The organism is Clostridium muellerianum (genome assembly GCF_012926525.1).
Taxonomy (GTDB): domain Bacteria; phylum Bacillota; class Clostridia; order Clostridiales; family Clostridiaceae; genus Clostridium_AM; species Clostridium_AM muellerianum.
In genome coordinates this window covers 1-57,671 of record NZ_JABBNI010000021.1, presented here as the reverse complement: position 1 = coordinate 57,671, position 57,671 = coordinate 1, and the positions used below count along the sequence as shown (strand labels likewise).

The 57,671-nt window shown below is 30.0% G+C and carries 59 protein-coding genes and 2 pseudogenes (1 of these 61 running past the window's edge); 37 read left to right on the top strand and 24 right to left on the bottom strand.

Annotated features, from left to right (window positions below; all coding sequences use genetic code 11):
- From HBE96_RS11950 to HBE96_RS11940, 3 genes are all read left to right on the top strand, one after another.
- Nucleotides 1-997, top strand: the 3' portion of a protein-coding gene (locus HBE96_RS11950) for a Na+/H+ antiporter NhaC family protein (RefSeq protein ID WP_169297982.1). 368 nt of this gene lie to the left of the window's left edge; the window shows 997 of its 1,365 coding nt (coding positions 369-1,365); its start codon lies beyond the left edge, outside the window; its stop codon occupies nucleotides 995-997.
- Between the two features lie 442 nt (nucleotides 998-1,439).
- Nucleotides 1,440-2,213: an epoxyqueuosine reductase gene (locus HBE96_RS11945; protein ID WP_169297981.1), complete on the top strand. Its 774-nt coding sequence runs from the start codon at nucleotides 1,440-1,442 to the stop codon at nucleotides 2,211-2,213.
- 167 nt (nucleotides 2,214-2,380) lie between these two features.
- A complete protein-coding gene (locus HBE96_RS11940) occupies nucleotides 2,381-3,280 on the top strand; it encodes an AEC family transporter (protein WP_169297980.1) in 900 nt (299 codons plus the stop codon).
- A 69-nt stretch (nucleotides 3,281-3,349) separates the two neighbouring features.
- Here HBE96_RS11940 and HBE96_RS26960 read toward each other — a convergent pair whose 3' ends face one another.
- Together HBE96_RS26960 and HBE96_RS11930 are read right to left on the bottom strand one after the other, a co-directional pair.
- Entirely contained in the window at nucleotides 3,350-3,559 is a 210-nt protein-coding gene (locus HBE96_RS26960; protein WP_425350732.1) for a hypothetical protein, read from the bottom strand.
- Nucleotides 3,560-4,018: 459 nt separating this feature from the next.
- Nucleotides 4,019-5,215 (bottom strand): MalY/PatB family protein, encoded by a 1,197-nt coding sequence (locus tag HBE96_RS11930; protein ID WP_169297979.1) that lies wholly within the window; start codon nucleotides 5,213-5,215, stop codon nucleotides 4,019-4,021.
- 219 nt (nucleotides 5,216-5,434) lie between these two features.
- Here HBE96_RS11930 and HBE96_RS11925 point away from each other — a divergent pair, with 219 nt between their 5' ends.
- A complete protein-coding gene (locus HBE96_RS11925; protein WP_169297978.1) occupies nucleotides 5,435-6,142 on the top strand; it encodes a helix-turn-helix domain-containing protein in 708 nt (235 codons plus the stop codon).
- A 187-nt stretch (nucleotides 6,143-6,329) separates the two neighbouring features.
- Here the strand turns inward: HBE96_RS11925 and HBE96_RS11920 are convergent, their stop codons facing one another.
- A complete protein-coding gene (locus tag HBE96_RS11920) occupies nucleotides 6,330-6,848 on the bottom strand; it encodes a MarR family winged helix-turn-helix transcriptional regulator (RefSeq protein WP_169297977.1) in 519 nt (172 codons plus the stop codon).
- A 349-nt stretch (nucleotides 6,849-7,197) separates the two neighbouring features.
- Here HBE96_RS11920 and HBE96_RS11915 point away from each other — a divergent pair, with 349 nt between their 5' ends.
- The 5 genes from HBE96_RS11915 (at nucleotide 7,198) to HBE96_RS11895 (ending at nucleotide 11,329) form a co-directional block, all read left to right on the top strand.
- Nucleotides 7,198-8,409 carry a PatB family C-S lyase gene (locus tag HBE96_RS11915; protein WP_169297976.1) on the top strand — a complete coding sequence of 404 codons (1,212 nt, stop codon included), beginning with the start codon at nucleotides 7,198-7,200 and terminating at the stop codon, nucleotides 8,407-8,409.
- A 96-nt stretch (nucleotides 8,410-8,505) separates the two neighbouring features.
- Entirely contained in the window at nucleotides 8,506-8,889 is a 384-nt protein-coding gene (locus HBE96_RS11910) for a RidA family protein (RefSeq protein WP_169297975.1), read from the top strand.
- 80 nt (nucleotides 8,890-8,969) lie between these two features.
- Entirely contained in the window at nucleotides 8,970-9,221 is a 252-nt protein-coding gene (locus tag HBE96_RS11905; RefSeq protein WP_169297974.1) for a glutaredoxin, read from the top strand.
- A gap of 21 nt (nucleotides 9,222-9,242) precedes the next feature.
- The gene (locus tag HBE96_RS11900; protein ID WP_169297973.1) at nucleotides 9,243-9,557 is read left to right on the top strand and encodes a hypothetical protein; all 315 of its coding nucleotides are present in this window, start codon (nucleotides 9,243-9,245) and stop codon (nucleotides 9,555-9,557) included.
- Between the two features lie 605 nt (nucleotides 9,558-10,162).
- Nucleotides 10,163-11,329, top strand: coding sequence for an iron-containing alcohol dehydrogenase (locus HBE96_RS11895; RefSeq protein WP_169297972.1), 1,167 nt, complete (start codon nucleotides 10,163-10,165; stop codon nucleotides 11,327-11,329).
- Nucleotides 11,330-11,398: 69 nt separating this feature from the next.
- On the opposite strand, the gene HBE96_RS11890 is transcribed toward HBE96_RS11895, so the two are convergent.
- Together HBE96_RS11890 and HBE96_RS11885 are read right to left on the bottom strand one after the other, a co-directional pair.
- The gene (locus tag HBE96_RS11890; RefSeq protein WP_169297971.1) at nucleotides 11,399-11,761 is read right to left on the bottom strand and encodes a winged helix-turn-helix transcriptional regulator; all 363 of its coding nucleotides are present in this window, start codon (nucleotides 11,759-11,761) and stop codon (nucleotides 11,399-11,401) included.
- A gap of 179 nt (nucleotides 11,762-11,940) precedes the next feature.
- Nucleotides 11,941-12,285 carry a winged helix-turn-helix transcriptional regulator gene (locus HBE96_RS11885; protein WP_169297970.1) on the bottom strand — a complete coding sequence of 115 codons (345 nt, stop codon included), beginning with the start codon at nucleotides 12,283-12,285 and terminating at the stop codon, nucleotides 11,941-11,943.
- 292 nt (nucleotides 12,286-12,577) lie between these two features.
- Here HBE96_RS11885 and HBE96_RS11880 point away from each other — a divergent pair, with 292 nt between their 5' ends.
- From HBE96_RS11880 to trxA, 4 genes are all read left to right on the top strand, one after another.
- Nucleotides 12,578-13,099 carry a thioredoxin/cytochrome c biogenesis CcdA family protein gene (locus tag HBE96_RS11880; protein WP_243186917.1) on the top strand — a complete coding sequence of 174 codons (522 nt, stop codon included), beginning with the start codon at nucleotides 12,578-12,580 and terminating at the stop codon, nucleotides 13,097-13,099.
- A gap of 311 nt (nucleotides 13,100-13,410) precedes the next feature.
- Nucleotides 13,411-13,917, top strand: a complete 507-nt coding sequence (locus HBE96_RS11875) for a nitroreductase family protein (RefSeq protein WP_169297968.1) — start codon at nucleotides 13,411-13,413, stop codon at nucleotides 13,915-13,917.
- A 60-nt stretch (nucleotides 13,918-13,977) separates the two neighbouring features.
- Nucleotides 13,978-14,223: a TIGR03905 family TSCPD domain-containing protein gene (locus HBE96_RS11870; protein WP_169297967.1), complete on the top strand. Its 246-nt coding sequence runs from the start codon at nucleotides 13,978-13,980 to the stop codon at nucleotides 14,221-14,223.
- Between the two features lie 190 nt (nucleotides 14,224-14,413).
- Complete coding sequence (trxA, locus tag HBE96_RS11865; protein ID WP_342590179.1) at nucleotides 14,414-14,731, top strand: thioredoxin; 318 nt, start codon at nucleotides 14,414-14,416, stop codon at nucleotides 14,729-14,731.
- 569 nt (nucleotides 14,732-15,300) lie between these two features.
- Here the strand turns inward: trxA and HBE96_RS11860 are convergent.
- Nucleotides 15,301-16,593, bottom strand: a complete 1,293-nt coding sequence (locus HBE96_RS11860) for an ATP-binding protein (RefSeq protein WP_169297965.1) — start codon at nucleotides 16,591-16,593, stop codon at nucleotides 15,301-15,303.
- A 464-nt stretch (nucleotides 16,594-17,057) separates the two neighbouring features.
- Between HBE96_RS11860 and HBE96_RS11855 the strand changes: the two genes are divergently transcribed.
- Nucleotides 17,058-17,888, top strand: a complete 831-nt coding sequence (locus tag HBE96_RS11855; RefSeq protein WP_169297964.1) for a YitT family protein — start codon at nucleotides 17,058-17,060, stop codon at nucleotides 17,886-17,888.
- A 252-nt stretch (nucleotides 17,889-18,140) separates the two neighbouring features.
- Nucleotides 18,141-18,686 (top strand): GNAT family N-acetyltransferase, encoded by a 546-nt coding sequence (locus HBE96_RS11850; RefSeq protein WP_169297963.1) that lies wholly within the window; start codon nucleotides 18,141-18,143, stop codon nucleotides 18,684-18,686.
- 163 nt (nucleotides 18,687-18,849) lie between these two features.
- On the opposite strand, the gene HBE96_RS11845 is transcribed toward HBE96_RS11850, so the two are convergent.
- From HBE96_RS11845 to HBE96_RS11830, 4 genes are all read right to left on the bottom strand, one after another.
- On the bottom strand, nucleotides 18,850-19,242 hold the full coding sequence (locus HBE96_RS11845) for a GerW family sporulation protein (RefSeq protein ID WP_169297962.1): 393 nt from the start codon (nucleotides 19,240-19,242) through the stop codon (nucleotides 18,850-18,852).
- Nucleotides 19,243-19,304: 62 nt separating this feature from the next.
- A complete protein-coding gene (locus HBE96_RS11840) occupies nucleotides 19,305-19,961 on the bottom strand; it encodes a DUF2953 domain-containing protein (protein WP_169297961.1) in 657 nt (218 codons plus the stop codon).
- Between the two features lie 46 nt (nucleotides 19,962-20,007).
- Nucleotides 20,008-20,466, bottom strand: a complete 459-nt coding sequence (locus tag HBE96_RS11835) for a zf-HC2 domain-containing protein (protein WP_169297960.1) — start codon at nucleotides 20,464-20,466, stop codon at nucleotides 20,008-20,010.
- A 3-nt stretch (nucleotides 20,467-20,469) separates the two neighbouring features.
- On the bottom strand, nucleotides 20,470-21,033 hold the full coding sequence (locus tag HBE96_RS11830; protein ID WP_169297959.1) for an RNA polymerase sigma factor: 564 nt from the start codon (nucleotides 21,031-21,033) through the stop codon (nucleotides 20,470-20,472).
- 928 nt (nucleotides 21,034-21,961) lie between these two features.
- On the opposite strand from HBE96_RS11830, the gene HBE96_RS11825 reads away from it, so the two are divergent.
- Nucleotides 21,962-24,445, top strand: a complete 2,484-nt coding sequence (locus HBE96_RS11825) for an MBL fold metallo-hydrolase (RefSeq protein WP_169297958.1) — start codon at nucleotides 21,962-21,964, stop codon at nucleotides 24,443-24,445.
- A gap of 41 nt (nucleotides 24,446-24,486) precedes the next feature.
- On the opposite strand, the gene HBE96_RS11820 is transcribed toward HBE96_RS11825, so the two are convergent.
- Together HBE96_RS11820 and HBE96_RS11815 are read right to left on the bottom strand one after the other, a co-directional pair.
- The gene (locus HBE96_RS11820) at nucleotides 24,487-26,739 is read right to left on the bottom strand and encodes a transglycosylase domain-containing protein (RefSeq protein WP_169297957.1); all 2,253 of its coding nucleotides are present in this window, start codon (nucleotides 26,737-26,739) and stop codon (nucleotides 24,487-24,489) included.
- A gap of 197 nt (nucleotides 26,740-26,936) precedes the next feature.
- The gene (locus HBE96_RS11815; RefSeq protein ID WP_169297956.1) at nucleotides 26,937-27,776 is read right to left on the bottom strand and encodes a MerR family transcriptional regulator; all 840 of its coding nucleotides are present in this window, start codon (nucleotides 27,774-27,776) and stop codon (nucleotides 26,937-26,939) included.
- Between the two features lie 188 nt (nucleotides 27,777-27,964).
- Between HBE96_RS11815 and HBE96_RS11810 the strand changes: the two genes are divergently transcribed.
- The 4 genes from HBE96_RS11810 (at nucleotide 27,965) to HBE96_RS11795 (ending at nucleotide 34,029) form a co-directional block, all read left to right on the top strand.
- Nucleotides 27,965-30,559, top strand: a complete 2,595-nt coding sequence (locus tag HBE96_RS11810) for an FAD-dependent oxidoreductase (protein ID WP_169297955.1) — start codon at nucleotides 27,965-27,967, stop codon at nucleotides 30,557-30,559.
- A 16-nt stretch (nucleotides 30,560-30,575) separates the two neighbouring features.
- The gene (locus HBE96_RS11805; RefSeq protein WP_169297954.1) at nucleotides 30,576-31,262 is read left to right on the top strand and encodes an NADH-ubiquinone oxidoreductase-F iron-sulfur binding region domain-containing protein; all 687 of its coding nucleotides are present in this window, start codon (nucleotides 30,576-30,578) and stop codon (nucleotides 31,260-31,262) included.
- Nucleotides 31,263-31,309: 47 nt separating this feature from the next.
- A complete protein-coding gene (locus tag HBE96_RS11800) occupies nucleotides 31,310-32,767 on the top strand; it encodes an FAD-dependent oxidoreductase (RefSeq protein ID WP_169297953.1) in 1,458 nt (485 codons plus the stop codon).
- Nucleotides 32,768-32,994: 227 nt separating this feature from the next.
- On the top strand, nucleotides 32,995-34,029 hold the full coding sequence (locus HBE96_RS11795; RefSeq protein WP_169297952.1) for a hypothetical protein: 1,035 nt from the start codon (nucleotides 32,995-32,997) through the stop codon (nucleotides 34,027-34,029).
- A gap of 469 nt (nucleotides 34,030-34,498) precedes the next feature.
- Here HBE96_RS11795 and HBE96_RS26845 read toward each other — a convergent pair whose 3' ends face one another.
- Entirely contained in the window at nucleotides 34,499-35,002 is a 504-nt protein-coding gene (locus HBE96_RS26845) for a TetR/AcrR family transcriptional regulator C-terminal domain-containing protein (RefSeq protein WP_206154912.1), read from the bottom strand.
- Between the two features lie 135 nt (nucleotides 35,003-35,137).
- On the opposite strand from HBE96_RS26845, the gene HBE96_RS26675 reads away from it, so the two are divergent.
- The 3 genes from HBE96_RS26675 to HBE96_RS11780 are packed head-to-tail and all read left to right on the top strand — an operon-like array spanning nucleotide 35,138 to nucleotide 37,210.
- Nucleotides 35,138-35,272, top strand: coding sequence for a hypothetical protein (locus HBE96_RS26675; protein ID WP_281064342.1), 135 nt, complete (start codon nucleotides 35,138-35,140; stop codon nucleotides 35,270-35,272).
- On the top strand, nucleotides 35,269-36,243 hold the full coding sequence (locus tag HBE96_RS11785) for an alpha/beta hydrolase family protein (protein ID WP_206154911.1): 975 nt from the start codon (nucleotides 35,269-35,271) through the stop codon (nucleotides 36,241-36,243). The genes HBE96_RS26675 and HBE96_RS11785 overlap by 4 nt, the downstream gene beginning before the upstream one ends.
- 13 nt (nucleotides 36,244-36,256) lie before the next feature.
- Nucleotides 36,257-37,210, top strand: a complete 954-nt coding sequence (locus tag HBE96_RS11780; RefSeq protein WP_169297950.1) for a poly(ethylene terephthalate) hydrolase family protein — start codon at nucleotides 36,257-36,259, stop codon at nucleotides 37,208-37,210.
- A 482-nt stretch (nucleotides 37,211-37,692) separates the two neighbouring features.
- Here the strand turns inward: HBE96_RS11780 and HBE96_RS11775 are convergent, their stop codons facing one another.
- Together HBE96_RS11775 and HBE96_RS11770 are read right to left on the bottom strand one after the other, a co-directional pair.
- Nucleotides 37,693-37,878, bottom strand: coding sequence for a hypothetical protein (locus HBE96_RS11775; protein ID WP_169297949.1), 186 nt, complete (start codon nucleotides 37,876-37,878; stop codon nucleotides 37,693-37,695).
- A 39-nt stretch (nucleotides 37,879-37,917) separates the two neighbouring features.
- Nucleotides 37,918-39,333, bottom strand: coding sequence for an alpha/beta hydrolase family protein (locus HBE96_RS11770; protein WP_169297948.1), 1,416 nt, complete (start codon nucleotides 39,331-39,333; stop codon nucleotides 37,918-37,920).
- Nucleotides 39,334-39,632: 299 nt separating this feature from the next.
- Here HBE96_RS11770 and HBE96_RS11765 point away from each other — a divergent pair, with 299 nt between their 5' ends.
- Nucleotides 39,633-40,148 (top strand): TetR/AcrR family transcriptional regulator, encoded by a 516-nt coding sequence (locus HBE96_RS11765; RefSeq protein ID WP_169297947.1) that lies wholly within the window; start codon nucleotides 39,633-39,635, stop codon nucleotides 40,146-40,148.
- A gap of 170 nt (nucleotides 40,149-40,318) precedes the next feature.
- Here the strand turns inward: HBE96_RS11765 and HBE96_RS11760 are convergent, their stop codons facing one another.
- The gene (locus tag HBE96_RS11760; RefSeq protein WP_169297946.1) at nucleotides 40,319-40,561 is read right to left on the bottom strand and encodes a transposase; all 243 of its coding nucleotides are present in this window, start codon (nucleotides 40,559-40,561) and stop codon (nucleotides 40,319-40,321) included.
- 394 nt (nucleotides 40,562-40,955) lie between these two features.
- Here HBE96_RS11760 and HBE96_RS11755 point away from each other — a divergent pair, with 394 nt between their 5' ends.
- From HBE96_RS11755 to HBE96_RS11695, 13 genes and pseudogenes are all read left to right on the top strand, one after another.
- Entirely contained in the window at nucleotides 40,956-41,432 is a 477-nt protein-coding gene (locus tag HBE96_RS11755) for a MarR family winged helix-turn-helix transcriptional regulator (RefSeq protein ID WP_169297945.1), read from the top strand.
- Nucleotides 41,433-41,586: 154 nt separating this feature from the next.
- On the top strand, nucleotides 41,587-42,027 hold the full coding sequence (locus HBE96_RS11750) for a MarR family winged helix-turn-helix transcriptional regulator (RefSeq protein WP_169297944.1): 441 nt from the start codon (nucleotides 41,587-41,589) through the stop codon (nucleotides 42,025-42,027).
- Between the two features lie 139 nt (nucleotides 42,028-42,166).
- A complete protein-coding gene (locus tag HBE96_RS11745) occupies nucleotides 42,167-42,667 on the top strand; it encodes a GNAT family N-acetyltransferase (RefSeq protein WP_169297943.1) in 501 nt (166 codons plus the stop codon).
- A gap of 204 nt (nucleotides 42,668-42,871) precedes the next feature.
- Nucleotides 42,872-43,000, top strand: a pseudogene (locus tag HBE96_RS11740) (arsenical-resistance protein); the annotation flags it as partial.
- A gap of 28 nt (nucleotides 43,001-43,028) precedes the next feature.
- Nucleotides 43,029-43,232, top strand: a complete 204-nt coding sequence (locus HBE96_RS11735) for a DUF4177 domain-containing protein (protein ID WP_169297942.1) — start codon at nucleotides 43,029-43,031, stop codon at nucleotides 43,230-43,232.
- A gap of 661 nt (nucleotides 43,233-43,893) precedes the next feature.
- Entirely contained in the window at nucleotides 43,894-44,223 is a 330-nt protein-coding gene (locus tag HBE96_RS11730) for an ArsR/SmtB family transcription factor (RefSeq protein ID WP_169297941.1), read from the top strand.
- A gap of 81 nt (nucleotides 44,224-44,304) precedes the next feature.
- A complete protein-coding gene (arsD, locus tag HBE96_RS11725) occupies nucleotides 44,305-44,682 on the top strand; it encodes an arsenite efflux transporter metallochaperone ArsD (RefSeq protein ID WP_169297940.1) in 378 nt (125 codons plus the stop codon).
- Nucleotides 44,683-44,703: 21 nt separating this feature from the next.
- Complete coding sequence (gene arsA / locus HBE96_RS11720) at nucleotides 44,704-46,449, top strand: arsenical pump-driving ATPase (protein ID WP_169297939.1); 1,746 nt, start codon at nucleotides 44,704-44,706, stop codon at nucleotides 46,447-46,449.
- Between the two features lie 137 nt (nucleotides 46,450-46,586).
- Nucleotides 46,587-47,642, top strand: a complete 1,056-nt coding sequence (gene arsB, locus HBE96_RS11715) for an ACR3 family arsenite efflux transporter (protein WP_169297938.1) — start codon at nucleotides 46,587-46,589, stop codon at nucleotides 47,640-47,642.
- Nucleotides 47,643-47,940: 298 nt separating this feature from the next.
- Nucleotides 47,941-48,970 (top strand): annotated as a pseudogene (locus HBE96_RS11710) (FAD-dependent oxidoreductase).
- A gap of 145 nt (nucleotides 48,971-49,115) precedes the next feature.
- Nucleotides 49,116-49,409 carry an ArsR/SmtB family transcription factor gene (locus tag HBE96_RS11705; protein WP_169297937.1) on the top strand — a complete coding sequence of 98 codons (294 nt, stop codon included), beginning with the start codon at nucleotides 49,116-49,118 and terminating at the stop codon, nucleotides 49,407-49,409.
- A 33-nt stretch (nucleotides 49,410-49,442) separates the two neighbouring features.
- Nucleotides 49,443-49,682, top strand: a complete 240-nt coding sequence (locus HBE96_RS11700; RefSeq protein ID WP_169297936.1) for a thioredoxin family protein — start codon at nucleotides 49,443-49,445, stop codon at nucleotides 49,680-49,682.
- A 116-nt stretch (nucleotides 49,683-49,798) separates the two neighbouring features.
- Nucleotides 49,799-50,767, top strand: a complete 969-nt coding sequence (locus HBE96_RS11695) for a permease (RefSeq protein ID WP_169297935.1) — start codon at nucleotides 49,799-49,801, stop codon at nucleotides 50,765-50,767.
- A gap of 148 nt (nucleotides 50,768-50,915) precedes the next feature.
- On the opposite strand, the gene HBE96_RS11690 is transcribed toward HBE96_RS11695, so the two are convergent.
- The 8 genes from HBE96_RS11690 to menA all read right to left on the bottom strand — a co-directional run bounded on the left by HBE96_RS11690 (nucleotide 50,916) and on the right by menA (nucleotide 57,521).
- On the bottom strand, nucleotides 50,916-52,310 hold the full coding sequence (locus HBE96_RS11690; protein WP_169297934.1) for a 4Fe-4S binding protein: 1,395 nt from the start codon (nucleotides 52,308-52,310) through the stop codon (nucleotides 50,916-50,918).
- A gap of 18 nt (nucleotides 52,311-52,328) precedes the next feature.
- Nucleotides 52,329-52,865, bottom strand: a complete 537-nt coding sequence (locus HBE96_RS11685) for a FixH family protein (protein WP_169297933.1) — start codon at nucleotides 52,863-52,865, stop codon at nucleotides 52,329-52,331.
- 66 nt (nucleotides 52,866-52,931) lie between these two features.
- Entirely contained in the window at nucleotides 52,932-53,447 is a 516-nt protein-coding gene (locus HBE96_RS11680) for a DoxX family membrane protein (RefSeq protein WP_169297932.1), read from the bottom strand.
- A 54-nt stretch (nucleotides 53,448-53,501) separates the two neighbouring features.
- Nucleotides 53,502-54,326 (bottom strand): polyprenyl synthetase family protein, encoded by an 825-nt coding sequence (locus tag HBE96_RS11675; RefSeq protein ID WP_169297931.1) that lies wholly within the window; start codon nucleotides 54,324-54,326, stop codon nucleotides 53,502-53,504.
- Nucleotides 54,327-54,552: 226 nt separating this feature from the next.
- The gene (gene ubiE / locus HBE96_RS11670) at nucleotides 54,553-55,257 is read right to left on the bottom strand and encodes a bifunctional demethylmenaquinone methyltransferase/2-methoxy-6-polyprenyl-1,4-benzoquinol methylase UbiE (protein WP_206154910.1); all 705 of its coding nucleotides are present in this window, start codon (nucleotides 55,255-55,257) and stop codon (nucleotides 54,553-54,555) included.
- A 143-nt stretch (nucleotides 55,258-55,400) separates the two neighbouring features.
- The gene (locus HBE96_RS11665) at nucleotides 55,401-55,679 is read right to left on the bottom strand and encodes a hypothetical protein (protein WP_169297930.1); all 279 of its coding nucleotides are present in this window, start codon (nucleotides 55,677-55,679) and stop codon (nucleotides 55,401-55,403) included.
- 148 nt (nucleotides 55,680-55,827) lie between these two features.
- Complete coding sequence (locus HBE96_RS11660) at nucleotides 55,828-56,463, bottom strand: CPBP family intramembrane glutamic endopeptidase (RefSeq protein ID WP_169297929.1); 636 nt, start codon at nucleotides 56,461-56,463, stop codon at nucleotides 55,828-55,830.
- A 161-nt stretch (nucleotides 56,464-56,624) separates the two neighbouring features.
- Nucleotides 56,625-57,521 (bottom strand): 1,4-dihydroxy-2-naphthoate octaprenyltransferase, encoded by an 897-nt coding sequence (gene menA, locus HBE96_RS11655; RefSeq protein WP_169297928.1) that lies wholly within the window; start codon nucleotides 57,519-57,521, stop codon nucleotides 56,625-56,627.
- Between the last annotated feature and the right edge of the window lie 150 nt (nucleotides 57,522-57,671).

The following is a 57,671-nucleotide window of genomic DNA, read 5'->3' as shown; positions in this document are numbered from 1 at the left end:
ACCTGGTATTTTTGCTATATGTGCAATTATTTCTACATGTATTGGTACTTCTATGGGAACAATGGCTACAATGATTCCAGTGACTGTTGCATTGGCTAAAGGTGCAGGCTTGAATCCGGGTATGGCAGGCGCTGCGGTCATTACAGGTGCTTATTTTGGAGACAACCTTTCCATGATTGCAGCTACAACAATTTGTGCAGTTAGAGGTGCTGGAGCAGATATGAAAGAAAAATTTCAGACGAACTTTTTAATTGCGCTTCCAGCAACGATTATAACCATTGTCGCTTATGGAGTATTTAGCATGGGCAGTGGGTCAACAGCAGTGAAAGCTGGTAGTTATAACATTTTAACCATAATTCCATATATCTCCACCTTAGTCTTTGCACTTTTAGGACTGAACGTAATTTTAGTGCTTGCTATAGGTATTGGATCAGCTGGTATTATAGGTATAACAATTGGAACTACTACCTTTTTTGGATGGGCAAAGGCGCTTTCTTCTGGTATGGAGAGTATGTTCTGGCTGGCTGTATTTGCAATGATGATTTCGGGATTAGCTGGATTGGTTCGTTATTATGGTGGTATTGAATGGTTAGTAAAAGTGGCAACAAACAAAATTAAAGGCAGAAAGAGTTGTGAGTATATCATTGGTTTACTTTCTTTGGTGCTTTCTGCTACAATTGTAAACAATGTCATGGCAATTATAATTGCAGCTCCTGTTGCAAAGGAATTAGGAGATAAATATAAAGTTGCATCAAAGAAGATGGCAACTCTGTTGGATATAGGTGCATGTGTAGCAGTAATGATAGTACCGCATGGAGCTGGTGCAATGATGGTACAAGTAGCATTGGGATGTACTTATTTGGAAGTAATAAAATATCAATTCTATCCATTATTTTTGATTCTGAGTACAGCAATTACGATTCAGTTGGGGCTAATGGGGGTAAAGAAAAAAGAGGAGAATTTGGATATTGATTCTGGTAACAAAGAGATTTCTTAAGGTTCATAAAAATATACATTTACAATAAGGTAACTGAAGGCGGAGAAAGAATATATACACGTTGGCAGCATACAGAATGCGCTTCAGGTAATTCAGCCTGATTTAGGAACTTGTGGTGGAATTACTGAAGTAAAGAAAGTATGTAATAGGTCATATGTTCATTGACACCATCTAACAGAGCACTCTGCCTTTATGAATATCAACCTGTAAATGGCAAATTGTCTATTCCATATCCTCCTGGTATTTGTAACGAAATTGTGAAGGAGACTTTCAAAAAGAGCCAGGTTGTGACAATTCAATAGAAAGAACTATATATAAACAATTCTAAACAGGAGCTTTTCACTCCTGTTTAGTTATATTTATGGGCATACTTACAAGAATATATTTATTTTTATATAAATATCTAGAATAACAAAAAAAGTAGTTAAAAGGAGTGGATTAAATGAATTTGACAAACGAAGAAATAAAATATGAAATTTTTGAAAAAGCACATTCTTTAGGTGCAAATCTTGTCCGTTGCTGCTCTGTGGCAAAGTGGGAGGAAATACCGATTCAAGAACCGGCGTTTTGGCCTCAGAATATTTGGCCATGGACTAAGAATGTAATTGTATTAGGAGTGCCTTTGTATGCGCCAATGATTCACACTACACCATCCATGGTTTATCAGGAACTGTATGATACCAGTAATCGAATTCTGGATGATATGGCTTATCAGTTAACAAATTATATTACTACAAAGATGGGTTACAGGGCAATTTTCTTTCCTAGAGATTGTTACTACAATATTGAAGTTTTACTTGATAATCCTAATGCAGCTTTTTCACATGTTATTGCGGCATACTATGCAGGGATGGGAAGTATTGGAGACAGTCACAATTTAATTACCAAAGAATTTGGTCCGCGTGTGAGAATGGTATCAATTCTTACAGATGCTCCTATCAATCCAGATGATATGCTTGAAAAAAATCTTTGTATACATTGCAAAAAATGTTTAAAAAATTGTCCGTCACAATGTTTTAAGGAAAACGGCACAGATATTTATTCAATGGACAAAGTTGTATGTACACAATATCATGTCCATATCAAAAATGAGCATCATTGGCCTTGTGGCGTGTGTATTGATGTCTGTCCAGTTGGAGAGGATCTTAAAATGTACCGTAACATGGATGTTGCTTCAAAAAAAGGAGTTTCTCATTGTCAGCATTTTGGCTCCTAATTCAGAACATAAAAATATATGATTTATTAAATAGAAACTTTATTTATACATTATACAAACAAAATCAAAGGACATATTTACCAAAAAGGTGGGATATATGCCCTTTATTGTGTGATAGGTAGTTGTACATTTATAAGCGGCGGTTTATGAAATTTTAGGAGGAAGTTATGCAATCATTAAATCTTCAATTACAAATTTTTACTCTTACAGCAATTGGTTTTTATTTAGGTAAAAAAGGATATATAAGTAAAGAAACTAGGAGTCAGTTTATAAATCTTATGTTTAGTATTATTTTACCCTGTAATATTATTAACTCTTTTCAGATAGAAATGACAACTAGTATTTTACTAAAAACAAGTTTAGCTTTGATTTTAGCTTGTGCTGCTCAATTATTTTATATTTTTATTAATAAATTTTTATATAACAATTTTGATGAAAGTAAACAGGTATGTTTGAAATATGCTACAATTTGCAGCAATGCAAGTTTTATCGGATTACCAATAGCAGAAGCAATGTTTGGGGCAACAGGATTATTATTTATGTCAGTAGCCTTATTACCACAAAGAATTGTTATATGGTCAGCGGGTATTTCCATGTTTACAAAAACAACAAAAAAAGAGGTGTTTAAAAAAGTAATTACACATCCATGTATTATTGCGGTAGAAATTGGTTTTGCAATTATGATATTTCATATTCAATTACCTATATTTTTAAGTAATACAATCAAGGGGTTATCTAGTTCCACTACATCTTTTTCCATGATGATAATTGGAATGCTTTTAAGTGACGTTGATTTAAAGTCTATTTTTGATAAAGATGCTGTTTATTTTTCTTTTATTAGACTAGTAGCTATACCATTATCATTTTATATTGTTTTATCATTCTTACATATTGATTCGCTAGTAACTGGTGTTACTGTAATTATGGCAGCAATGCCAGCAGGAACAACAACCGCCATGCTAGCTCAACAATATAATGGAAATGCTCAATTTGGGTCAAAGTTAGTATTTTTTTCTACATTTTTTTCATTGTTTACTATTCCTATTCTTTCGTTATTGTTAAAATAAATATTGATTTAAACTCTAGCCTAATTGTGGATTACTTCCTTGCATCAGTACAAGTGGTTAATGATTTTGTTAAGTATAGTGGCTTATCACAATTCCGCTCCAACTAGAAATTAATCCAAAAGTAGTAGGTGAAGAGAATATTACAAATGCTTTTTCAGGAATAATGTAATTTAGTATAATACCAATAAGAATACCTCTAAAAACAGTAAGTATAGCTGCAGATGGCACATTGTTTTTGTTAACTTTGCCTAGAAAAGCAGGAGCATTTTTTGCAAAGATAAGTTGTATAATATACGGCTATTAGTAAAAATACTAGAATTTATTGAAGAAAATGCTGTAGTTTCAGCTATTATAAAGATTAATGGATTCCAATCCGGTAAAAAACCAACGTAACAGTGAATGTAACGATTTGAATAAGAAATAAGTCTAAAAATATGTATAGCTACTAGATTAATTGTCTTTGATTATAAAGTTAAGATAATAGAAGTCGTTTACAATGTTTCGTGAATTATTTAGACTTTTAACTGCTTTTGGAATATAATATAAGTTTTGGAATAACATGAAACAAATATAGTTTTAGCTGGAAAAATAGAAGAAAAAGTACTTAGATAACGATAAAAACTTAGAAATGAAGAACATCCTTAGATTTGATTTACATAAATCTAAGAATGTTCCTTATAATCAATTATTATTTATTATATGTCTATCACTATGTTATTTTGAGTCTAGATAGACAGATTATTTAGAGTTAACAGCATCACAGATACGACGCAATCCTTCTTTAACTGTAGAACGTGGACATGCAAGATTCAATCTAATGAAACCATCAGAGTTTTGAACGAACATATTGCCACCTTCAAGAAGTACGCCTGCTTTATTGGCGAAGAATAATGGAAGACTTTCTTCATTTGAGAAATAAGCTCCAACGTTAACCCAAGCCAAATAAGTTGCTTCTGATACACGATATTTTGCTTTTGGAAGATGCTCTGAAAGATATTCACCAACAAATTTGAAGTTTTCATCAAGATAAACTCTCATTTGGTCAAGCCAATCAGCACCATGTTCGTAAGTAGCTTGAGCAGCAACAATACTTAATGGATTATCAAAGTTATAGTGCCTTGAAAGCCAGATTTTTCTTAAATCATCATTTGGGATGATGACATTAGAAATCATGAATCCAGCCATATTAAAGGTCTTGCTTGGAGCCATACATGTAATCAATTTGTCGTATTCTGGGAATATTTTAGCCATTGGTGTATGTGTTTGACCAATTCTAAGCAAATCGCAGTGAATTTCATCAGAGATAACCCACATATTATTGCTAATTAGGATATCTCCTACGCGCTTTAGTTCTTCAGGTGACCATACTCTACCGCTTGGATTATGAGGATTACAGAAGATACATAAAGTTGTCTTTTCATCTGACGCCTTAGCTTCTAAATCTTCAAAATTTATAGTGTAGTAACCATCAGTATTGATTAGGTCTGAACATACAGCTTCACGTTCATTGAAGTCAGCAGCATACTTAAAATATGCATAACTAGGAGTAACAAATAAAACCTTTTCATCAGGTTTACAAATATAACTAACTAGTTCATACAAAGCAGGAATAACACCATTGGACATAACTAGATGTTCTTTATCAAAGTGCCATTTGTAACGGGTTTCAGTCCAGTTAACAAATGATTCGTAGTACTTTGGATCAAATACTCTGGTATATCCAAAAATTCTGCGATCTAATCTATCTTTTATGGCATCGATAACTACTTGTGGTGTTGCAAACTCCATGTCGGCTACCCACATTCTAACAAATTCATCATCAGCATATGGGAATTTCATAGATGCATCTGCATGAAAAATGTATTCACGAAAACCTTCCACATTCATTGCATTAATATTTTTACGGTCAACTATTTCATCAAAATTATAAGTCATATTTAATTCTTCCTTTCTTTAATTTGTTAAGTCTATTAAATCACACATTGTTAGAGGAGACAAATCCATTAAAGTTTCTTATATAAAGATAAATATTAAATAAAGTTTCGCTAGAGTAGAAAAATTACATGATTTATGATAAAATAATTTAAAAAAATATTTTATGAGGATTATTTAAAAAATAGTCAATTATTAAGAAACAAATAATGAGGTGATAAATTGGAACAAATATCAATAGAAGTAGGTAAGCGGATTCGTAATTTTCGGAAAGCCAAAAAGATGACTATTAAAGAACTAGCTGACCAGATATATAAGAGTAAGGCTACGGTTTCTAAGTATGAAAAGGGAGAAATAGTGATAGATATTGTAACATTGTACAATATTGCAAAGGTGTTAAGAATTCAGGTAGATCAGTTGTTTTGCTATGAGCCTAGTTGCATAGAAAGTCAAGTAACTGGTAAGAAACCGGCATTTTTTCAAGGATCGTCTCAATTTTATTCCTATATTTATGATGGAAGGGCAAATAAATTGATACGTTGTGTGATAGATGTTCTTTCAAAAACTGAAGAAAATAGATATAAAGTCATGCTTTATATGAATATTGATAGTTATGAAAATTATCAGGAGTGTGAAAATACATATGGGGGATATATTGAGCATTATGATGCATTAACCAATATTATTTTAAGGAATCAAGCTACTCCTATGGAACAGATTATAATTAGCATGCTCGCATCATTTATGGATTCGTCAATAAAATGGGGGCTAATGTTTGGTATATCTTCTCGCCCAGTTATGCCAATTGCAGCTAAAATGCTTATTTCTAAGAAAGCGTTAAAAGAAGATCAAGGACTTATTGATCAACTAACTATATCCAAAGAAGATATTAGGATAATGAAGATGTATAATATGTTAGCTATAACATAATACATATAAGATTAAAGGCGTATATGTTTTCAGTTTAGTTTAGTTTTCTTTTAGTGTGTTTTAGAATTTGTTGTGCACTCAACTTAGTCTAAAACTGATAATTAATAAAAGACAAGAAATTCTGCAGTTCTTTACACAGGTAACCAGAATTTCTTGTCTTTTTATTTTTAGTTTAGTAGAGAATATACTATAAAAGTGTCGTAAATACAGCAATAACTTTATAAAAAGCATCAATTTCTTCTGCAGTGCAGTAATTTGATAAATCTTTAAGGGTTTTAGAAATTTCAAGTGTATCAAAAAGTTTATGTGCTTTACTTACGCTAAGCCCTTCATCGGTAACATATAGAAGTATAGTTTTTGCGTTATCTTTAGTTTTGTGGCGATATACAAAGTTTTTACTTACTAATTTACTAACTGTTTGAGATAAAGCGCCTTTTGTTTTTTTCCAATATTTAGCTAAGTCCGTGATTGTAGTACCAGGATGTTCTTCAATATAGGTTAGAACATGTGCTTCTGTCATAGAAAGAGTATGGTTTGTTCCGTAATTATGCGGAGTATTAATGTAGTCGCTATATAACATAACAAATTTATAGATATTATTATGTCGACTATTTAGTGTATTAAAAGTTGCATCAATTATTGAATCATCATTGGTAGAAGATACATCTTTTTGTGCAATTAGTGATTTATCGTTTTCATTTATCATAGTTGCATAATTCTCCTAATATTTTGTTAAAGCCTTATGATTGATGTGGATGAGTAAAAGAACTAACCAATCAAACAAAAAATAAATTTATATATTCTTAAATTTATTTTAGCATATAAAAAATTATAATCAAGCTAAAAAATGAAGAAAACTGATTTTTAAGAAAGATAAGAAATTTGTAGAAATGTTTAATGGCTAAATAAAAAACAAAAAATATTGACTTAAGTAAGCGTTTGGTGTTATTATCTCTTTGTAAATGTTTAGGTGATAAACAAAAAATAAAAATATTATGCTGATATGATTTGGATTCTAAACAAAATTAAAAAAGATTAAAGGGAGAAGGGTTATTGTGACAGTTGAAGAATTTGTCCATACTTATTATGTAGACCGTACCGGAACGAATTCATCGAAATGGGATGGGTTAAAAAGAAAATTTGGTAGAAGCGATTTGCTTTCTATGTGGGTTGCAGATATGGAATTTAAAACACCTCAGCCAGTTATAGATGCATTAGCAAAAAGAATTGAGCATGGAGTTTTTGGTTATGCAGAAGTTCCAGACAGCTACTATGAAGCGCTTGACCAGTGGATGAGGGATCATCATTCATATTCTATAAAGAGAGAATGGGTTAGATTTACACCAGGTATTATTCCTGCACTTTATTGGTTTGTAAATATGTTTACAAAGGAAAATGATGGGGTTATAGTCATGACACCAGTTTATTATCCTTTTCTAAACTGTGTTAAAGATACAAATCGTAAACTTATTACATGTGACTTGGATTATGAAGATGGAAAATTTACAATCAATTATGATAGATTTGAAAAAATGATAGTAGATAATGATGTAAAAATGTATATTTTATCTTCACCACATAATCCAGCAGGACGAGTTTGGAAAGAAGAAGAATTGGACAAGATGTTGGGAATATGTGAGAAACATAATGTGTTGGTTATCTCAGATGAAATTCACCAGGATATTACAGCACCAGGAGTTAAGTTTATTCCAAGTGCAGCAGTTTTAGGTGGAAAATATGAATCTATTATAATTACTGCCAATGCACCATCAAAGACATTCAATCTTGCTAGTTTTTTACATGCAAATATCATTATTCCAAATCCAGAACTTAGAGCTATTTATGATGAGTTCAGTAAACGTTATTACCAGGCTGAATCCAATCTCATTGGGATAACTGCAGCAGAAGCAGCATATAGACATGGTGAAAGCTGGAGACAGGATTTGATGAAAGTTATCTACAGTAACTATGATTATGTGAAGGAGTCAATGAAAGATTATCCAGAGGTGACTGTTGTTCCTTTAGAAGGAACATACTTAACCTTTATAGATTTGCGTGCTTATGTTCCTCTAGATGAAATTAGGGAATTTGTTCAGGACAAATGTCATATCGGTTGTGATTATGGTGAGTGGTTCGGTGAAAATTGGAAAGGATTTATTCGCTTGAATATCGCAACACATCCTGATTTTGTACATCAAGCTATAGAAAGTATTAAAAGAGAATTGAAAAATTATATTTGTCATGCAGCGTTGAAAGAAAGATGCTGAAAGTGATAAATTATATGTATAAGAATGTTAGTCTTTAATTCTTTAGAAATTTAAAGAATTGAAATAAATAGTAAAGTTAAAAGGGAGATAAAAATTATGAGCAAGAAATGTATTCATACAGAAAAGGCACCAGCAGCAATTGGTCCTTATTCACAGGCAATTCAGAAAGGTAACACAATCTATGTATCAGGTCAACTTCCAGTGGATCCATCAACTGGCAATTTTCCTTCTGATCATATTGAAGATCAGACACGTCAATCATTGACAAACGTTAAGGAAATCTTGCAGCAAGCTGGTGCAACTTTAGAAGATGTTGTAAAGACTACAGTATTATTACAGGATATAGGAGATTTCACTGCAATGAATGGGGTTTATGCAGAATTTTTTAAAGAAGAGTGTCCAGCACGTGCAGCTTTTCAGGTAGCAGCATTGCCTAAGGGTGCAAAGGTTGAAATTGAAGTTGTTGCAGTAGTTGATTAGTATAATTAAGTATAACAAATCATTTATGATAATTATCATAAATGATTTGTTATAATATCAGGAAATTTGGAGGGGTTAAAATGATTAAATTATATGGGACGATACTGTGTCCTGACTGCAGAGTGGCAATGATAAATCTTGATAAGGCAGGAGTTGCTTACGAGTTTTTTGATATTAGTACAAATCTTTTAAATTTGAAGAGATTTTTAAATATTCGAGATACAAGTCATGTATTTAATAAGGTAAAAGAGAATTTAGGTATTGGTATTCCGTGTATAGTTTTAGAGGATGGAACAATTACTTTAAATCTAGAAGATGCTTTAAATAAGTAAGTTAGTGTCAGGTGATTTTTAATGCAATGCGGGTGCAAAGATAAAACCAATATCTTAAAAGTTCAAGGAAATAGAGATTTGGTGAGTCCTATTTGGTGTGATAAATGTGGATGGAACATAAAATTAGATGAGCTTCAAATCTCTAATGAACTTAAAAGCGAATTAATTAGTTGGAACCTCTGTTATAGAAAATTGATCAATCCTAAAACAGGTGAATACATAGATAACTGGATTGAATTTCGAGAGCAATATGATAGGAGAGGCTGCAAATTATCAGAAAGATTGCAGTTGGAACTTAAAGAAGAATATATTATTCGATTTGAGAGCTTTATTTAATGGTATATGCAGCAATGTAAATTCTAAAAATATATTTAAAAATTTCTATTGGAGCTTATTCAAGTGCCTCATAATTGTGTCGCCTTGAATAAGCTTCTTTTGTTATTTAAAGCATTATTGTTAGATATTTTTTTCTAAAAATAACTTATGTTGAGTGATAGCATTTGTTATTGAAAAAAAGATATTAAAAAGAGGCTGTTGTAGTGAATTGTCCCTTTACTTTGGAGAAAACATAACAATTATATATTTTTCTTAAATTTGAGATCCTATTTCCACATTATAGTTAGTTTTTCGAGTATAGATGACATTAGGTGATATGTGGGAATTAATGACTATCATGTGACTTTAATTCGTTTAATAGAAAGAATTCAACTATAATGCTAAATAGAAGATGAGGTTTATATTCAATAAGCATTTAAAAATATTTTATTCAACTAATCATATTTCCTACCTTTTCGAAACTGCCCTACCAAAAAGTGCCTACTTTTATTCTCAAGTTAACAGATTTATACTGATACTTGTGATAGGGAATAAAGAAAAAACAAAAACCAAACAACTAATTTTCTAATAGTTTAGAAGCAATTAATTAAAAGGAGGAAGTATAAATGCAAAGATTTACTATACCAAGAGATATTTATTTTGGAGACAATGCTATAGAGCATTTAAAGTCAATAAAAGGAACTAAGGCAATGCTTGTTATTGGTTCTGAAAGATTAATAAAGGATGGAACAGTTTCTAAAATACAAGAACTATTAAAAGAAGCTAATATTGAAACAGCAGTATTTTCGGGAGTTGAAAATGATCCTTCAGTTGCGACAGTTATGAGAGGGGTGAAAGCTATGAAAAAGTTTAACCCTGACTTAATAGTAGGTATTGGTGGTGGATCACCAATAGATGCTGCTAAAGCAATGTGGATATTTTACGAATATCCAGAGTTTACTTTTGAAGAGGCTGCTAAGCCATTTAACCTACCAGAATTAAGACAAAAAGCTAGATTTATAGCTATACCAACTACAAGTGGCACTGGTTCAGAAGTTACTTCATTTTCAATAATAACTGATAATGAAACAGGAATTAAGTATCCAGTAGCTGACTATAACATAACTCCAGATGTTGCTGTAGTTGACACTAATTTAGTTAAAAGCATGACTCCAGCATTGGTTGCTAACACTGGAATGGATGCTTTAACTCATTCCTTTGAAGCTTATGTTTCAAAAGTTAGAAATCCAATAACAGATGGATTAGCTATGAAATCAATAGAAATGACTGTTGATAATTTAGTTAAATCATTTAAGGGAGAAGATCAAGCTAGAAAAGAAATGCATATAGCTCAATGTTTAGCTGGAATGGCGTTCTCAAACGCAATACTTGGAATAATTCATTCAATGTCTCATAAAACTGGAAAGATATTTAACATTCCTCATGGACTTGCCAATGCAATATATTTACCATATGCTATACAGTTTAATGCTAAAGCAGCTAGATATGCTTATGCTGATATAGCTAAGAGGTTAGGGTTAAAAGGAGAAACAACAGATGAATTAGTTCAATCATTAATTCAATTAGTTAAAGATTTTAGAATTGCTATGAATATGCCTTCTACTTTAAAAGAATTTGGAGTATCAGAAGAAGACTTTAAGTCTAACTTAGATAAAATTTCTAAGGGTGCAGTAGCTGATGCTTGTACGGGTACTAACCCAAGAGAAATATCTGTAGAAGAGATGAAGAGATTATTTGAAGCTACTTATTATGGAAAAGAAGTAAATTTCTAAGTCAATTCAAAAGTTATAGCTGATTAATAACCAGCTATAACTTTAATTATTTATAAAAGAAAATAGATTTTAGGATATATGGCTTTGTTTATAATTAGCTACAAAATATTTTCCCCATTTGTCCATTGCTTCTAAAATAGGAATTAAATCTTCTGCCATTTTAGTAAGTGAATATTCAACAATGGGAGGTACTTCATGATAAACAGTTCTATTAACTAGCCCATTTTGTTCTAAATCTTTTAGCTGTTGACTTAGCATTTTTTGAGTTATTCCCGGAATTAATCTTTTAAATTCATTATATCTTATAACTTTATGTATATTAAGATTCCAAATAATAAGACCTTTCCATTTACCACTTAGGATTTCCAAAGTAACTTCAATTTCACATCTATAATTATTACAACTAATTTTGTTTAATCTATCCTTTGGCATAACGTCACTTCCTTATATAAGATAATTTAGTTGTTTAGTTCGGTGTAACTTTATGTTTTTTTATTTTTTACAACTCTCCTACGCCTATACAAGTTATCAAATCATATTATGTATAATATTTTAAGGGATGCGTAGATCATAAAATTCGAACATATTGATTTATTAAATAAGAATTAACTTTATACAATGGGATTTTTCTGATAGTCTAAGCCCCAATCATACATGGAGTTAATAATTGGTTCCATAGAAAAACCAAGTGCTGTCAATTCATACTCCACACGAGGAGGAACTTCAGCGTAGACTGTACGCTTTACAACACCATCATGTTCTAATTCCCTTAATTGAAGCGTCAGTGCTCGGTGAGTTATATTTATCATCAAGCGCTTAAGTTCGTTGAACCTCATTTTTCCTCCCAGCAAACGGTACAAAATAATGCATTTCCACTTTCCGCTGATAATGTTGAGAGTAGTCTCCACTGGGCATGGTTTATTTTTGCAGTTTGAATTTATTGTTTCCTTGTCCATATTATCATCTCCAAACAGTGTAATAATGATACTTTAAATATATATAGTATATACTATATATCAAAGTTGTGAGTACTTCAATACATGAGCTATAGTGAAGCTGAAAAAACAAAGGTAGGTCTACTATAAGCAATAAAAAAGAGGTTACTATGGAATTGATAACCAAAAGAGTGTTCATAGGCTTGAGTAAATCAAATCTATGTATACTCCTTTGTTTGAGGAATATCTCCAGTCATTACTATTATTTTTCATAGTTACTAATAAATTTGTTGATATATTTCAATATTGTAGAATGCTGATACAATGTAGTCAATGTTCATATAAAAAGTATAATGAAAAAGGCCTGATTATTTTAGGATTTCCATGCAACCAATTTGCAGATCAAGATCCAGCGGAAAACAGTGAGATAAAGAGATTTTATGAAATGAATTTTGGAGTAACATTTCCACTTTTTGAAAAGGTTGATGTAAGAGGGAAAAATGCACACTCATTATTTAAACATCTGACAGAAGCTGCTCCTTGCATAGGACCAATATTAGCATCTATTCTGATTTATGCAGGTAATATGAATACTATAAATAAAGGTATAACGTTACTCTGTGCATATTCTTTAGGACTTGCAGTGCCATTCATTTTAGCTGCACTTTTAATAGAGAGTTTTTCAAGTCAAATAAAAAAGCTTTATAAATATTTTCCTATAATTTCAGCTGTACCAACATCCTACTTTACTCATAATCATGGAAAAATTGTAAATAAAAATATAGGTGCTATGAATTACGATACTATGATGGCTAATATTATTTATATTAAGTGAGTTACCAAAAAAGAAATAAGAGTAGAAATGGGCAAAGCTACACTATGATATTAACTAGGTATACTTTTGTATACTATATATAATCAATGTGCGTACTTTTATTTTTTTGAAGACCATATATAATTAAATCTATAAGAAGGCGGTGGCATAATATATGTTTTTGTTCCAGTAAGCATAAATAATTTTGTTTTTCCGCAGTTAAAGTTTATCAACAATATACTTACTAGTTGGTATATAAATAATAATTAATTAAATTTTATAATATCGCCAGGATAAATTACCTGAGATATAAAAAGGAGTGTTTAATAACTATGGACGCAATCAAAGCTATTTTAGAGAGAAGAAGTGTAAGAAAATTTTCAGATCAAACTGTTTCAAAAGAAATGTTGGAAGGATTAGTTGAATGTGGAAGGTTAGCTCCCACAGGTCATAATAAACAAGGACGTTCATTTGTTGTATTGACAGAAAGATCTACTATTGATGAAGTTGGGAAAATTGCAACTTGGGCAAAATTTGTAATTGGTAAGGCTCCTGCTATAATTTTAGTTTTCTGTGATACTAAGGAATGTGCAACATTTGTTGAGGATGGGGCAGCAGCTACAGAGAATATCCTGATTGCTGCAACAGCACAAGGTCTAGGATCTTGTTGGATGGCAGGTTATGGAATGCCTTATGCTAAGGAAATTGAAGCTTTAGCTAACGCATCTGAAAGCAAAAAACTTATATCAATTATTGCATTAGGCTATCCGTCTGACACAAACACACCAATGCCTAAAAAGAGTTCATTAAATGAAGTTATTGTTTGGGATAAGTTTTAGGTGTCAATATAAAATACAGATTTAATTATAAAATTATCATTTAAGGTAGGATATTTATTTATGATAGAGTATAAAACTAAAGGTGTATGTTCAACCAAAATTCAATTTATGATTGAGGATGATATATTAAAGAATGTGGTTTTTACATCTGGATGTAATGGAAACCTAAGAGGCATAAGCAAATTGGTTGAGGGAATGAAAGTAGAAGATGTTATTAATAAACTTGAAAACATTAAGTGTAGTGAGAAAAATACATCTTGTCCAGCTCAATTAGCAGAAGCTTTAAAACAACAATTAAAAAAATAGATGATTTAATTAAGTAAAACTTGTTTATGAAATTATGAAGGTTTGGTAGGCACAAGATTAGGTAAAGTTTGCTTGATCTTAGGCCTGACTTTTGATGAAAAATAATTTTTATAAAAGAAGTAATAGTTCTATAAGCATAAAATTAAAGTTTTTATGAATAATAAATATTCATTTAAAAATGGAGGTAATAATAATGAAAGAAATAAGTGATAGCATATTTAATAAGGAGGTTATTACAAATGATATACCAGTAGTTGTAGATTTTTGGGCTCCATGGTGTGGTCCTTGTAAAATGATTGGTCCGGTTATGGAAGAATTGGATAAACAATATCTAGGAAAAATAAAGTTTGTTAAGGTAAATGTGGACGAGAATCCAGTAATTTCACAGGAATTTAGAATATCAAGTATACCAACTATAATGATATTTAAAAAAGGTGAAGCTGTAGAAAACATAGTTGGTTTTAGACCTAAATCAGATTTTGAACAGATATTAAATAGATATGTTTAATTTTAGAAAAGAAATTTATGAGTGAAAGATATGATATTACTTTCCTACTAGCTAATGTGATGAATATCACTACATAAAAGTTGAAATACAAACTAATAACTTCAGTTGTACATATTAATGTTGATAATTTAAGTCTTAAAAATTAAGGCGAAGCCTGATGTTTTAATATAATAAATTTAATTTTAATTCAATAGTATGAATTAAAATTTTAAAATGCATAAATCTTTAATTCTACAAGGTTTGATAACAAAATGGATTTTTAAGGAAACTTCGTTTCATTTTGAGAATTACTTGAAAAAAGTTTGTATTTTTATGTAGTAGACAATTAATGAAATTACTACTATTTGCAGGCTACGCCTTAAGTTGTGATTAGAATAGATAACTTAAAATGTATAGATAAAAATTAATTATTATGAAAGCTACGCTTTTAAGATAATAGGGATAATAGTATATATGTAAAATGAAGTAAGAATAAACTTTCAACATATATCAGCCGGAATACAGTTGAAAGTTTATTCGGTTACTTGCATTGCGTTGCATTATTTTTAAAAAGTGATTTATTCCTATAGTTATATAGAGGATGAAATATAGTTTATAAATTGTTTTGCAGTTCTTCCTGAACGTCCATGTGTTCTTAATTCCCACTTTGAAGCTTCTTGATTTAAAGTTTCCTCATTAATTTCAATTTTTTGTTTTTTGGCAAGAGATTGAACTATTTTAAGATAGTGTTTTTTATCTGGACTATCGTAGGTTATAACAATTCCAAAACGCTCGGAAAGAGATAATTTTTCATTCATAGAATCTGCTGTATGGATTTCTTCATCAGCCATCCTATCATTCCAGGTTTCCTTTATTAAATGCCTTCTGTTAGAAGTAGCATAAATTAAAATATTTTTAGGAATACCTTCAACACCACCATCTAGTACAGATTTCATCTCTTTATAGTCTGTTTCAAATTCTTCGAAAGACAAATCATCAATAAATATGATAAAATATTTGCCTCTAGATTTTAATTCTTTTAATACATCGGATAAACATAAAAGTTGTTCCTTTGATATTTGAACTAATCTAAGTCCGCTGCTATAAAATTTATTAACTACTGCTTTAACTGAAGAAGATTTTCCAGTTCCAGCAGAGCCTATTATAAGTACATTGTTAGCAGGTTGTCCAGATATAAAATCTAAAGTATTTTTCGTTAAAGTTTCTTTTTGATATTCGTAACCTACTATATCATCTAAATTTACCTTATCAAAACTTTTAACTCCAACCAAACCTTTAGTGTTATCCCATTTAAATGCAACATGATTTGAAAGTTCAGCACAACCTATATTATAGTAATAGCTTATTAAGGAATCTAATAGAGTTTCATCGGAATCTGAATTTAGAACCTTAAATAAATAATCTTTAAATTCCTGTACTTGTTCCGATTTATTAGTAGGAGAATAATTCATTAAAAAGCTGCAAGGAGAAGTAAATGAAGAAATTATAGAATCTAAATTTGCCCCAATTATAGATCGTATAATTTTCATATCCTTTAAAGCAATATTATATAAATCCTTTTGTATATTATGACCATATCTTTCACAGGTCAAGCTAAAAAAATTTTTATCATTTAGTAAAAGATTTATAATATAAGCTTTTAGTACATTACCACTTAAGTTTAAGCTTTCTGCACTTTGTAGTAAGTTATGATACATATCATAGTGTGAAGTTAAGATAGTTTCCTCATTAGGATCATTTTTTGAAACTTCCTTTAAGGTTTCTCTTAATTTATTTATAACTGGATCCTTTAAGAGATTCCTATATATAAGCAGTGATCCTGAATTTAAATATAGATTTTGGCAATAATTCTTTTCTGTCATAAAATAGCCCCCTTTTCTTTAGTACAAAATTATTTTTTTCATTATACCATATATCATAGACAATAATGACATAGAAAATATAACTAAAGAATATATAAATAGTAGAAAAGTAAATAAGAATCGTATATTTGGACACTATGGATCATTAAAAGATGATGTAATCAAATCATTTTTAAGTTCAGGTGAAGTTTGAAATTGATTGATAATTTTTTATTTTAGTATTATTGGACAAAATAATAATCTTTTAAATTTATTGACAAATCTAAGACCAGGTGTATAATAAATTATTGTAAAGGACTATTTGTGTTTTTAAAAATTTAATATGTAAACGAATAGAAGAAGAGTAGTATTGGTTTCACTATAATTGATGTGCAGAAAGTTCAGCCTTTCGTCCTGCTGTAGGATGGGAGGTTTTTATGTTATATAATTTAGAACTTACATTTATTTAGGAAAGGTGGATGGGTATGAAAGGCAAATTAATTGACTTAAGTATTATTATATTTGCAATTTTTTTATTTTCTTTCGCATTAAATGTATTTTTTGCTCCTTATCATATTGTGCCTGGAGGGGTTTCAGGATTAGCTATCGTTTTGGAAAGTGTACTTCATATTAAAAAATCAATAATAATAGGAGTATTTAATGTACCTATTTTTTTACTAGGATTGTATATACTGGGTAGAAAGTTTGTTATTAATACAGCACTTGGAGCTTTTTTGGTTCCGATTTTTGTTGAATTAACTAGTGGAATTGGCCCATTCACAAAGGATATATTTTTAGCTACAGTATTAGGCGGTGTTATAACAGGGGTTGCATTAGGAATGCTGTTAAGTAAACAAGCTTCCGTAGGGGGTACGGATACAATAGCTAAGATGATATCCAAGTTTATACATAAGCCTGTAGGCAAAATTATGATATGTATTGATTTATCCATTGTTACATTAACTGTTTACGTATTTGGGATAGAAAAAGCATTATATGGCGTTGTAGCAGTATATATAGTAGGAAGAGTTGTTGATATTTACATTAAAGGATTTAAAGATTCAAAATCAGTTTATGTAATATCAGATAATATTCAAAAAATCAATAACCTTATTTTAACACAAATGAATGGTAGAACTACCAAACTGGAAGCAAGAGGCGGTTATACTGATGAGGAAAAGGAAATATTGATGTGTGTTATTACAAGTAAGGAAATAATAAGATTAAAAGAAATTGTAAGAGAAGTAGACAATAATGCTTTGGTTTTAGTTCAGGATTCCTATGAAGTGTATGGTAAAGGATTTAGTGTTACATAAATAGTATATATAAGAAATATTAAAAAGTTAAAAATATATTTTTTAAGATCTGTTAAAGAATAGTGTTGAAATTTTACTACCATCTGTAGAATTGGCTATGATAAGAATAGAATATACGAATGATTACGGAGGTCTTATTATGCCAACTGTAGAAGTCAGAGAAAGATACTATAAAGAGCAAAAATTTATTGGTACAATCTCATACGTCTCATACTGATACAAAATTAATATAAAGCTCTATGGAGGAGTATTGTGGAAAATCATTTAAAGCAATCATATGAAAATTATCAGTTAATTTTATTGAATGAAAAGCACATACAGACAATATTTAATTGGAATATACATGAAAAAAACTTTGAATACTATACTTGTCGTCCGTTGAAGTTAATTAAGTCATTTGAGGAGTATGCCAATAAAACATTAGCAGCGATTTCAGAAGGTGAACAAATTATATATGTATTGGTAAGTCGAGATGACTGTAATAAACCATTAGGTAAAATATCGTTATTTGATTTAAATGCAAGGAATCATAGTGCTGAATTTGGTTATTACTTACCAGATAATAATAGAGGTCATGGATTAGGTAGCATTATGGTATCAAAATTTATTGAAAACTCTTTTAAAAATGATGAATTAAATTTAAATAAAATATATGCAACCACATCTTCAAATAATTATTTTTCAGTGAAACTTTTAGAAAAGTATGGTTTTAAGTTAGATGGAAGGTTACGAGAACATTATTGGATTGGTGAAAATAGGCATGACCAACTTATATATTCTATCCTCAAACAGGAATGAATTAAATAATTGAGATTCAACATTTGGTCTGAATATTCTTAAAATGTATATTAGGGGAACTTGTCTAAAGGGGCTATGGTACTAAGAATAAACATTACAACATATTGTGTTTGTAAATCAATATGTTGTATATAAATTTCTTAATACCAAAGCCCCTTAACTTTTAAGCTTCTTCAGTAGTTTTTTCTTCTTTATCATTATTTTTTTTGTCTTTTTTAAACTTGGACATTATGCCAGGAACCATTTGTAAAAGGTTTTCCACATTACTCTTATTGTTTACAGGAAGCATAGTAACTGAATCATTTTTAATTACAAGCATGGCATTAGGAGTTACTTTAGCACCAAATCCAAGACCACCGCCAGAACCATTAGCTCCTTTATCATCAGTACCACCACCGGAACCAGTACCGCAGCCAAAGCTTACAGATATGATAGGAACTAAAGTAGTTTCTCCAACAACAATAGGTTCTCCAACAACAGTTTCAGTTTTTAAAAAGTTTTGCAATTTATTAAATAACACCTCTAAATTTTCTGGAATAGATGAACCATTTGACATAATTAAAATCCTCCTAAAATGTTTAATTTTTATTACAATAATTAATACACATAAAGTATTAATTAAGTTTCACTAGTTTTAGATTTTTTTAACAAAATTTTTCTAATATCCTTTTTTAGTACAAACTTTAAAGTTTTAAAAGCTATTAGAAATAAAAATACTTTCCCGCATATGCTGGTTTTTATATTTATAACATCATCATCAAAAACAGGATTTAAGTTTATATCACTGTGGGGAATTATTTGTGAAATTATTGGTATAAATCCACACAACAATCCAGTAATACAGGGGTCATCAAAACCATAGACACCCTTTATCCTTATTTCATCAGGCTTTATTATTTTTAACATATCCTTAAAATAGGAAAGTACACAGCTTATAAATTTTTTCTTTATAAAATCTTTAATATTAGTTGTTTTAGATTCTGTTACTTTTTTATTATCAGGTTTAACTTCTTCACTTTCTAAATTTTCCTTTTCAGAGATGACATAAATAACTTTGTTACCTATAAAAAAGGTTATTTTTAAATTTTCTTCCTGTAAAATTTTGATTTTAAATAAGTTAAACATCCATAGTATAATTCCTTCTATTTTTACTATTTCATTGATATGTGAATTTAAATTGTATTTAAAAGGAACAAACATTACTAAAATTAGTAATGAAAGAATAACACACATCAAAATCAATAATATCTTTAAAAATATGATAAACAGAAACATTTAAATACATCCTCTCATAAAATGATTCTTAGACATATACTTTAATTTAACTTGCATTAAATAGATTAAAAATCTTTACTTTTCTAATTTTTTTAGTTATAGCTTTTTTTATTGGCTTTTCTATAAATTTTATAGATTTATCTATATTTTTATTAATAAATTTGTTAAATAGATTTTGCTTATAAAGCTTTCTTGGTTTTTTTATGTTTTTTTTGAAAGTTTTATAGCATCTGTACATATTGGTAATTTTTAATTTGAAATCTTTTTCTTCAACTTTAGATATACAGTTTTCTGCTACTAATTCGGAAATTAGGCTTAATCTTTCTGGAAAAATAAAGTCATCATCTATAGTACTTAAGTTTTTATCTATGTTATGGATAAGTTCTAAAGTTTTAATACATTCATCACAATGTTTTAGATGTTCTTCTACAAATATTTTTTCTAGAGGATCTATAGTATTATCTGCATAAGCATAAAGAAATTTTTTATCAAGTTTGCAGCTCATTTTTTATTCCTCCTGAATGTTTTCTAGTTTCTTTTTGAGTAAAGATTTTGCTCTATAAAGTTCTGTTTTTATAGTACCAAGAGGTTTACAAAGTAATTCAGAGATTTCATTATAAGTTAAGTTTTCATAGTACCTTAATATTATAACTAATCTATAATTGTCAGGCAAAGTTTTCAAGTTTTCTTTTATAATCCTCTTTAAATCTATTTTTTCAATTTCATTTTCAACATTAAAATCAGAAGCTATAGTATCACCTAAAGTAGAATCTTCATTGAATTCTCCATTTAAAGATATTACATTGGTTTTGATAGTTCTTTTAAAATTCAAACAAATGTTTACTGAAAGCTTTCTTACCCAGGGGTGAAATGGCATATCATCATTAAACTTGTTTATATTATTAAATATCTTTATATAAATTTCTTGAACTAAATCAAGAGCATCCTGCTGATTTTGGGTATAACTATAGCATAATCTATACAAATATTTTTCATAGATTTTAAATAATTCCATGAGAGCAGGCTTGTCATATTTTTTACATCTTAGTATTAATTTTTTATCTATGTCCAATATGATCCTCCCTCTAATAGAACTTGTCTAGCTTTGTTAATGATTATTTATAATTTTAGATGTTAATAATGGCAGCTATCAAGTAAAATTTTCTTAAGTATACCATAAAATCTATGATTATCCACTTTTATAATCAAATGAGTATTAGAAGAATTTATCCAGGAACGTATCAGCCGTTATCAGGATTATTGCGGCTGGTAGCTATTGGATAAAATAGTGGAAATTTTGCATATAATATTATATACACATATATTAGCAATAAAGTTTCAAAAAAAGTAGTTTTATTATTTACTTTCTCAAAAAATGTATTTAGGCTATAATATAGGATGATTGAACTTTCACAGTTTAAAAATAATGTGACGCAAAGGTGCAGTAGCAGTTTGGATTTTAACTTTTACTCCATGATATATGGTAAGTGTTTCATCACTGCTAAATGTTTTAATTATTCTAAAGCTCGAAATTTTTGAAAGCCTAAGAACTTTGTCAAACTCGGTTCCCTCAAACAAGACTAAAGTTCTAAGGTTTTCAAAAATTTTGAGCTAAGAATAATACTAAAACAATTTAGCTAATGTGATGAAGCACTTACCATATATCACTACATAAAAGTTAAAATCCAAACTAGTAACTTCAAGCGTACACATACAATTAAATTGTCATAAGTTATTTTAGTAATTAAAAGTTATATTTATCAATACATTATAATGCTTAAAAATTAAGGCAAAGCCTGCAGGCATATTAATATATTAAATTTAAAATCAGTTATTTTCTATTTTATAAAAACATCTCGAAAGAGATTTCTCAATTGAATTGTTGAAAACTCTAATACGAAAATACATTATATATTCAATGCGGACTCCAGCTAAAAAGTTGTGTCGCAATATGATTAAATTGTAAAGGTTCGGTAAATAAACTTAGGTAGGTGTATTATATGAAGATTTCATTTCTAGGAGGAGCAAAAGAAGTTGGTGGTAGCTGCATACTCCTAAAAATTTGTAATAAAAACATACTTTTAGATTGTGGAATAAGGCAAAGTGTATTTAAAGATCCACTTCCGGATTTTAGAACTATTCAAGAGCATGGAGGAATTGATGCTATAATTATAAGTCATGCTCACATGGACCATATAGGATCACTGCCAATAATAAGTAAAGAGTACCCTGGAGCTAGAATATATGCAAATAATATGACCAAGGATTTAATGAAGGTGCTTTTATATGATAGCCTGAAAATAATGAATAATAGAGAAGCAGAAATTCCACTTTATGCAGAAGTTGATGTGGAAAATATGCTAAATAGGATATTTACTATAAATTACATGGTGGAATTTTCTATATTTGAAGATATAAAGATAACTTTTTATACAGCAGGGCATATAGCAGGAGCTTCCTGTGCGTATATCACTACACCAGAAGGTTCTTTATTTTATTCAGGAGATTTTTCAGTATTTCCACAAAAAACAGTGGAAGGATTAAAAGTTCCAAAGCTCAGACCAGACGCTGCAATCTTCGAGACTACGTATGGTGATAGGCTTCATGCTAATAGAGAAGTTGAAGAAGAAAGACTTATAGAACTTATAGGAGAATGTGAAGCAAATAAAGGAAAGATGTTAATTCCAGCTTTTGCTTTAGGAAGATCTCAAGAAATTATTTTAATTATTAAAAAGGCTTTAAATAAAAAATCCATAAAAAATATAAAAGTGTATGTAGATGGAATGATTAAAGATATAAATAGGGTTTATAAGTTAAATCCATTATATTTGAAAAATTCTCTTGGTAAAAAAATATTAAGAGGGGTTGAGCCTTTTTATGATGATAATATAATTGCTGTAGATAAAAAAGAAATTAGAGAAAAGATATTAGAAGATAAAGAACCATGTATAATAGTTTCAAGTTCTGGTATGCTTACAGGAGGTTACAGCCAGTATTATGCAGAAAAAATAGCTCCTATGGAAAATGGATATATAGTTATAACTGGATATCAGGATGAAGAATCTCCAGGTAGAAAGTTATTAAATTTATTAGAGGATGAAGAAGATAAAAAGTTAGAGTTAAATGGAAGAAGTATTCCTGTGAAATGTAAGGTAGAAAAAGTAGGACTTTCTGCTCATGGAGATAAAGGAGAAATAAAATCACTTATAAATCTACTAACTCCTAATAATATATTTATGGTACATGGTAATGAAGAGGTGGTAGAAAGCTTCTCAAATGAACTTTTATCAGAAATAAGAGGAAGAGTATATGCACCAAAATGTGGGGAATCTTATGAAGTTAATATAAAAAATCCAAGAAAACAGTGGAAAAAACAAATGCCTTATGTTGTAAAGTCCAGCCATAAGTTAAATGAAATAAATATAAAAGAATTATGGAAGTTTATACTAGATAATTATGGAGAAAAGTTTTTTACTATAGAAGAATTAATATACATATGGACTGGAAACAATAAAATAAAAGTTTTAGAAATGGATGAAATTCAAAAGTTAATAGTAGAATCTGTGTATTTTGAAAATGATAATAAAAGACTATTTCTGTTTAAATGTAAAAGTAAAGAAGTGGTACAGGAAGAATTAAGGCCAAGGGAATTAAAACCTAATGAATTAAATGAGTTTATAAATAAATATTTATCAGAGTATAACTTTAAAAAAGCTGGACTTATGTATAATGAAAAAAAGGTAATATTAAGCTTTGATTTTCCAGATGTAGTGGATAAAGAGATATATGAAGCTTGCAGAGAATTTGAAGAACAAACAAAATGGAAGGTAGAAATAAGTGATAAAGTAAATATAAATGCAGTAGATAGTTTTATATTAGAGCTTTTATATAATTTGGATATAAAAAAAATATCCTATAGGTTAGAAGAAAAAAAAGCTATTGTAATATTGAATTCTGAATGTAAGGTAGAACAAAGCAAATTAAATATTTTTAGAGAAAAAACAGGATTGGAACTTTTATTGCAGAGCTCTGGAAAAATTAAAGATGTAAAAGAGGACATTATAGAAAGTGAAAATAAAGTTAAGGCTTTAGAACAAAATCAAGCTTTAAAGCTTATAGAAGAAGGTTTTGAAAAAGAAGAATTTAAACCATATAAAAAGGGTATAAAATCAAATGATAAAGGCAGATATATAGAACTTTCATTTATATCCCCTGTCATTGGAAAAAAGTATACAGAAAAAATTAACGAACTTGCGAAGATTACTGGATGGAATATGAGTATATCCAGTGCTGTAAATCAAAATGAAATAATAAAAATAGCACAGGTACTTTGCAGTAGAAAAGGTATAGTAATAAAGAAAAATCCATCTTTTAATCCTCTAAGTTTAAGTGTTGAGTTAAAGGTCGAAAATTTAGAAGAAGAAAAAATGAAAGTAATAAAAGAAGAATTTCAATATAAAACAGGATGCAGTCTTAAATGGTAATGATGAAATAAAAGTAGGATCAAAGCGATCCTACCTTTATTTTAGTTTGATTTATTTTCAATAGTATTGTTTTCATTAGGTTTATTTTCAGTTGAATAAGGAACAGTATAGTTAGATTCAGTATTAATATCAGTATTAGTATCAACAGAAGACATTTTATCAGACTTTTTATTATTTTTATAAGGAACATTCTTTTGAGTATCAGTAGTATTTTTATAGTTATTTCCATCATATGGTGGTAAGTTATTTTGAGAAAATAATTCTTTTACAGCACCGGGATAATTATTATCAACTCTTTTGCCAGTATATTTGTTAACATAGGCTTCTTTAATTGTATCTGGTTTTTCAAAGTCAATGTTAGATAAATCAGCATTAATTTGTTCCATATAAGAATGCCATATACCTCCTGGATAAGTTGCACCAAATAAATTATCTAAAGTTTTAGGCTTATCATATCCTACCCATATTGATGTAGTATAGTAAGGGGTATAACCACAAAACCATCCATCCTTTGAGTCATCAGTTGTACCTGTTTTTCCAGCAGCAGTCATATTAGATAATTTAATGTTATATCCTGTTCCAAAAGGTTCTTCTAAAACACCTTTAAGTACATCTGTCATTAAATAAGCAGCATCTTTGCTATATACATCTTTTGTTTTTGCATCATTTTTATATATAGTATTCCCAGAAGAATCTGTAATTTCCGTTATACAGCTTGGGCTTATAAATTGTCCACCTCTTTCTAAGGTAGAATAAGCAGAAGCCATCTCTAGTGGGCTAACACCTTTAGTTAAACCACCTAATGAAGCAGCTAAGTTGTAATCTCTTGAATCTATTTTTTTAAAATCCATATTTTTTAAAAATGATAAACCATAATTAGGCGTTATTTTTTGAAATAATTGATAAGCTACTGTATTTATAGACCTTTGAGTAGCATATCTTAAATTTACGGCACCCTCATATTTATTATCATCATTATGAGGACCACCTTCTATGTATTGATCTACAATAATACTAGAAGGTGAATATTCTTTTTCAAAGGCTGGAGTGTAAACTATCAAAGGTTTAATGCTGGAACCAGGCTGCCTATAGCTTTGAAAACCTCTATTTAGAAAATCGTTTTTATCAGAAGATCGACCTCCAACTATAGCAACAACATTACCTGTTTTATTATCAATAGTAACAGCAGCTCCTTGCAAAGAGTAAATGCCATTTTGTTTTTCTGTAAAGCTTGATAATTTTTCATCTATGGTTTGCTGAAGTAAACTTTGTTTATCTAAATCTATGGAAGTATATATTCTATAACCATTTTTATATAATTCGTTTGTACATTGTGTGTAGAGTTCGGAATACTTATTATTATAATCAGCTTGCTCAGAACTATCTTTAAAATCATTTTTAAATGTAAAGCCTTTTGTACTCATTAAAGCCTGGGCAGCAGAAAATAAAGCATAGGAATTTATAGAATTTTGTTTTTTATAACTTTTCTCTGGATTAAGTACTATATCTTCACTTACAGCAGAATTATACTGGCTATCCGTTATAAAATTTAAATCTTTCATATTTGACAATATAAGATTTCTACGTTCAATAGTGTTATTTTCATTTTTCAAAGGATTATAATACTCAGGATTATTTGGTATTGCAGCAAGAAAAGCAATTTGTGATAAATCTAAATCTGAAATATCCTTATTAAAATATTTTTTTGAAGCGGACTCCATTCCATAAGCATTATTATCAAAGTAAATGTTGTTTATATAAAATTCTAATATTTGTTCCTTTGAATACATATGCTCAAGTTTTAGTGCAATGAACATTTCTTCTATTTTTCTATTCATAGACTGTTCTTGTGTTAAAAAAACATTTTTAACTAATTGCTGAGTAATTGTACTGCCACCTTGAGTAATTTCACCCTGATTTTTAATTATAGAATAAGCGGCTCGTCCAATAGCCTTAATGCTAACACCATGATGCTTAAAGAAATCCTTATCTTCAATAGCAATAAAAGCCTGGGTAGCCAATTCAGGTATCTTGTTATAAGGTATATAGTCTACATCCTTAGAATCATATAATTTGTTTATTACATTTTTTTTATTATCATATATATAGGATGTTTCTCTGCTTTTAAAGGTATTTTCAGAAATGGATTCAACCTTTGTATTAGCATCATTATATAAGTAAATTATTTGTTTTATTTCATTTATGTTTAAAACTATCATGATTGTAAGGAAACTAAAAAAAACTAATACGGACCATACAATTATTTTTTTCTTCTTATGTTTCTTCTTTTTCATATTTTTTCCTACCTTAAATTATTAACTTTTCATAATTTATCTGATGGCTAATTGCTGTAAGACTCAAACTAAGTAATATTCATTGATTTTTAAGTATAAAAACATTGGAGTAGAATATTAGTACTAATACAATATCACATAAATTAATATTAAAGATTAACAAAACTTAAAAAAAATAAGAACAATTTATTAAATTATCAAAGGGATATGGAATTAATTCCAATCTCTAATATTTGTATTTCCATTTCGTATTCATATTTGTTTTTTGCCCTTAAATCGAAACGTTGAAAAAGTTGTATAGCTGTATCAGATAAATTAATTCCTTTATTGTTAGCAAATTTAAGGATTTCAGATATAACCTGAGAAGAAAGTTTTTCGGAATATCTAAATTTGCAACATAAATAACGTCCTTCAGGGAGATTAAAATATTCTATATTTTTGAGACGTTTATCAGTAAAATATCCAATTTGAGATACTAATAAATCATGTGTCTCAGGTTGATAATCCTTTTTCTTGTAAATATAACACATTGCATTTTCTTCAACAGAAGTACCATTTTGAAATAAGTCTTCATTTCTTCTACAATATAAATCTATATCATAAATAGAAACATTAACATTTTTAATTGCAACATAGCGAGGCATAAGATATTGTTCATATATTTGCAAATCCATAGAGATATTGTTTATATTTTTAAGATTATTAATTGCTTCTGTAATGACTTTATTGGAATATTGCAACTCTGAAATTTTCTTTTCAACAGATGATTTATGTTTGGATAAACAAGCTAAAAGAGTTTCATAATCATCAGAAGAATTTAACATTAATTTTATATCTTCTAGTGTTACTTTTAAACTTTTATTCATGTAGCGAATTAAGTCAATATAAAAAAATTGGTTATAAGTATAGTAACGATAATGTGTATTTTCATCAATGTGAAAAGGCTTTAATATACCCATTGAATCATAAAGACGTAGTGCTTTAATTGGTATATTCATTAGTTTAGATATTTCGCCAGTAGTATATAAATCCTTCAATTTCCATACCCTCCATACAAGCAAATTGTTATTAATGCCTATTATATATCGGTTTATTTGCTTAGGCAAATTATTTAAGAAATATGTAAGAATATGTTGACTCTTCCCCAGGGGAAGACTATATATTAAAATTGTTAAAACAATAACATAACAACTTGGTGAAGTATTGCAAAAATGGAGTGAAAATAATGAATATAGTATCAATTACAATTAATGGTTGTAAACTACAAGTAGAATCTGGAAAAAGTATTTTAAGTGCAGCCTCAGAGGCAGGTATATATATTCCTCATTTATGTAATCATGCTGATTTATCAGATATTGATTCGTGTGGATTATGTATTGTTGAGGTGGAAGGATGCAGCGAAATCAAAATAGCATGTAATACTAAAGTAGAAGATGGAATGGTAATACATACAAATACAGAAAAGTTAAATACAATGCGAAGATTGTTATTGCAATCAATGTTAGCCAATCATGCTGAAGATTGTACTAGCTGTCAGAAAAATTTAAACTGTGAGTTACCAACATTAATTAAATATTTAGAAGGTAGTTCACCTTTAAATAAAATATCAAATAGTATACAGGGAAACACATCTGATTCGATTACTACAGAAGATTTGAATGGATGTGTATCTTATGAAGAATATGTGAGAAATGGAGTGAAAACGATGAGCACAGTATCGATTACAATTGATGATCATAGGTTACAAGTAGAACCTGGGAAAAGTATTTTGAGTGCATCCCTGGAAGCAGACATATACATTCCTCATTTATGCCATCATCCAGATTTACCTGACATTGGTGCATGTAGATTGTGTGTTGTTGAAATTGAAGGATGTGACGAAATAAAAACAGCATGTACTACTAAGGTAGAAGACGGAATGATAATACATACAAAAACAGAAAAATTAAATGCAATGAGAAGACTATCAATGGAATTAATGTTGGCCAACCATGTTGATGATTGTACAACTTGTCCTAAGTACTTAAAATGTGAATTACAATCATTAATTCAATATTTAGGAGTAAGTACTTCTCGTTTAAGAAGAACATTAAATAGTGTACCTGTGAATACATCTAATCCACTTATTGTAAGAGATTTGAATAGATGTGTATCTTGCGGAAGATGTGTAAGGGTATGCAAGGAAGTTAGAGGAGTAAATGTTCTTGAATATACAGTGACAGAAGATGATAGAATTATGGTTGATATTCGAAATCACAATTCTTTAGAACAAGAAAATTGCCGCTTTTGTGGAGCTTGCGTAGAAGTCTGTCCTACAGGAGCACTACAGGATAAAGAAGGAGTATTTAAGGAAAATTTAAACCGTGAACTAGGTCTTATTCCATGTAAGGCTGAATGTCCAGCAAATATTGACGTTCCAAAATATGTTAGATATATTAAGGAAGGAAAATATCAAGATGCTATAGCAGTTATTCGTGAAAAAGCACCATTTCCACATTCATTAGGATATGTATGTATGGCATTTTGCGAAAGTGCCTGTAGAAGAAAAGAAATTAATAAAGCTTTATCCATTAGAGAATTAAAGAGATTTGCAGCAGAGCATGATGAAGGTCTATGGCGTGATAAAGTTACATTTAAACTTAAAACTAATAAAAAGGTTGCAGTTGTAGGTGCTGGACCTGCAGGTTTGACAGCAGCATATTATTTATCTAAATGCGGACATGAAGTTACAGTGTTTGAAAAATTACCAGTAGCTGGAGGAATGATGACAACTGGTATTCCAGAATATCGTCTTCCAAGGAAAGCAGTTCAAGCTGAAATTGCAGAAATAGAACGTGCAGGGGTTACTATATTGACCAATACAGAAGTAACTTCACTTGAGAATTTAAAATCTAAAGGTTTTGATAAGATTTTATTGGCAATAGGAACAGGGAAAGGTGTAAGGTTACCAATTCCAGGAGCTGACTATAAAAACGTATATGAAAATATAGACTTTTTACAAGCTGTTTCTCTTAAAAGACCATTACCTGTAGGCGAAAAAGTAGTAGTTTTAGGTGGCGGAAATGTAGCATTTGATTGTGCAAGAGTAGCAAAAAGGTTAGGGGCAAAGGATATTACAATGGCTTGCTTAGAGAGTAGAGAAGCTATGACTGCAAGCGATGATGAAATACAAGAAGGATTAGAAGAAGGAATTAAGATTCTTAATTCTAGGACATTTGTTTCTATAGAAGGCAGTGGGAATATTGCTGCAGGAGTAAAATGTCAGGAGGTATCATCTTTTAGTTTCGATGAAAATAAGAGATTGAAACTTGAAATAGCAGCAGATTCAGAACATGTGATACCAGCAGATACAGTTATTTTTGCTACAGGACAAAAAGTAGAAATACCAGAAAAGTGGAATATACCTACTGGACGTGGAAATTCAATTACTACTGAAGATGGAATGAAAATTAGTGATAGCGATATGTATGCAGTTGGTGATGCAGTATATGGAACAAATTCTGTAATTAGGGCAATTGCAGCTGGACGTAAAGTTGCATCTGCCATAGATATTGAATTAGGTGGAGATGGAGTAATTGAAGATAAATTAACAGAAGACATTGTTCCAAGTTCATATATAGGCAAAGATGAAAATTTCTTATCCATGGAAAGAGCAGAAAATGGATTTGAAGATGTTCAAAATCGTATTAGAAATTTCAAAGAAGTAAATCATTGTTTAAGTGAAAGTTCAGCTTGCAAGGAATCAAATAGATGTTTACAGTGTGATTTACGTACACAAATTAGAAAGCCAAAATTATGGGCTCAGTATAAAGTTAAATAGAAGGGGGTGGAAAAGTATGGCATTAATGCAAAGAAAGTTATGGAAACAGGCATCTTTAGAAGAAATTAAGGATTTTATAATTGAAGAATATAAAAAACAGTCAGAAAATCCATGTCCTGTTGATAAAATGAGAGTATTTACTGATAGCACAAGACGTACAAGCTGTGGAGAATGTGTAATCTGTAGAGAAGGAATATTACAGCTTAATTTAGTAGCAGAAGCAATTTCTCAAGGTAAGGGACGTGATGGGGACATTGAAGTTTTAACTGAAATATCAGAGGATCTAATCATAGGATCATGCTGCAGCTATGGTAAAGAGGTTGGAAAGATTACTAAAGAAATAATTGAAGAAGGAATCGAAGAGTTTGAAAAACATATAAAAAGAAAAAGATGTGATGCTTTAGTATGTAAGAAATTTTTCAGTTACTATGTTGCACCTGAAAAGTGTAATGGCTGTAATAAATGTAAAGAAGAGTGTCCTCAAAAGGCAATTGGTGGAGATAAAGATTTGATTCATATAATTGATTCTTCTGTTTGCGATAGATGTGGAAAATGTACAATAATATGTAAAAAAGCAGCAATTCAAAAGGCAGGAACAGTGGTACCTAAACTTCCACAAGAGCCAGTGCCAGTTGGAACTTTTAAGGCTGAACCACAAAATGGTGGTGGACTAATGGCTGGTAGAAGACGCAGAAGAAGTTAATAATATAAATTAGTATATAAATGACAATATTAAAGGAGGAGTAAAAAATGAGAGAATTTGAAACAGATGTAGTTGTAGTTGGAGGGGGAGCATCAGGACTTGCTGCAGCAATTACTGCAGCTGAAAAAGGTGCACAGGTAATGGTACTTGAAAAGGCTAATACTACAGGTGGATGTGCTAACATGGCAATGGGACCTCTAGGTGTTGAGACAAGAATGCAAAGAGAAAGACTTATAGATATTTCTGTGGATAGAGCATTTAATAAGTTTATGGAATATACTCACTGGAGATCAGATGCAAGATTAATAAGAAGATATTTAGAGCAATCAGCAGGAACTATTGAATGGTTAGAAAATATGGGAGTAGAATTCGCATTACCTTCAAAATATTTTCCGGGTTCAGAAGCAACCTGGCATATTGTTAAACCTAAGACTGGAAAGCCAGGACTTCGTGCAGCTGCTACTATGATTAAAATTATGACAGAAAGAGCAGAAGAATTAGGCGTTAAAATATTATTAGAAACACCTGTAAAGAGTATCATTAAAGATCAAGGAGAAGTAATTGGTGTAACAGCCAATGATAAAGATGGTGAATTAGAAGTGTATGCTGGTGCAGTTATCATTGGTACAGGTGGATTTGGTGATAATCCAGAATTTATTAAAGAGCACGTTGGACTTGAATGGGGAAAAGACTTGTTCTCATATAGAATTCCTGGATTAACTGGAGATGGAATTCAGATGGCATGGGACGCTGGTGCTTCAAAGGACTTTATGACTATGGAAATGGTATTCTTTGCTCCTAACACTGGTGGATATGCTCCTATAGAGTTACCTTTCCGTCAACCTAATCTTTTAGTGAACTTAGATGGTGAAAGATTTATAAATGAAGAGGTTATAGAAAATCCTGTATTTACTGCAAATGCTATTGAAAAACAAAAAAAGAAAATTGCATATTCTATAATAAATGAAGAAATAATCAAGCATTATGAAGAAAAAGGCTTGGATCTTATAAATGTTGTTACTTCCAGTATGGATATGAGCTATTTTAGACAGGAAGAAGAAGAAGCAAAGAAAAATGGAAGTGATGTATTGTTTATTGCTGATTCTATAGAAGAGTTAGCTGAAAAAACTGGTATTGATGCAGAAACCTTAAAAAATACCATTGAAACTTATAATTCTTATTGTGATTCAAAGGACGAGCTATTCCATAAAAATCCTAAATATTTATTACCAATTAAAGGATCTAAGTATTATGCATTAAAACTTGGCTTAAGTGCATATGGAAGTGCTGGCGGTATAAAAATAAATTATAATACTGAAGTTCTTAATAATGATTTAGATGCTATAAAGGGACTTTATGCTGCTGGAACAGATGCTAATTCACTATATAATCCTGATTATGCTTTTGTATTACCTGGAAACTCACTAGGTTTTGCTTTAAATAGTGGAAGAATAGCAGGTAATAGTGCTGTTGAATATATTAAAACATATCTTGTTGAAGAATAATGTATAATAAAAGTTTATCTATAAAATAATAAAAATTTACTTAAACGGCTGAAGTGCTAAATTTAATGGTACTGAAGCCGTTTAACTTTTTATAAGATGCAAAATTGCCAAGCTATTCATGCTTAACATAAATTTCATTTGTTTGCCATGAAATTGACACACAAACACATTAATATAAAAACATAAACCAAATAAAAATATATGAAAGCTTGAAAGGGGAAATCAAAATGGTAAACAAAAAATTAGCAACTAAAATTATAGCAGCATTAATGGTAAGTGGAACACTTTTCTCTACGGCAAGTTATGTATCAGCTAAATCAGCAAATGGAGCTGGTAAAACTGGAACTTTTCAAGGAACAAAAGCAAACAACAAAACTAAAGATTCAAGCACATCATTTAAAGCACAACTTGATAAACTTGTTACAGCAGGAACAATAACAGCGGACGAAGAAACTAAAATATTAGATTTTCAAAAACAAAAATCTGCTGAAAGAAAAGCTGAAATGGAAAAAGTAAAAGGCATGACAGCAGACCAGAGAAAAGCTTATTTTGAAGCAAATCCTAAACAAAAGACTGATTTATTTGCTGAATTAGTTAGTGCTAACATAATTACTCAAGCTCAAGCAGATGCTATTAAGGCAGCTCTACCACAAAAAGAAGCAAAACATAATGAAAATAAATCAAAACAAGGGTTTAAAGCACAGCTTGACAAACTTGTTACAGCAGGAACAATAACAGCAGATGAAGAAACTAAAATAATAGATTTCGAAAAACAAAAAGCTACAGAAAGAAAAGCTGAAATGGAAAAAGTAAAAGGCATGACAGCAGATCAAAGAAAAGCTTATTTTGCAGCAAATCCTAAACAAAAGACTGATTTATTTGCTGAGTTAGTTAGTGCTAATATAATTACTCAAACTCAGGCAGATGCTATTAAGGCAGCTTTACCACAAAAAGAAGCAAAACATAATGAAAATGAATCAAAACAAGGGCTTAAAGCACAGCTTGACAAACTTGTTACAGCTGGAACAATAACAGCAGATGAAGAAACTAAAATAATAGATTTTGAAAAACAAAAGGCTACTGAAAGAAAAGCTGAAATGGAAAAAGTAAAAGGCATGACAGCAGATCAAAGAAAAGCTTATTTTGCAGCAAATCCTAAACAAAAAACTGACTTATTTACTGAATTAGTTAATGCGAATATAATAACACAAGCTCAAGCAGATGCAATTAAAGCAACTTTACCACAAAAATCCCATAAGTAAATATTTAAAATAGAAAAAATAATTAAAACAACCTTTAAAGTTAATTATCAAGAGTAAATTTTGAAAAAACTTTAAAAAACTTAACCTTTACATACTATGTATGTGTAGTATGTAATATTAACAAAGTCCAGCAATAATTTTGCTGGACTTTAATTCGTAATATAAGAAAGTTGCGACACAACATAAGGAGAACCTATATCATTTGTGGTATGGTTCTTCGTATCAGTTGCAAGTGAGGTTTTTCCAATATTATTCAGCCACTATATCTTTAGCATTAACTTTTAAATCATACATTAATGCTAATCTTTTTAAATGCGTAGATACAGTAATCTCCCCTTTAGCTTTTAAATTATTCAATTCACTGTTGCAAAATAATTATATATAACTCATGACCAGCATCCTCTATATGAAATGACTCTGAATAACATTCTGGTTAGGTGTATTCTTGGAATACAACACCAAATTTTTTTTACAGATTTCTACTTTTCAGCAGCTTGGTCATTTCTTCACCTGATTCCTGCATTCCTCTTAAAAACCATTCTTCAATCCACCCATAAATGCCATTGGCAATAAAAGCAGCAGTGTATGCACCAAAGTTTGGATACTCCGCCTTCGGTCCTAAAGCATCCATAATAATATCTTTAAGAAAATAGAAAATACTCCTATTCCTTAACACCAAATAAAAATCTTTATATTCTGTAATATAGGCAAATATATCCCCAAGAATATCGTCCTCAGTATGTTCGCTCATTTTGGGGTGGTTCTTATTCCATTCATTTAATGTCCAAGACATATACTCTTTGATGATAGTCTCTTTATCAGCATAATTGCGATAAAAAGAAATACGGCTAACCTGAGCAGCAGTAGTAATTTCACTTACAGAAATATCCTTCAATTCTTTTTCTTTCAATAAGGTAAGCAAAGCATTGGTAATCTGCTTTTTTACATAACTGTTTTTTTCAGCATTATCCACGATGTTACATTCCTCCCCACTTTGTACCATTTTCTTAAATCCATTGACTAAGCAAAACCAAGATGTTACACTTGTTACACCTTAATGTTACACTTGTTTCATTAAAATGTCAAATAAATTTTGGAGGTAAGCGTTATGGCTATTACAAGAAAACGAGTTGTTATTCTTATTATCGTTATCATTATTGCTGCTGTATTAGGTCGGTTAACTGTGAGGGCTTTTCTTAACTTTATGTTAGGTGGCACAATGTTTGGAGGTAATTTACTATGAAAAAAGAAAGGAAAAAAGGAAACGTAATGTTTATATTTATATGTATATTAGCATTTATCATTTCATTTGCTGGCTCTGCTATATTTAAAATGAAATATAAAGCAGAATGGACAAAGAAATTTTCAGTAGAATGGAATGATAACATGGGAACTATTTATAAGGATATTTCTTATGGTGATAAGCAATCAAATAAATTTGATATGTATGTTCCAAAAGATAATTCAAAAAAAAGTTATGGATTAGTTGTTTATCTTCACTCAGGAGGTTTTAGAACTGGAGATAAAGCATATGATGCAGCAATGCTTAAATGGTTATGTTCTAAAGGATATGTGGCTGTAGGAATTAATTATACACTTCAAAGAAATGATGATCCAAGTACAAGTATTTATTCTCAATCAATGGAAATAAAAAAAAGCATCCCTGTAATAGTAGAAAAAGCTAAAAAGCATGGATACAATTTAGATAAGATGGCTATAAGTGGTGGATCAGCAGGGGGAACACTTGCTATGCTATATGCTTATCGTGATGCCAAAGAATCACCAATACCAGTAAAAATGATGTTTGAAATGGTCGGACCATCAAGTTTCTTTACAAAAGATTGGGATATTTATGGATTAGATCGAAGTAGTGAAGCTGCATCAGGTTTATTTAGTGTTATGGCTGGTAGTAAAATTACAAAAGATATGATTGAATCAGGAAAATATGTACAAGCGATGAAACCCATATCAGGTTATGCATGGGTAAACAAAAACTCAGTACCAAGTATACTTGCTTATGGTGCAAAAGATAAGGTATGCCCTTTTAAAACATCAAGACATTTAGTTAATGCTTTAAAAGAAAATAATGTGGATTATAAATATTTTGAAGCACCTCATTCAGGACATGGATTACAAAATGATGACAAAGTATTTGAAGAATATATGGATACTGTAGTTGAATATCTTGATAAGTATATGCCAGTAGAAAAATAAAAGCGAGGTAAAAATGAAAAAATTGTTGAAAATAATTGGAATTGTATTATTAATAATAATTGTAGGGGTATTCACTTTATGGAAAGTACTAGAATACAGAGGAAATCATTACTACAAATATTTAAAAACTGAAAAAGATTTAGAAAAGAAGTATTCAAAACTTGGAGAATATGAAGTATCATTTAAGTCGTTTAATGCTGATAGTGATGTATTTAAAGAATATGAAATATGGTATCCAACAGGATTAAAAAAAAGTTCTAATAAATATCCAGTAGTAGTAATAGCAAACGGTACAGGAATTACTGCTTCTAAGTATAAAAGTTTCTTTAAACATTTGGCATCTTGGGGATTTGTAATAATTGGAAATGAAGATAAAAATTCAAGAAGTGGTGAATCTTCTTCAAAATCTTTAGATTATGTTTTAAAATTAAATCAAGATAAAAATAGTATTTTCTATAATAAAATAGACACTGGTAATATTGGTATTGGTGGCCACTCGCAAGGTGGAGTTGGAACAATTAACGCTGTAAATAACTGGGGTAACGGAAAACTTTATAAGGCAATGTACACAGCAAGTGCAACAGCATCATTTTGGGGACAAGAAGGTCAATTGGGTACTGAATGGGCTTATGATATAACAAAAATAACTATACCTTATTTCTTTATTGCAGGAACAGGACATTTTGATTCAGGAGAAGCAACAAGTATAAAAGAAACATCAGGTCAAGGAATATGTCCATTATATGCAATGAAAGACATTTATAGTAAATTAACTACTGAATATAAAGTTATGGGTAGATTATTAAATATAGATCACGGAGAAACATATCAAAAAGCTGACGGATATATGACAGCATGGTTTATGTACTGGCTGAAAGGCGATAAGCAAGCAGGAAATGTATTCTTTGGTGACAATGCGGAAATACTTACAAACGCTAACTGGCAAGATGTTAAAATAAACAAGTGATTCATAACACTATAAAAAGCTCCATCTGCGATTTAACACAGATGGAGCTTTTGTATCTTTAATAAGATTATATAAATAATCTTCTTCAAAAAATAGCAAAGGATAAAGTCCCCCTACACTTTAATAGTGAAAATTTATCCCTCATGGTAACCTAATTTTTAAGAAAAGTTATACAAGGTTTCCTTTTGGTTTGAGCTAAGTACTAATATTTGTTTTCAGGAAGACTTCATAACTATCTTTTTACCAATATAATAATACTTATAGAATTATTCTTATTTCTTAGATAATCCTTCAACATGTTTACATTCAACTAAACTGTACTATATAATCCATCTAGTTTCTTACTGTCTTTGATACAATGAAACGATAACTTTAAACGCTGAAACGTTTCCCCCTAACTATGAAACTATTCCTTTTATTGAATAGAAAAAGACGGTATTGCTACCGTCTTAGTTTCCTTATTTCCAAAATCAATCCCTACTTTATTTATATTCCTTATCAAGTAAATTAAGCCCATAGCTATTATTTTTTCCATTTACTGCAGGACTATCTTTTAAATTGGGATATTGCAAAACAAGGAGATAAACCAATATGACTACTACTACAAGTATTGCAAATAAAGAGCCTAGTATTTTAGCAATTTTCCTCCATACTCCGTACTTTTTCATAGTTTTTTTAGTTTCTACTATTTATTCCATAAATCCCCCTTATTTTATTTGTGACAATATAACTTGCCATGTTTTATTATACTTCTGTTGTTTATTGGAATCTGAAATTTTTGATACTGCTGACTTCATCGCTGAGTCCATTTCTTCTTTTGTATGACTATCCATCCACATTTTTAATTCATCTACTATTTCTCTTTGATATATTGCTAGAGAGCCATAAACCGTATCATCCACTCCTTCGTGAGCTGGAAGAGCTAAGCTTTCACCTTGATATCTTTCAAGTAGAAGTAATAATTTCTGTGGAACTAATTTTTCTGTATTATCAAGTGTACGTTTCATCATATCTTCTAAATATGGAAAAATATCATAACTACCTGTTAAATTAGGTGCACTATGACTACCTTTTGCAGTTGGTGGTCCATCATCGTTTATATTAATTGTAATAAGTGTGTTGGCATATGGTAACACGCCTTCAACATGGTTATTAGCAAATCTACTATATTTTATCGTTAATTCGTCTGGATTAGCCATTTCCTCAAATGTAGAACTTAGAATACCTGGGTAGGTAGACGGCAACTTAGGAACAAATTCTTTAGGTAATGTTCCATCATTCTTTGCATAAGTGTATTTATGGGTAATTTGATCAACTGGTACAAGGATATCTGATGTATTATGGAACATGACCAAAGGATTGCTAATTGCATTAGCCATACTAATTGGCGATATAGCTTCCCAAGTTCTAGCATCATCTTTTTTGATTTTGTCATTGATTGGTTGGAAAGCTTTAGAAACCATACCTTGAATAGGCATTTTGAAATCAAAAAGTCCTGAGTTACGATTAACTTTATCAGCCGCAGGAAAATATTCATGGAAGTTAAAATAAACATTTGCAATAGGTGCACTTGCTATCGATGCGACTGTTCCCATCTGAAGGCCATTAAGCATAAGCGTTGTATATCCTCCGGCACTTCCGCCTACGATAGCGATACGTTTTTTATCGATACCGTCCATATGTCTTAATGTATATAGTGCAGCATTATTAAAAACAAGGTCATCTGTTTCTAACACACCATTAAAATCATTTTTAAATTGATATGGTGCTGCCACTGCCCAACCATGTCGTATATAAGATACAAAATCTGCTGTCTTCTCTTCAGCGGAATAATGTGGAATATATATTAAAGGTAAGTCACCTGTCGCACCACTTGGCTTGTAAATAATTACTTGTCGAGTATCTATCGTACTATCCGCTTTTATATATTTCACGTCGATTATTCTTGTGTTATATTCATCTTTAGATAAAGTCTCTTTGGTGGCAGCACCCTGCAAAGCAAACGCCGCAAAAAATTCTCCGCCAAAAATATTTTTTGCTTTGCTATAAGCAGAAATACCAAATACACCAATAAAAACTGCTAAACAAAGCGTAATCCATCCTATTTTTTTAATAATTTTCATTTTTGTTTTTCTCCTTATAAAAAAATTACTTTCATAATGGCTGGTACTGCTATTTGTCCCAATACGAATGCAATTAGAACAATAATTGCTAATATAAATAATTTCTTTATCATTTTTCACCTCCAGAACTTCATCAGTAAATATATCGATTTTTTGACTTCATGTGCATTTGATAATTTCAAATTATACAAATCATATTTTGCATTTTGACTTTACAAGTGTAACATGAGGTGATAATATTATCAAGTAAATACCTTACTGATAGATAAAATGAAACATAAGGAGCAATTTGTAACGTCATGAGTAAAAATAACATTGAAAAAAACACATATGCCAAAAATCAAATTATTTCTGCGACTATAAAGCTATTAGAAAAAACGGAACTCAACAAAATAGCTATTAGTGAGATTTCTAAACATGCCATGGTGAGTAGGGTTTCCATTTATCGAAACTTTCCAGATAAAGAATCTATTGTTAAATCCTATATAGAGCAAATAATCTCCAATTGGAAAGCAGACTATAGAGATACCAGTAAAAAAGTTGATGAGGATAAAATGTTAGCTCATCTATTTGGTCATATTAAAGATAACGCTTCATTTTATCTTTTACTTAAGGACCGTAACTTGATATTTCTTTTGCGAGAAGTTCTAAAAGATATTTGCGGTCCGAAACCTGAATCCCCTAACTTTGATTCATACTTAGCCGCGTTTATTTTTTCAGGAATTTATGGTTGGATTGAAGAATGGATAGAGCGAGGGATGTCAGAATCTGCAGAGACTATGGAAGCATTACTGAAAGCCAGAGAAATTAAATAAAAAGCAGGCACCTCACAAAAATTTAGTGAAGTGCCATCATCATTTTCTATCTATTCAATTCTATCTGCTTCAAGTAATTCTCATAATTTTTCTCTTGCCAATAGACTTTATAACAAGTCAACGATGTTTTTAGCATTCTTGACATTCTCGATAACTTTTTCAAAAAAACCTCACTTATTTATGATATAAGATAGTATGTTAATGTTAACTTCTCTGTAATTCACACCTACTTCTTGTAGGTATTGAAAGTATAGTTTTAAAGAATAGCAATATGTCTTTTGAGTATTAAAACTCTTTTCACCATTATCTATATACTTTAAATATTTTGCTACTGGTATTATGGGTAGTCCATTATCATTAACCAGTAAGTATCTTCTTTGGTTGTTCTCTAACTTTACCTCTTGTACTCTCAAATCTTATTCTCTCTTGTAAAATTTATATTTTTATTATATAAACATACGTTCTTATATGCTACAAGTATATTATACCAACTATACTAATTTATTAATCTACTTTTAATTAATATAGAATGCAAAAAAGATATAGGAATAAGTATATATATTACACTTAATATCCTATATCTATATTACTATATTTAATTAACTTTAAAGGTTGTTTTTATTTTGTTATAATAAGCTATGTCGCTATTGTAATATTGCTAATTAAATAGCTTGACAATAATGTTAGTATGCGTATATAGTATAAATAGTTAGTAAACCAACAATTTACATGTTAATTAAATTTTGGGGAAACTGATTATAAATATTTAATAAATATCAAATATTTAATGAAGGAAGTGAATAATAGTTGGATGAAGAAAGCAAAGAATTAGATGTTAATAATATTAGTTCGTTAAGGCTTTTAGGGTTAATCTCTAAAACTTCTAATATAGTACAACAAGTACTTAATAAATTTTATAAGGATTTTAAGTTGTCTGAAACGCAATTTGCTGCGTTATATTTAGTTTATTTAGCTGGAGAAAAGGGAATTACGTTATCTACTCTCGGGGAAAAAATGAATGTAACAAGGGCTAACATAACAACACTTGTGGATAGAATGGCATCTAGAGGACTAATTGAAAGAATTTCAAATGAAAGTGATAGAAGAAGTATAAAAGCTGTAGTAACAGATAAAGGAAAAGAAATATTTAAGAGTATATTACCTCAATATGAGGAGTTTACTTCTATGCTTCTAAATTTTCTAACTGAAAATGAAAAACAGCGTTTTCATGAATTACTTTTGAAGATACAGGAAGAGCTTACTAAAAATTATTTGGATAGTTAATTTTATAAATTTCAATTATAAGACAAAGGTTTTAGCACTTTAAGCTAGGAACTTTGTCTTTTTTATATTAATAGAATTTATTTGTATATAATTGCAATACAAAACTGTTGCGTATAACAACAGTTTTATGTTACAATTAATTAGAGGTGATTAAATGGGAAATCAGGGAAGTAATTATTTACGTGAATTAATAAGAGTATTAGTGAGAAACTTAGGTATATTAGAAAAAGAAGATACGAGCTGTTGTGGTGTAACAATTTCACAATGTCATGCCATTGTAGAAATTGGAAGGGCAGAGGAAATATCACTAAATGAACTTGCTAAAATACTAACAGTGGACAAAAGTACAATGAGCAGAACTATAAATAATCTTGTAAAAAATGAGCTAGTAATTAGAGAAATGCATCCAGAAGATAGACGCTATGTAACAATAAAACTTACTGATAAAGGAATGAAGGCATTTAAAAATGTTGAAAGTGGAATGCAGGAGTATTATGAAAATATTTTTAAAGCTATTCCAAAAGAAAAGAGAGAACAGGTGCTTGAAAGCTTGAAATTACTTACGGAGGCTGTAAATAAAAATAAATGTTGTTGATGGAGGTATTATTATGGGAAATAACATTAGGGAAAAGCTTAAAGCATATTATTGGGGGAGAGCTTATTGATGCTGCTTTTGTAGGGTACATGTAAAAATATATAAGCTTGAAAAAGTTGTAAAAAGGAGAAAAAGGAAAATGAATTATAAAATTGAAGAAATGAAAAAAGAAGATTGGAAAGAAGTTTCAAAAATATATTTACAAGGTATTAATACAGGTAAGGCCACATTTCAGACAGAAATTCCAACTTGGGAAAGTTGGGATAGTAGTCATACTAAATCATGCAGATTGGTAGCTCGTTTAGAAAACAAGATATTAGGCTGGGTGGCTTTAAGTCCAACTTCAAGCAGGTGCGTTTATTCAGGTGTTGCAGAAGTTAGCATATACATAGGAGAAGAATCTAGGGGAAAAGGTATAGGAGAATCTCTACTTACAAATTTAATTGAGCTATCAGAAAAAGAAGGATTTTGGACTTTGCAATCAGGAATTATAAAGGAAAACCTGCCTAGTATAGCATTACATAAAAGTTGTGGATTTAGAGAAATTGGAGTGAGAGAAAAAATTAGTAAAATGAATAGTGGTGTATGGCATGATGTAGTTTTAATGGAACGTAGAAGTAAGGTGATTGGAGTTAATTAGTTATTTGGTTAGAATTATAATATTTATGACCTTGTATTTCAAAAATGAAGTTATATATCAAGATTTTTGCACATTCTTTTGCGACTTATGCTGTAAAATAAATACACTGTGTCATAAGTCATATCTTTTGTTGAAATATTGCAGAATAAACATTTATGCCTATCTTATGCGTTATCAGGTTTATCAATTAGAACAACATCTATTCCTTTAGTTTTAATAGCATTGTTGTTTACTATAGTTATAATGTTTATGTTTAAGGGGAAGTATATTATTGAGTTAACAATAGATGTAGTAAGAATTGATATACCTTTGATTATATATTTTATAAATATGTAGATAATGTAAAAGGAGTGAATTGATTATGACATGGCAATATAAGGTGTTTACAGTTGATCATTTTTTAAATTCAGATGAAAATCTAACTATGGAAGAAAAATTAAATAAATATGGAGAGGATGGATGGGAACTTGTAGGGATGTTGCAAAAGCCATTTAGTAGTCCAGGTAATTCGCCTAAATATTTAGAGGAAGATTCAATAGTATTAAAAAAATCCACTGAAGATTAGTTTAAAATATTTATCATTTTATAGTAAGTAGAAGTTAAATAAAGTATTCTTATAAGTATATTAGAAACCTACAAAAAACATATAATAAAAAATTAATGAAAGCTAAGCGATTTGAAGTTTTTTAAATGAAGTTATATATTAATCTTTTTAGAAAATTACAAATTATTAAAGCTCCCATATAAATATGGGAGTTTTATATTAAATAATGTTGATTATTTTGGTTGTAGATTTAATTCTTCAGATATTATCTGTGCACATTCTTCTATGATCTCTCCTGTAAAATAAGTGAACTGTCTCATATGTTCCTTAGAACCAAGATTCATATCTTTTGTTAGAACTCTGCAGCATAAAAATTTATGCTTATCTTTAAAAATATCATGTAATTCTTTAGATAAAGCTATGGTTTAATTGATATTCGAATTTTTAGTTTTTCATCTACCAAAGAATACTATTACATAAATAAAAACTCTACAAATTTGAGTAATTTATATTGTTTCGAAGAATAATAGGAACACTTTATATATAAATGCATAAAATGTTGAATATAGATTATCATAAATATAGTTGATGATTTAATGATTAAAAACTACGTAATATTGACTAGGAGCGGACAATTGTTATATACTATAGATAGATAGATATCTATATATGAGGTGGTAAAATGGACAGAAATTATGAAATGAATGCGAGAATACTTAAAGCTTTATCAGATCCAAGTAGATTAAAAATTCTTGATATATTATCCTGTGGTGAAAAATGTGCTTGTGATATACTAGAACATTTTGATTTTACACAACCTACTTTATCACACCATATGAAGGTGTTAATGGAATGTGGACTTGTAAAATCTAGGAAAGAAGGTTTATGGAGTCATTATTGTTTGGATAATAATAATACAAGTAAATTAGTGTTGTTTTTAATGGGGATTTTTACTGATACAGATGATTGTATTTGTAAAGAAAAAAATAAATGCAATTGTAGTGAGCAGTAATCAATGAATCTTATTTAGTGAGATTGTTACATCAGATAGCCATTAAATAAAATGTTATTTTAAATAAAGGAGAGATAAGATATGAAAAAGATGATTATTTTCGATCCAGCTATGTGTTGTTCAACAGGAGTATGTGGACCAGGAGTTGATCCAGAATTGTTAAGAGTAGCTACAGTGCTAGATAACTTGAAAAGAAAAGGTATAGTGGTTGAAAGACACAATTTAACAAGTAGTCCTCAGGCTTTTGTTGACAACGAAGTTATTAATGAGATTTTAAATATTGAAGGAGTAGATGTATTACCAGTTACTATAGTTGATAATGTTGTAGTAAAGAAAGGATCATATCCTACTAATGAGGAATTTTGTAAATTACTTGATATACCAGGGGATTATTTAAAAACTGGACTTAAGTTAAAAAAGAAGTCTGGAGGATGTGGTTGTAATGGTGGATGTTGCTAATTGAAGAAAAGAGGGATAACTATGGTAAAGAATTTTTCCTTAGAAAATTTAGAGTTAACTAAATATATATTTTTTACTGGGAAAGGTGGAGTTGGAAAAACATCAGCAGCGTGTGCAACTGCAGTTACTTTAGCGGATCAAGGGAAAAAAATTATGCTTATAAGCACAGATCCAGCTTCAAACCTTCAGGATGTATTTAATACAGAGTTAAATAATAAAGGAATTGCTATTAAAGAAGTACCAAAATTAGTAGTAGCAAATTTTGATCCAGAGCAAGCTGCTAGAGAATATAGAGAAAGTGCTATCTCGCCATATAAAGGAAAACTTCCAGACTCAGTAATAAAAAATATGGAGGAACAACTTTCAGGATCCTGTACTGTGGAAATTGCAGCCTTCAATGAATTTTCTAATTTTATAACTGATGAAAAAGTAGAAAAAGAATTTGAACACATTATATTTGACACTGCACCAACAGGTCATACCTTAAGAATGCTGCAGCTTCCATCAGCTTGGAGTAATTTTATAAGTGAAAATACACATGGAGCATCTTGTTTAGGACAATTGGCAGGACTTGAAAGTAAAAAAGAAGTATATAAAAATGCTGTAAAAACTTTAGCAGATGGAGAAAAGACCACACTTATACTTGTGTCGCGACCACAAAGAACACCTTTAAAGGAGGCAGAAAGGGCATCCAAGGAACTACAAGATATAGGAGTAAATAATCAAATATTACTTATTAATGGAGTGTTAAAAATTCATGATGACCGCCTTTCAAGTTCAATTTATAAAAAGCAAGAAGAAGTTTTAAAAAATATACCAAAACATTTAAGAAAATTAAAGACATACAAAATTCCATTAAGACCTTATAATGTAACAGGTCTTGAAAATGTAAGAGCTTTTTTAAAGGAAGATAATATTAAATATAGTGATGAAACTTTAAATAATGAAAAGATGCTAAAATTAAAAACAGTCATTGATGATTTATATAGTACAAATAAAAAAGTAATTTTTACAATGGGGAAAGGTGGAGTTGGAAAAACCACAATAGCAGCAGCTATTGCCTTAGGTCTTGCAGAAAGAGATAAAAAAGTGCATTTAACTACTACAGATCCAGCGGCACACTTGAAGTTTGTTTTAGATGATAGCTATGGTATTACCTTAAGTCATATTGATGAAAAAAAGGAATTGGAAAAGTATAAAGAAGAAGTTTTAAGTAAGGCTAGAGAAACAATGGGAGAAGAAGACTTGGCTTATGTAGAAGAAGATTTAAGGTCTCCGTGTACTCAAGAAATTGCAGTATTTAGAGCTTTTGCAGAAATAGTTGAAAGGTCTGAAAATGAAATAGTTGTTATAGATACTGCACCAACAGGACATACACTGCTGCTGTTAGATTCTACCCAAAGTTACAATAAAGAAATTGAGCGTTCACAAGGGAATATACCGGAATCAGTTAAAAAGCTTTTACCTAAGCTTAGAAATGCTAATGAAACAGAAGTTATAATTGTAACTTTAGCTGAAGCCACACCTGTATATGAGGCTATGAGATTAGAGGCTGATTTAGAGAGGGCAGGTATTAATAGTAAATGGTGGATTATAAATTCAAGTTTATCTGCAACTGATACCACCAATGCTGTTCTCAGAGCAAAAGCAAGCAATGAGATAGCCTGGATAAATAAAGTAAGTGAAATTTCTGATGGAAATTTTGCAGTTATTGAGTGGAAAGAAAAAGAAGTAAAAGGTGATAGGTTGCTAGATTTAATTAAATAAAATAAGAAGTTTAGTAGAAAAAACAATTGAATAAAGGCTGTTAATATAATAGTAATATATTTTATTCTGAATTAAAAGATGAAAAATTAGGTTTCATTAATGATTAAAGATAATTAGAAGTTATTAGGGGGGGTAATATGAGTAGTCAATCATCAAGATTATCATGGCTTGACCGTTATCTAACACTATGGATTTTTATTGCAATGGCATTAGGAATATTTTTAGGATGGGCCATGCCAGGTCTATCTAATACATTGTCAAATTTGTCAATTGGAACAACATCTATTCCTATAGCAATAGGACTAATAGTTATGATGTATCCACCACTTGCTAAAGTTAACTATAAGGAACTTGGAAAGGTTTTTCGTAATCCAAAAGTATTAACTCTTTCGTTAGTTCAAAATTGGGTTATAGGACCAGTATTAATGTTTACTTTAGCAGTTATATTCCTCAGAGGGTATCCACATCTTATGGTAGGTTTAATTCTTATAGGACTTGCAAGATGTATTGCTATGGTTATTGTATGGAATAGTCTTGCAGATGGAGATAGTGAGTATGCAGCAGCATTAGTAGCGTTTAACTCTATATTTCAGGTAGTATTCTATTCAATATTTGCTTATATATTTATCACTGTATTACCAAAGGCCATAGGATTGCAAGGGATGCAAGTTCATGTTTCTATGGGTGAAGTAGCTTCTTCAGTAGCTATCTATTTAGGTATTCCGTTTATTGGAGGTATGCTTACAAGATTACTTTTGGAACCTAAGAAAGGAACGGAATGGTATACTAAAACCTTTGTACCTAAGATAAGTCCTTTAGCTTTAATAGCATTACTATTTACTATAGTTATAATGTTCATGTTTAAAGGAAAATATATTATTGAATTGCCAATGGAAGTGGTAAGAATTGCTATTCCCTTGCTTATATATTTCTTAATTATGTTCTCAGTATCTTTCTTTATAAGTTATAAATCAAAAATAGATTATCATAAAACAGTTAGCTTATCATTTACAGCTGCAAGTAATAATTTTGAATTAGCAATTGCAGTAGCAGTAGCAGTTTTTGGCATTCAATCTCAGGAGGCTTTTACTGCCGTTATAGGACCATTAATTGAAGTACCTGTTATGATTGCACTTGTTAACGTAGCCTTATTGTGGGGAAGAAAATATTTTGGATTGAAACAAGAAAAATAGTATACAATGCCAATTTATTATTGAATGAAAGGAAGTTATATAATTATTAATTGGTTTTTGTTGATTTTAATGATATATACCTAATTAGGGAATTCACTTAAATACTTAGATATAGATTCAATAGTATTTGAAAAAGCCTGTTAAAGTTGAATATTATAGAGTTTAAAATAAAGTATTTTATAGGTATATAATCAAAGAAATTAGCAAAAACCATATTGATTTTAATATTTATAGTTTTTAAATAATATTTTTAGTGTAAATTTTTAAGTAATAATGATTACGAGAGGCGATAATGTTTATGAAAGTTGTTATAATAGGTGCTGTAGCTGGTGGAACATCTGCAGCAGCAAAGATTAGAAGAAATGATGAAAATGCTGAAATTAAAATCTTTGATATGGATTATGATATATCTTACTCAGGATGTGGATTACCTTATTACATAGGTGAAGAAATAGTTGATAGAGATGACTTGACACCAAGAAATGCAGAGTTCTTTAAGAAAAAATATAATGTAGATGTGTTTAGAAGACATGAGGTTCTAAAAATAAATACTGAAGATAAAGTTTTAACTATAAAAAATTTAGATACTAATAATGTGTTTAATGAAAGTTACGATAAACTTGTTATTGCAACAGGCGCGAAGCCAATAGTATCTAATATACCAGGAGTAGAAAAAAGCAACGTATTTTATTTAAGAAATGTTAAACAGGCAGACAAAATCAAAGAATATATAATGAAGAACAAACCTAAATCTGTAGTTATAGTAGGAACTGGTTTTATAGGATTAGAAATAAGAGATGGTCATTAAAGCTATTGCAGATAAAAATACAGGAAAACTTCTTGGTGTTCAAATTGTTGGATACGCTGGAGTGGATAAGAGAATAGATGTATTTATTACAGCAATAACTTTTGGAGCTAAAGTTGAAGACTTATTCCACTTAGATTTATCTTATGCACCACCATTTTCAACAACTAAAGATCCTGTAATATATACAGGAATGATTTTGGATAATGCAATAAATAGAGGAAGAGAGCTTATAACTCCTGATGAACTTAATAAATTAGTTAATAATGGGAAAGATGTTACAATAATAGATGCGAGAATAAATAAGCAATATGAAGAAGCTCATGTAGATAGTGCAATAAATATACCTCATGATCAGATAAGAAAAAAAGCTGGTGAACTAGATAAAGGAAAGGTTGTTATAACATACTGTAATAAAGGTGTAACTGGAAATGCAGCACAGAATATATTAATAAACAGAGGATTTAAGAAAGTCTATAACATATCTGGAGGTCATAAAAATTATAAAGCACAGACTAAGTAATTATCTAAACAGTGAGTGGTTCATAAGGTGCTATTTAATTTTTATATGATTTTTATGTTAGTGATATTGACAAAGTAAATTACTAAGTATATACTAACTATATAACAATTTAATTATATAGTTATATTCCTCGGAGGATAAATATATGAATAAAGAAGAAATAAGCGTTAAAGTTTTTAAAGCATTAGGACATCCTATAAGATATAAAATAGTTAAGTTTTTGTATGATGGACCAAAGTGTGTATGTAAATTAAATGAAGATATAGAATTCAGTCAGGCTAATTTATCTCAGCATTTAAAAATACTTAAGGAAGCGGGTATACTATCATCTGAGAAGGTTGGGATGAATACTCATTACAGGATTAGTAGTGAAGAAATAAAAAATATAATTGATAGTGTAGATAAGCTTGTTATGAGTGATTTTCATGATTCTAAATAAAATAATTATATATAAATTTAGGAGGAGTAAATTATGGAAATAAAAATTTTGGGATCAGGTTGTTCAAATTGTAAAAAGCTTGAGGCTAATGCAAAAGAAGCTGTTAAAGAGCTAAATTTAGAAGCTGACATTACAAAAGTAGAGGATATTAAAGATATTATGAAATATGGAGTTATGAGAACACCTGCCATAGTTATTAATGAAAAGGTTAAAATGTATGGTAAAGTTTGTACTGTTGATGAAATTAAGAAATATATTAATGATGAAATGTAGAGATAAGCTTTATTAAAACAGGACTTTAACCCTAGTTTAATAGGATTGAAGTCCATTATATTAGAAAACTACATAAGTATTTAATTATAAGGTTATAATTAGAATGGAGGGGTAATATGTTTACACCTATACAAATTTTTGCTGATTGGCTTATTTATAATATATTTGGAATTGCTAAAGAAAGTAGAATTGGAAGCGCTTTAAATTTCTTTGTATTTGATACCATAAAGATATTTATATTGCTATTAATTATTATTTATGTAATTACCTTTATAAGAAGTTTCTTTCCACCAGAAAAAACAAGAAAGATACTTGCAAAGAGTAAAGGAAGCACATTTATTGGGCACGTTCTTGCAGCGTTACTTGGAATTGTTACACCATTTTGTTCATGTTCTGCAGTGCCACTTTTTATTGGTTTTGTTGAAGCAGGAGTACCTCTTGGGGTTACATTTTCTTTTTTAATAGCTGCACCAATGGTAAATGAAGTTGCATTAGGACTTCTTTATGGTCTGTTTGGAATAAAAGTAGCTGTAATTTATGTAGTTTCTGGTGAAATAATTGCAATAGTAAGTGGTATTATAATTGGAAAATTAAAAATGGAAAAGCATGTAGAGGGATACGTTTATGAAATGCAGATGAATTCTGATTTAGAAATGCCCGATCCAACTACAAAGGAGAGATTAATTGATTCCTGGAATTTTACTAAGGATTTGATAAAGAAAATATGGTTATATGTAATAATCGGTATTGCCATAGGTGGTTTTATACATGGATGGATTCCAGCAGGAGCATTGGCAAAATATGCAGGAAAGAATAATCCATTTGCAGTATTTGTAGCTGTATTAATTGGAGTTCCATTGTATTCTAATGCTGCTGGAGTAATTCCATTAGTTAGTGAACTTACAAGAGCTGGAGTTGCAATGGGAACATCATTAGCATTCATGATGGCTGTTACAGCACTTAGTTTGCCAGAAGCAATTCTTTTAAGAAGGGTTTTAAAGCCTAAACTATTAGCAGTATTCTTTGGAGTAGCAGCATTAGGTATAGTATTTACTGGTTACTTATTTAATTTTATAATAGGATAAAATTTTTATTTGGTATATAATAAAATGAAATATTAAAAGCTTTCTTTGGTTGTAAATTTAAATTAGCTAAAGAAAGCTTTTTACATTTCTATTTAAAGATAATTTTATGCAATTCAATTAATTTATTGTTTTTTCGATAGCATTTAAGTTACATACGCATTGCCATTGGAAGCATGAATAGTACTATATTTATAATACCTAGTATTACTATTAAAGTACTATATACTATTGAAGTTTTTAAGGACTTAGTATTTTTACCACCATAATTACTCTTAGCAAGTTTATATGCAGTATATATTGATCCTATAGTTCCAAGAGCAATTAAAATATATTGAAGAGATTGTATTGTTGGAGTATCCAAAATTGCTGTTGAACCACTCATTTCAATATTAAATAGTCCCATGAAAGTATAGAAGATTGATTTTCCTTCCGCTAATAAGTGGAAAAGGTTGTGAGCTATATGGGCAGCCATATCTAGTGGGATAATAGCATATCCAAATTTAGTAAAGTTTTCTTTTGCAGAATCTTTGTTAAACTTTTTAGCAATTAATCCTGTTGTTAATAACAGGATTATAGGGATTAGCATTGCTATAGCAAAGGTTAAGGTGAAGGTTACATAGTAGCTATCTGTACCAGTAGCTTTTTCAAGCCAATTTAGTATAGGTTCCCATATGTTAAGCATAGTGATGTTCTGTACAAATACTATGCCCATAATTACAACAGCAAGAAAAGATTCTTCAAGCCTAGGCTTACGGATAAACCACAATTCTCTAGTGGGCACACGTCTTGATATTTTAATAGAATTATTTGGACAACTCTTTACGCAGTTACCACAGAAATTACACTCTGCGTTAGTATCCATAATTCTTGGAAATTCAAACATAGGACATCCTGCTGCTTTATCATTTCCGTTGTAACAAGCGGCAACATTGCATTTAGCACATTTTTCAGGAGTGGCTCTAAGTTCCATCATACCTGCTCTAGTATAGTTAGCAGACAATCCTCCTAAAAAACAAACATATCTACACCAGGTTCTACGTTCAAATATAGCACCGGAAGCAATTACTCCTAGAGTAATTAGTAAGAGAAGGTTACCAGAACCTCTTGGTGATTCAACAACACCAAAAATGTGATCGCTCCACGTAATTAAGATGAATATTGCATCAATAATCCAAATTCCATATTTTTTTAAAAATTTAGGTACAGGACGATTATTACCAACAAATTTTTGAACTAGATCGTTAAGGGTGCCAAAAGGACAGATTGTACACCAAAATCTACCTAATAATAACATTATAATTGGCAGTAGAGGCCACCATAATACCCAGGTTGCAGCAGTACCAAAGTTATCATGGGCGCTTGTTGAACCGAATAAAAGTTGATAAACTATAAAAGCAAATACTATTGCTACTGGCCATTGAAAAACACCTGGATACCATTTGCTTTTCATAAAGCTTGCAAATTTTTTGTTGTCTAAAAGGTTTTTGTCATGTGATGAGTATGTTTTTTCTTGATCAATCGTAGTTTTCTTCTTTTCTGACACAAAACATTACCTCACTTTCTATGATTTTATGGCTTTTTTATTCTTCTTTGATATCCCAGCAGTTATTATAATTAGGGCAGTTACCACTAAGAAGCCTCCAACAACAAGGAAGTTAGGTCCAGAACTTACTACATCAACATTAAAATCAGCCATCTTTTCCACAGAACCTGTCATAAAACTTGTTTTAACTTTCCATTCACCTTTATCACTAAATTTTACAGTTCCAACATATTCGCCATCTTCATGGCCTTTTTTAAATTGTATGGTTTCAGGCTTTGAGGCATCCATACTCATATCACCCATGCTACCTTTATCCATTTCTACAGATACTTTAACATCAGCGTTATTTATCGGATTGTTCTTATCATCAGATAATTTAAGTGTTAACTGATTTTCACCAGTTTTAGCCTTATCTCCTGTTAGCATAAGAGTTGACTTAATTCCATCAACTGTCTGTTCTATCATTTTTCCAGTACCATCAGCTAATACTGATGTAGATAAAGTTAGAACTAAAGCTGAAACAATTGATAACTTTTTAATAAGTTTGTTTTTCATTTTGAATACCTTCCTTTACAATTAGGTTAATATTTTTGTTTTTTAGAGTTGATAATAGTGACAAAATTATGTTAACGTCTTTATATTAGAATTTTTATTGAAAAGTTTACTTAGCCTAGGTACGATAAATTTATCAAGACCAAATATGTAAGCATTTGATCCAGCAGCCATAAGTAGAATAGCCACAGTATATAGATTAGGGTTTGTACTAGTTGTACCAGCTAACATATAGTTTAAATTCATAAATGCCCCAGCAAGTAGACCAACAATTGTTAGAGCACCAAGAATTAAGGATATTCCTACTAGTAATTCACCATAGGCCACTAAATAGCTAAAAACTTTGGCATTAGGCAGAGCAACACTTTGAACGAAACTAGCATACCAACCTTGTACTAAAGGATGATCGCCAGTAGCCTTAGATAAAGACCCTTTTAGAAAACCCGTTATAGCCACTCCGGCTTTGCTTCCTACCCAGGTAGGATTAGACACTTTTTCAATGGCTGCAGATATCCATTCATAACCAAGCCATATTCTAAGCACTGTCCAGAGAATAGCAAATCTTTTATCGCGAAAAAATTTCATTTGTATACACACTCCTATTTTTTATTTATAACTTAAAGTAAAAGAAACTAGTTACTATAATGCATTCTCTACCTTAGGACTATAAAAATCTAAAACATAGTCTACTAACATAATTAAGCTTTGCTTGTATGCTGAGTCTTTTAAATTCCCGATAGAAGCTTTAGCATTATATGCAAATTGAAATCCATCTTCAATAGTTACATTTTTCATTGCAACGGGATCTTCATCAATATAATCATCAAGTATTTGATATGCCATACCAAGGTTTTCACCGTATTTAGAAAGCATATTAGACTCTTCGTAAGTCGCATAAGCTATGCTGCTGCCAAGAATGCAACAAGCACTCATAAAGGATGCTGTTTTTCCTAAAATGATTTTAAAATAAGTTTCACGATCTGGTGATGGATTTTTAGCATTCAATATTTCAGCTGCAGACATTGATTCGGTGACTCTACCCATTACCTTGGCAAATTCTTTTGGTAGACTATCTGAGAAAATAGTAAAGGCTCTTGAGTACAAAGCATCACCGGTAAGCACTGCTATTTTATTTCCAAAGGTTTTATTTAAGGTTTTTTGCCCCCGTCTTAATAAGTCGCCATCTATGATATCATCATGAATTAAACTTGCGCTGTGAATAAGTTCTAAACCTATTGCTAGTTGAATTAAGTTATGTTTTGCAGATGGGGTAAGTGTGCTATTAATAGCACCTGTAGATAAAAATGTTAATGTGGGTCTTAGACGTTTGCCAGGAATTGAAAAAAAGTAACTAAATATACCTTCTTTTATAGGCCCATCTAATTCTGCTGCAATGTTTTTAAATTCTAATTCAAGTTCATTAAGTTCTTTTATTATTGGGATTGAGATTTTATTGAAGCTCATTTTTTCACCACCTATATATTCTAATTAAGAAAGTTAATATATAATTTATTCTTCTATATCTCGACACAATTGTTATTATAGAGACTTGCTGTGAAGAAAATATGAAGATATATCTATAGAGCTAAAAATCTATAAAATAATTTTAAACCCGAATTTAGTTATGAATTTTATAACTAAATTCGGGTTTTTTATCTAACTATAAGTTAATAGAATATTATACTAGTATCTATTTTTTTACTCCATAATGAATAGAAGCAATTCCAGCAGTTAAAGATTTATAACCAGTACTTATAAAACCAGCATTATCAAATAAATGTTTTAATTCATTTTTCGACATGAACTTTTTTACAGAATTTCTAAGGTAGGTATAAGCTTCTCTGTCTTTTGTACCTATATAACCAATAGTGGGCAGAATAAAGGTTAGATATATTGAATGTAATTCTTTGATAACAGGAAGCTCTGGATTAGATAACTCAAGACAAATTAGTTTTCCTCCAGGCTTTAAGACTCTATATATTTCTGACAGAGCTTTGTTTTTATCCTTAATATTTCTAAGACCAAATGCAATTGTTACATGGTGAAAGCTATTATCTTTAAAGGGCAGATATAGAATATCACCTTTAATTAGTTTGAACTTGTAATCTCCTATACTATGATTAAGTCTCTTATAACCAACATTAATCATTTCCTGATTGAAATCTAGTCCTATAACTTCAGTATTTTTACCTACTTTTCTGCAGGCATGATAAATCATCTGACCTGTACCACAGCATAAATCCAGGACTTTATCATTGACTTTTAAATCACACATTCGAATAGCTTTTTTTCTCCAAAGTTTATCTATATTAAAAGTAAGAATTGAATTCAACTTATCATACTTTTCTGCTATAGAGGAGAAAATATTTTGAACATCTATGGTAGTATTCATCATGCACAGCATCCCCTTTTTATAACTAAATTTGTTCCATAATATATAATTCAAGTTTCCGTTGTTAATATTTTGCGATTATTTTTAAGGAGAGAAATCTTTAATATAAAGACTCTCTCCTTAAAAATAACTTTATCCTTTTAAATCTATAGGACTTCATTACTATTTGTATTACTTTTTTTACTATCACAACAACTTTCTTTTTTATTTTTACCTATCATCATTGGTATCATAAAGACCATCATTATTGGGCATAAAAAAGGTGTTATTTTCCCAATTACACTACCAGTATTAGGACTTAATTTTGTTATAATTGGCAATAATCCTATGATAATTATAGGTAATCCACAGCAGAGAATCATATGCATCATATGCTTTAATGGATTATGCTTATGAGTTCCTTTTTTATCTCCATGACAATTCATATATATATCCCTCCAAATTGTTTTTTAATTTATAAAATAATTTTTATTGTAATTGAATTATACAGTGTATATATAAAGAAGTTATGAAGAAATTAAGAAGTTATAAAAATTAATTATTGGAATGTTTTTATATACATAATTAAAGTAATTACATTAGTGGAAACAGGACAAATATTGTTAAATCCCAAATAGCGTGAGAGATAATAACTGGAATAAGGCTCTTCTCTTTTTTGTAAAGCCATCCCCAGAATAATCCGCACACCAAAGCTGCGATAATTAGCATAAAATTACCTGTAACAATATGCACAGCTGTATATAATAAAACTGAAAATAAATATCCTTTGTTTTCTCCAAATTGTTTACCTAGAGTATTTTGTATAAAGCCTCTCCAGTATAGTTCTTCACCTGGGCCAATTATAAAAAATAGCAACAAACCTATTAGTGATAGGTTTGTATTTGATTTGTTACTGTAAACTGATAAAATTTGAGCATCTTTAAATGAAAATAAGTATCCTGATATAATATTTCCAGTGTAAAATATCCCATATAAGGCTATGGCTGAAATTACCCCAATTAGAATATATCTTCCTTTTATTTTTCCAAAGAAGAAGATATTTCTATTAGAAAAGTAGGCCATCAATATTAATAGTAATATTGATCCACTCATTTCTATCCAAAAGTTAAAGGGTTTTATAACAAACATTAAGAACCATAGAATTGCAGCTGTAAACAGTGTAAAAGTTAAATATTTATAGTTTTTATTGCTCAAGATTAATACCTCCATTTAGGCATCTGAAAGAAAATAACAAGTCCAATATGTGACGGGTATTTTTTGTAAGACAAGAAGACAGGTTCCGCAGAAGCTTAAGCTATCTAAGGGTTCTGTGGATGCAGTATTACAAAAAATAGACTAGCATATGTAATTGTTATTTCTTTAAAAATGCATTATCTTATATAAGAAGATAGTATCGAAATAATAAGGATAACTCCAAATTGTCCCTGAAGTTTTGCAGTTTCTTGGTCAAGTGTAGCTAGTTCAGAAGTAGATCCATTAGACATATGCAATTTATTCATATTTTTTAATGCTGCTGGCAATGTAATTAGACAAAGTGAACTTCCAATAGGGATAACTTTACAATAAGCTATACCTAGAACAACAATATAGGAAAAAGAAATTAATCCATAGTAAATATAACAGGAATTAGTCCTTCCAATTATTATAGATATAGTTTTTATTCCAGCTTTTTTATCATTATAAATATCTCTAATATCATTTGCATGTAAAATTGCTGTAGTTAAAAGCCCAATAGGGATGGATAACAAAAGTACACTGGCACTGATCCTCTGAAGTTGTACAAAATATCCACCGAGAACCATTAAAGGACCAAAGATTATAAATACTAAAGGAGCGCCTAAACCTCTATACTTTAACATAAGTGGCTTACCTGTATAGAAATAACCACTTAAAGCGCCTATGGTTCCTAGAAGCAGAATGAAATCACCTTTTTTAAAAGCTAAAAATAATCCTAGCATACATCCTGAGGCTAGAATTAAACGCCCCCCTTTAGATAGATCTCCAGGAGTTAACAAATTTTCAAAGATAACACCACTAGAAGAGCCGGATTCTTTTGTATCAACTTTATTTGTAAAATCATCATAATCATTAAGCATATTTACAGAAGCTTGTAAAAGTACAGCAGCCAATAAAGAAATTAGGTAGTATGTAAACTGAAATTTTGATTCTTTTCCAGCAAATATGGCACCTATTGTAACTGGTATTATAGAAGCTGTTAAAGAAAAAGGTCTTGCAGCTCTTAACCATATTTTACATTTTTGTTTCATTTCTTATCCTCCTTCTATATTTGGTTAGTGTAAAATTTTTTTACACTATTTTTATAAATTTTCTTTATATATCAAGGGTTACAGAGTTTTTTAAATAAAAAAAACAATGACCCCCTATTTCATGTTATAATTGAATCTCTCACCAAACAA

What these genes read in the sequence shown, in the direction of transcription:
- HBE96_RS11825 (WP_169297958.1), top strand. Translation starts at nt 21,962, where the DNA reads ATGAAGATTTCATTTCTAGGAGGAGCAAAAGAAGTTGGTGGTAGCTGC.
- HBE96_RS11920 (WP_169297977.1), bottom strand. Translation starts at nt 6,848, where the DNA reads ATGATAAATGAAAACGATAAATCACTAATTGCACAAAAAGATGTATCT.
- menA (WP_169297928.1), bottom strand. Translation starts at nt 57,521, where the DNA reads ATGAAACAAAAATGTAAAATATGGTTAAGAGCTGCAAGACCTTTTTCT.
- HBE96_RS11735 (WP_169297942.1), top strand. Translation starts at nt 43,029, where the DNA reads ATGACATGGCAATATAAGGTGTTTACAGTTGATCATTTTTTAAATTCA.
- HBE96_RS11800 (WP_169297953.1), top strand. Translation starts at nt 31,310, where the DNA reads ATGAGAGAATTTGAAACAGATGTAGTTGTAGTTGGAGGGGGAGCATCA.
- HBE96_RS11840 (WP_169297961.1), bottom strand. Translation starts at nt 19,961, where the DNA reads ATGTTTCTGTTTATCATATTTTTAAAGATATTATTGATTTTGATGTGT.
- HBE96_RS11835 (WP_169297960.1), bottom strand. Translation starts at nt 20,466, where the DNA reads ATGAGCTGCAAACTTGATAAAAAATTTCTTTATGCTTATGCAGATAAT.
- HBE96_RS11860 (WP_169297965.1), bottom strand. Translation starts at nt 16,593, where the DNA reads ATGACAGAAAAGAATTATTGCCAAAATCTATATTTAAATTCAGGATCA.
- HBE96_RS11765 (WP_169297947.1), top strand. Translation starts at nt 39,633, where the DNA reads ATGAGTAAAAATAACATTGAAAAAAACACATATGCCAAAAATCAAATT.
- HBE96_RS11750 (WP_169297944.1), top strand. Translation starts at nt 41,587, where the DNA reads ATGGGAAATCAGGGAAGTAATTATTTACGTGAATTAATAAGAGTATTA.
- ubiE (WP_206154910.1), bottom strand. Translation starts at nt 55,257, where the DNA reads ATGATGAATACTACCATAGATGTTCAAAATATTTTCTCCTCTATAGCA.
- HBE96_RS11875 (WP_169297968.1), top strand. Translation starts at nt 13,411, where the DNA reads ATGGACGCAATCAAAGCTATTTTAGAGAGAAGAAGTGTAAGAAAATTT.
- arsD (WP_169297940.1), top strand. Translation starts at nt 44,305, where the DNA reads ATGAAAAAGATGATTATTTTCGATCCAGCTATGTGTTGTTCAACAGGA.
- HBE96_RS11820 (WP_169297957.1), bottom strand. Translation starts at nt 26,739, where the DNA reads ATGAAAAAGAAGAAACATAAGAAGAAAAAAATAATTGTATGGTCCGTA.
- HBE96_RS11885 (WP_169297970.1), bottom strand. Translation starts at nt 12,285, where the DNA reads ATGGACAAGGAAACAATAAATTCAAACTGCAAAAATAAACCATGCCCA.
- HBE96_RS11730 (WP_169297941.1), top strand. Translation starts at nt 43,894, where the DNA reads ATGGACAGAAATTATGAAATGAATGCGAGAATACTTAAAGCTTTATCA.
- HBE96_RS11890 (WP_169297971.1), bottom strand. Translation starts at nt 11,761, where the DNA reads ATGCCAAAGGATAGATTAAACAAAATTAGTTGTAATAATTATAGATGT.
- HBE96_RS11930 (WP_169297979.1), bottom strand. Translation starts at nt 5,215, where the DNA reads ATGACTTATAATTTTGATGAAATAGTTGACCGTAAAAATATTAATGCA.
- arsB (WP_169297938.1), top strand. Translation starts at nt 46,587, where the DNA reads ATGAGTAGTCAATCATCAAGATTATCATGGCTTGACCGTTATCTAACA.
- HBE96_RS11795 (WP_169297952.1), top strand. Translation starts at nt 32,995, where the DNA reads ATGGTAAACAAAAAATTAGCAACTAAAATTATAGCAGCATTAATGGTA.
- HBE96_RS11780 (WP_169297950.1), top strand. Translation starts at nt 36,257, where the DNA reads ATGAAAAAATTGTTGAAAATAATTGGAATTGTATTATTAATAATAATT.
- HBE96_RS11940 (WP_169297980.1), top strand. Translation starts at nt 2,381, where the DNA reads ATGCAATCATTAAATCTTCAATTACAAATTTTTACTCTTACAGCAATT.
- HBE96_RS11665 (WP_169297930.1), bottom strand. Translation starts at nt 55,679, where the DNA reads ATGAATTGTCATGGAGATAAAAAAGGAACTCATAAGCATAATCCATTA.
- HBE96_RS11675 (WP_169297931.1), bottom strand. Translation starts at nt 54,326, where the DNA reads ATGAGCTTCAATAAAATCTCAATCCCAATAATAAAAGAACTTAATGAA.
- HBE96_RS11895 (WP_169297972.1), top strand. Translation starts at nt 10,163, where the DNA reads ATGCAAAGATTTACTATACCAAGAGATATTTATTTTGGAGACAATGCT.
- arsA (WP_169297939.1), top strand. Translation starts at nt 44,704, where the DNA reads ATGGTAAAGAATTTTTCCTTAGAAAATTTAGAGTTAACTAAATATATA.
- HBE96_RS11705 (WP_169297937.1), top strand. Translation starts at nt 49,116, where the DNA reads ATGAATAAAGAAGAAATAAGCGTTAAAGTTTTTAAAGCATTAGGACAT.
- HBE96_RS11775 (WP_169297949.1), bottom strand. Translation starts at nt 37,878, where the DNA reads ATGAAAAAGTACGGAGTATGGAGGAAAATTGCTAAAATACTAGGCTCT.
- HBE96_RS11810 (WP_169297955.1), top strand. Translation starts at nt 27,965, where the DNA reads ATGAATATAGTATCAATTACAATTAATGGTTGTAAACTACAAGTAGAA.
- HBE96_RS11805 (WP_169297954.1), top strand. Translation starts at nt 30,576, where the DNA reads ATGGCATTAATGCAAAGAAAGTTATGGAAACAGGCATCTTTAGAAGAA.
- HBE96_RS11845 (WP_169297962.1), bottom strand. Translation starts at nt 19,242, where the DNA reads ATGTCAAATGGTTCATCTATTCCAGAAAATTTAGAGGTGTTATTTAAT.
- HBE96_RS11700 (WP_169297936.1), top strand. Translation starts at nt 49,443, where the DNA reads ATGGAAATAAAAATTTTGGGATCAGGTTGTTCAAATTGTAAAAAGCTT.
- HBE96_RS11870 (WP_169297967.1), top strand. Translation starts at nt 13,978, where the DNA reads ATGATAGAGTATAAAACTAAAGGTGTATGTTCAACCAAAATTCAATTT.
- HBE96_RS11910 (WP_169297975.1), top strand. Translation starts at nt 8,506, where the DNA reads ATGAGCAAGAAATGTATTCATACAGAAAAGGCACCAGCAGCAATTGGT.
- HBE96_RS11855 (WP_169297964.1), top strand. Translation starts at nt 17,058, where the DNA reads ATGAAAGGCAAATTAATTGACTTAAGTATTATTATATTTGCAATTTTT.
- HBE96_RS11785 (WP_206154911.1), top strand. Translation starts at nt 35,269, where the DNA reads ATGAAAAAAGAAAGGAAAAAAGGAAACGTAATGTTTATATTTATATGT.
- HBE96_RS11745 (WP_169297943.1), top strand. Translation starts at nt 42,167, where the DNA reads ATGAATTATAAAATTGAAGAAATGAAAAAAGAAGATTGGAAAGAAGTT.
- HBE96_RS11680 (WP_169297932.1), bottom strand. Translation starts at nt 53,447, where the DNA reads ATGAAATTTTTTCGCGATAAAAGATTTGCTATTCTCTGGACAGTGCTT.
- HBE96_RS11900 (WP_169297973.1), top strand. Translation starts at nt 9,243, where the DNA reads ATGCAATGCGGGTGCAAAGATAAAACCAATATCTTAAAAGTTCAAGGA.
- HBE96_RS11685 (WP_169297933.1), bottom strand. Translation starts at nt 52,865, where the DNA reads ATGAAAAACAAACTTATTAAAAAGTTATCAATTGTTTCAGCTTTAGTT.
- HBE96_RS11945 (WP_169297981.1), top strand. Translation starts at nt 1,440, where the DNA reads ATGAATTTGACAAACGAAGAAATAAAATATGAAATTTTTGAAAAAGCA.
- HBE96_RS11770 (WP_169297948.1), bottom strand. Translation starts at nt 39,333, where the DNA reads ATGAAAATTATTAAAAAAATAGGATGGATTACGCTTTGTTTAGCAGTT.
- HBE96_RS11905 (WP_169297974.1), top strand. Translation starts at nt 8,970, where the DNA reads ATGATTAAATTATATGGGACGATACTGTGTCCTGACTGCAGAGTGGCA.
- HBE96_RS11880 (WP_243186917.1), top strand. Translation starts at nt 12,578, where the DNA reads ATGCTGATACAATGTAGTCAATGTTCATATAAAAAGTATAATGAAAAA.
- HBE96_RS11660 (WP_169297929.1), bottom strand. Translation starts at nt 56,463, where the DNA reads ATGGAGGTATTAATCTTGAGCAATAAAAACTATAAATATTTAACTTTT.
- HBE96_RS11695 (WP_169297935.1), top strand. Translation starts at nt 49,799, where the DNA reads ATGTTTACACCTATACAAATTTTTGCTGATTGGCTTATTTATAATATA.
- HBE96_RS26675 (WP_281064342.1), top strand. Translation starts at nt 35,138, where the DNA reads ATGGCTATTACAAGAAAACGAGTTGTTATTCTTATTATCGTTATCATT.